Origin of the sequence: Limnobacter litoralis (assembly GCF_030160455.1) — a bacterium.
Classification (GTDB): Bacteria; Pseudomonadota; Gammaproteobacteria; order Burkholderiales; family Burkholderiaceae_B; genus Limnobacter; species Limnobacter litoralis.
In genome coordinates, this window is sequence record NZ_BSOJ01000030.1 from 1 (window position 1) to 57,671 (window position 57,671).

The 57,671-nt window shown below is 54.5% G+C and carries 50 protein-coding genes and 1 tRNA gene; 18 read left to right on the forward strand and 33 right to left on the reverse strand.

What is annotated here, in order from left to right; genetic code table 11:
* Window positions 1–222 precede the first annotated feature (222 nt).
* A complete protein-coding gene (locus tag QQJ87_RS12045) occupies window positions 223–999 on the reverse strand; it encodes an enoyl-CoA hydratase (RefSeq protein WP_284282017.1) in 777 nt (258 codons plus the stop codon).
* 146 nt (window positions 1,000–1,145) lie between these two features.
* Here QQJ87_RS12045 and QQJ87_RS12050 point away from each other — a divergent pair, with 146 nt between their 5' ends.
* Genes QQJ87_RS12050 through QQJ87_RS12070 form a run of 5 tightly spaced genes read left to right on the forward strand, consistent with a single transcriptional unit; the run spans window position 1,146 to window position 6,516 of the window.
* Complete coding sequence (locus tag QQJ87_RS12050; RefSeq protein ID WP_284282018.1) at window positions 1,146–1,892, forward strand: SDR family NAD(P)-dependent oxidoreductase; 747 nt, start codon at window positions 1,146–1,148, stop codon at window positions 1,890–1,892.
* Window positions 1,893–3,140, forward strand: coding sequence for an FAD-binding domain-containing protein (locus QQJ87_RS12055; RefSeq protein ID WP_284282019.1), 1,248 nt, complete (start codon window positions 1,893–1,895; stop codon window positions 3,138–3,140). It abuts the gene before it with no gap.
* The gene (locus QQJ87_RS12060) at window positions 3,137–3,622 is read left to right on the forward strand and encodes a DUF3429 domain-containing protein (RefSeq protein ID WP_284282020.1); all 486 of its coding nucleotides are present in this window, start codon (window positions 3,137–3,139) and stop codon (window positions 3,620–3,622) included. The genes QQJ87_RS12055 and QQJ87_RS12060 overlap by 4 nt, the downstream gene beginning before the upstream one ends.
* Window positions 3,623–3,667: 45 nt before the next feature.
* The gene (gene acuI / locus QQJ87_RS12065) at window positions 3,668–4,657 is read left to right on the forward strand and encodes an acrylyl-CoA reductase (NADPH) (RefSeq protein WP_284282022.1); all 990 of its coding nucleotides are present in this window, start codon (window positions 3,668–3,670) and stop codon (window positions 4,655–4,657) included.
* On the forward strand, window positions 4,654–6,516 hold the full coding sequence (locus QQJ87_RS12070; RefSeq protein WP_284282023.1) for a M61 family metallopeptidase: 1,863 nt from the start codon (window positions 4,654–4,656) through the stop codon (window positions 6,514–6,516). Before acuI ends, QQJ87_RS12070 begins: the two co-directional genes overlap by 4 nt.
* Window positions 6,517–6,539: 23 nt before the next feature.
* Here QQJ87_RS12070 and trpC read toward each other — a convergent pair whose 3' ends face one another.
* The 7 genes from trpC to rpe all read right to left on the reverse strand — a co-directional run bounded on the left by trpC (window position 6,540) and on the right by rpe (window position 13,892).
* On the reverse strand, window positions 6,540–7,328 hold the full coding sequence (trpC, locus tag QQJ87_RS12075) for an indole-3-glycerol phosphate synthase TrpC (protein WP_284282024.1): 789 nt from the start codon (window positions 7,326–7,328) through the stop codon (window positions 6,540–6,542).
* A gap of 4 nt (window positions 7,329–7,332) precedes the next feature.
* Window positions 7,333–8,373, reverse strand: coding sequence for an anthranilate phosphoribosyltransferase (trpD, locus tag QQJ87_RS12080; RefSeq protein ID WP_284282025.1), 1,041 nt, complete (start codon window positions 8,371–8,373; stop codon window positions 7,333–7,335).
* A gap of 1 nt (window position 8,374) precedes the next feature.
* Window positions 8,375–8,959, reverse strand: a complete 585-nt coding sequence (locus tag QQJ87_RS12085) for an aminodeoxychorismate/anthranilate synthase component II (RefSeq protein WP_284282026.1) — start codon at window positions 8,957–8,959, stop codon at window positions 8,375–8,377.
* A gap of 220 nt (window positions 8,960–9,179) precedes the next feature.
* Entirely contained in the window at window positions 9,180–10,985 is a 1,806-nt protein-coding gene (locus tag QQJ87_RS12090) for an AAA family ATPase (protein ID WP_284282028.1), read from the reverse strand.
* Window positions 10,986–11,004: 19 nt separating this feature from the next.
* The gene (trpE, locus tag QQJ87_RS12095; RefSeq protein WP_284282220.1) at window positions 11,005–12,510 is read right to left on the reverse strand and encodes an anthranilate synthase component I; all 1,506 of its coding nucleotides are present in this window, start codon (window positions 12,508–12,510) and stop codon (window positions 11,005–11,007) included.
* Window positions 12,510–13,193 carry a phosphoglycolate phosphatase gene (locus tag QQJ87_RS12100; RefSeq protein WP_284282029.1) on the reverse strand — a complete coding sequence of 228 codons (684 nt, stop codon included), beginning with the start codon at window positions 13,191–13,193 and terminating at the stop codon, window positions 12,510–12,512. Before QQJ87_RS12100 ends, trpE begins: the two co-directional genes overlap by 1 nt.
* A 12-nt stretch (window positions 13,194–13,205) precedes the next feature.
* A complete protein-coding gene (gene rpe, locus QQJ87_RS12105; RefSeq protein ID WP_284282030.1) occupies window positions 13,206–13,892 on the reverse strand; it encodes a ribulose-phosphate 3-epimerase in 687 nt (228 codons plus the stop codon).
* Window positions 13,893–14,044: 152 nt separating this feature from the next.
* Between rpe and apaG the strand changes: the two genes are divergently transcribed.
* Window positions 14,045–14,428: a Co2+/Mg2+ efflux protein ApaG gene (apaG, locus tag QQJ87_RS12110; protein ID WP_284282031.1), complete on the forward strand. Its 384-nt coding sequence runs from the start codon at window positions 14,045–14,047 to the stop codon at window positions 14,426–14,428.
* 1 nt (window position 14,429) lies between these two features.
* Here the strand turns inward: apaG and QQJ87_RS12115 are convergent, their stop codons facing one another.
* A complete protein-coding gene (locus QQJ87_RS12115; protein ID WP_284282033.1) occupies window positions 14,430–14,588 on the reverse strand; it encodes a hypothetical protein in 159 nt (52 codons plus the stop codon).
* Between QQJ87_RS12115 and mltA the strand changes: the two genes are divergently transcribed.
* Window positions 14,587–15,801, forward strand: a complete 1,215-nt coding sequence (mltA, locus tag QQJ87_RS12120; RefSeq protein ID WP_284282035.1) for a murein transglycosylase A — start codon at window positions 14,587–14,589, stop codon at window positions 15,799–15,801. The two genes, QQJ87_RS12115 and mltA, sit on opposite strands and share 2 nt — an antisense overlap.
* A 2-nt stretch (window positions 15,802–15,803) precedes the next feature.
* Here mltA and QQJ87_RS12125 read toward each other — a convergent pair whose 3' ends face one another.
* Both QQJ87_RS12125 and QQJ87_RS12130 read right to left on the reverse strand, forming a co-directional pair.
* On the reverse strand, window positions 15,804–16,583 hold the full coding sequence (locus QQJ87_RS12125; RefSeq protein ID WP_284282036.1) for a DsbC family protein: 780 nt from the start codon (window positions 16,581–16,583) through the stop codon (window positions 15,804–15,806).
* 37 nt (window positions 16,584–16,620) lie between these two features.
* Entirely contained in the window at window positions 16,621–17,856 is a 1,236-nt protein-coding gene (locus QQJ87_RS12130; RefSeq protein WP_284282037.1) for an FAD-dependent monooxygenase, read from the reverse strand.
* Window positions 17,857–17,956: 100 nt separating this feature from the next.
* Between QQJ87_RS12130 and QQJ87_RS12135 the strand changes: the two genes are divergently transcribed.
* A tRNA-Phe gene (locus QQJ87_RS12135) sits at window positions 17,957–18,032 on the forward strand.
* A 37-nt stretch (window positions 18,033–18,069) separates the two neighbouring features.
* Here QQJ87_RS12135 and QQJ87_RS12140 read toward each other — a convergent pair.
* A complete protein-coding gene (locus tag QQJ87_RS12140; RefSeq protein ID WP_284282038.1) occupies window positions 18,070–19,233 on the reverse strand; it encodes an IS481 family transposase in 1,164 nt (387 codons plus the stop codon).
* A 216-nt stretch (window positions 19,234–19,449) separates the two neighbouring features.
* Between QQJ87_RS12140 and QQJ87_RS12145 the strand changes: the two genes are divergently transcribed.
* Window positions 19,450–19,623, forward strand: a complete 174-nt coding sequence (locus QQJ87_RS12145; RefSeq protein ID WP_284282039.1) for a hypothetical protein — start codon at window positions 19,450–19,452, stop codon at window positions 19,621–19,623.
* On the opposite strand, the gene QQJ87_RS12150 is transcribed toward QQJ87_RS12145, so the two are convergent.
* From QQJ87_RS12150 to QQJ87_RS12170, 5 genes are all read right to left on the reverse strand, one after another.
* On the reverse strand, window positions 19,624–19,890 hold the full coding sequence (locus QQJ87_RS12150) for a hypothetical protein (protein ID WP_284282040.1): 267 nt from the start codon (window positions 19,888–19,890) through the stop codon (window positions 19,624–19,626).
* A 32-nt stretch (window positions 19,891–19,922) separates the two neighbouring features.
* Window positions 19,923–21,371 (reverse strand): hypothetical protein, encoded by a 1,449-nt coding sequence (locus tag QQJ87_RS12155; protein WP_284282041.1) that lies wholly within the window; start codon window positions 21,369–21,371, stop codon window positions 19,923–19,925.
* A gap of 102 nt (window positions 21,372–21,473) precedes the next feature.
* The gene (locus tag QQJ87_RS12160) at window positions 21,474–21,890 is read right to left on the reverse strand and encodes a hypothetical protein (RefSeq protein WP_284282042.1); all 417 of its coding nucleotides are present in this window, start codon (window positions 21,888–21,890) and stop codon (window positions 21,474–21,476) included.
* 72 nt (window positions 21,891–21,962) lie between these two features.
* A complete protein-coding gene (locus QQJ87_RS12165; RefSeq protein WP_284282043.1) occupies window positions 21,963–24,245 on the reverse strand; it encodes a penicillin acylase family protein in 2,283 nt (760 codons plus the stop codon).
* Window positions 24,246–24,470: 225 nt separating this feature from the next.
* A complete protein-coding gene (locus QQJ87_RS12170) occupies window positions 24,471–25,268 on the reverse strand; it encodes a ParA family protein (RefSeq protein WP_284282045.1) in 798 nt (265 codons plus the stop codon).
* A gap of 125 nt (window positions 25,269–25,393) precedes the next feature.
* Here QQJ87_RS12170 and QQJ87_RS12175 point away from each other — a divergent pair, with 125 nt between their 5' ends.
* From QQJ87_RS12175 to QQJ87_RS12200, 6 genes are read left to right on the forward strand one after another with little or no spacing between them, the layout of a single operon-like run.
* A complete protein-coding gene (locus QQJ87_RS12175) occupies window positions 25,394–25,939 on the forward strand; it encodes a GspH/FimT family pseudopilin (RefSeq protein ID WP_284282046.1) in 546 nt (181 codons plus the stop codon).
* Window positions 25,923–26,387 (forward strand): type IV pilus modification protein PilV, encoded by a 465-nt coding sequence (gene pilV / locus QQJ87_RS12180; protein ID WP_284282047.1) that lies wholly within the window; start codon window positions 25,923–25,925, stop codon window positions 26,385–26,387. The genes QQJ87_RS12175 and pilV overlap by 17 nt, the downstream gene beginning before the upstream one ends.
* 36 nt (window positions 26,388–26,423) lie before the next feature.
* Window positions 26,424–27,428, forward strand: a complete 1,005-nt coding sequence (locus QQJ87_RS12185; RefSeq protein WP_284282048.1) for a PilW family protein — start codon at window positions 26,424–26,426, stop codon at window positions 27,426–27,428.
* 1 nt (window position 27,429) lies between these two features.
* Window positions 27,430–28,020, forward strand: coding sequence for a pilus assembly PilX family protein (locus tag QQJ87_RS12190; RefSeq protein WP_284282049.1), 591 nt, complete (start codon window positions 27,430–27,432; stop codon window positions 28,018–28,020).
* Between the two features lie 21 nt (window positions 28,021–28,041).
* A complete protein-coding gene (locus tag QQJ87_RS12195; RefSeq protein WP_284282050.1) occupies window positions 28,042–31,845 on the forward strand; it encodes a pilus assembly protein in 3,804 nt (1,267 codons plus the stop codon).
* Between the two features lies 1 nt (window position 31,846).
* Window positions 31,847–32,299 carry a type IV pilin protein gene (locus QQJ87_RS12200; RefSeq protein ID WP_284282051.1) on the forward strand — a complete coding sequence of 151 codons (453 nt, stop codon included), beginning with the start codon at window positions 31,847–31,849 and terminating at the stop codon, window positions 32,297–32,299.
* 4 nt (window positions 32,300–32,303) lie between these two features.
* On the opposite strand, the gene QQJ87_RS12205 is transcribed toward QQJ87_RS12200, so the two are convergent.
* From QQJ87_RS12205 to QQJ87_RS12260, 12 genes are all read right to left on the reverse strand, one after another.
* On the reverse strand, window positions 32,304–32,972 hold the full coding sequence (locus QQJ87_RS12205; protein WP_284282052.1) for a TetR/AcrR family transcriptional regulator: 669 nt from the start codon (window positions 32,970–32,972) through the stop codon (window positions 32,304–32,306).
* Window positions 32,973–33,008: 36 nt separating this feature from the next.
* Window positions 33,009–35,168, reverse strand: a complete 2,160-nt coding sequence (locus QQJ87_RS12210; RefSeq protein WP_284282053.1) for a CocE/NonD family hydrolase — start codon at window positions 35,166–35,168, stop codon at window positions 33,009–33,011.
* Window positions 35,169–35,255: 87 nt separating this feature from the next.
* A complete protein-coding gene (locus QQJ87_RS12215; RefSeq protein ID WP_284282054.1) occupies window positions 35,256–36,416 on the reverse strand; it encodes an NAD-dependent epimerase/dehydratase family protein in 1,161 nt (386 codons plus the stop codon).
* Between the two features lie 97 nt (window positions 36,417–36,513).
* Window positions 36,514–37,155, reverse strand: a complete 642-nt coding sequence (gene cysC / locus QQJ87_RS12220; protein ID WP_284282055.1) for an adenylyl-sulfate kinase — start codon at window positions 37,153–37,155, stop codon at window positions 36,514–36,516.
* Window positions 37,148–38,230: a TIGR03032 family protein gene (locus tag QQJ87_RS12225; protein WP_284282056.1), complete on the reverse strand. Its 1,083-nt coding sequence runs from the start codon at window positions 38,228–38,230 to the stop codon at window positions 37,148–37,150. The genes cysC and QQJ87_RS12225 overlap by 8 nt, the downstream gene beginning before the upstream one ends.
* An 85-nt stretch (window positions 38,231–38,315) precedes the next feature.
* A complete protein-coding gene (locus QQJ87_RS12230; RefSeq protein WP_284282057.1) occupies window positions 38,316–45,455 on the reverse strand; it encodes a tail fiber domain-containing protein in 7,140 nt (2,379 codons plus the stop codon).
* Between the two features lie 11 nt (window positions 45,456–45,466).
* On the reverse strand, window positions 45,467–45,991 hold the full coding sequence (locus QQJ87_RS12235; RefSeq protein WP_284282058.1) for a hypothetical protein: 525 nt from the start codon (window positions 45,989–45,991) through the stop codon (window positions 45,467–45,469).
* 38 nt (window positions 45,992–46,029) lie between these two features.
* On the reverse strand, window positions 46,030–46,719 hold the full coding sequence (locus QQJ87_RS12240; protein WP_284282059.1) for a hypothetical protein: 690 nt from the start codon (window positions 46,717–46,719) through the stop codon (window positions 46,030–46,032).
* A 39-nt stretch (window positions 46,720–46,758) separates the two neighbouring features.
* Complete coding sequence (locus QQJ87_RS12245; protein WP_284282060.1) at window positions 46,759–47,643, reverse strand: foldase protein PrsA; 885 nt, start codon at window positions 47,641–47,643, stop codon at window positions 46,759–46,761.
* A complete protein-coding gene (locus QQJ87_RS12250; protein ID WP_284282062.1) occupies window positions 47,640–48,122 on the reverse strand; it encodes a hypothetical protein in 483 nt (160 codons plus the stop codon). The genes QQJ87_RS12245 and QQJ87_RS12250 overlap by 4 nt, the downstream gene beginning before the upstream one ends.
* Window positions 48,119–48,613, reverse strand: a complete 495-nt coding sequence (locus QQJ87_RS12255) for a hypothetical protein (protein WP_284282063.1) — start codon at window positions 48,611–48,613, stop codon at window positions 48,119–48,121. Before QQJ87_RS12255 ends, QQJ87_RS12250 begins: the two co-directional genes overlap by 4 nt.
* Before the next feature lies 1 nt (window position 48,614).
* Entirely contained in the window at window positions 48,615–50,117 is a 1,503-nt protein-coding gene (locus QQJ87_RS12260) for a type II secretion system protein GspD (protein WP_284282064.1), read from the reverse strand.
* A 177-nt stretch (window positions 50,118–50,294) separates the two neighbouring features.
* Between QQJ87_RS12260 and QQJ87_RS12265 the strand changes: the two genes are divergently transcribed.
* Entirely contained in the window at window positions 50,295–51,542 is a 1,248-nt protein-coding gene (locus QQJ87_RS12265) for an MFS transporter (protein ID WP_284282065.1), read from the forward strand.
* Window positions 51,543–51,658: 116 nt separating this feature from the next.
* On the opposite strand, the gene QQJ87_RS12270 is transcribed toward QQJ87_RS12265, so the two are convergent.
* Both QQJ87_RS12270 and QQJ87_RS12275 read right to left on the reverse strand, forming a co-directional pair.
* A complete protein-coding gene (locus QQJ87_RS12270) occupies window positions 51,659–52,414 on the reverse strand; it encodes an LrgB family protein (RefSeq protein ID WP_284282066.1) in 756 nt (251 codons plus the stop codon).
* The gene (locus QQJ87_RS12275; protein WP_284282067.1) at window positions 52,411–52,755 is read right to left on the reverse strand and encodes a CidA/LrgA family protein; all 345 of its coding nucleotides are present in this window, start codon (window positions 52,753–52,755) and stop codon (window positions 52,411–52,413) included. Before QQJ87_RS12275 ends, QQJ87_RS12270 begins: the two co-directional genes overlap by 4 nt.
* A gap of 165 nt (window positions 52,756–52,920) precedes the next feature.
* Here QQJ87_RS12275 and QQJ87_RS12280 point away from each other — a divergent pair, with 165 nt between their 5' ends.
* Window positions 52,921–53,700, forward strand: a complete 780-nt coding sequence (locus QQJ87_RS12280; RefSeq protein ID WP_284282068.1) for an SDR family NAD(P)-dependent oxidoreductase — start codon at window positions 52,921–52,923, stop codon at window positions 53,698–53,700.
* A 65-nt stretch (window positions 53,701–53,765) separates the two neighbouring features.
* Window positions 53,766–54,422, forward strand: a complete 657-nt coding sequence (locus QQJ87_RS12285) for an OmpA family protein (RefSeq protein WP_284282069.1) — start codon at window positions 53,766–53,768, stop codon at window positions 54,420–54,422.
* 76 nt (window positions 54,423–54,498) lie between these two features.
* Here the strand turns inward: QQJ87_RS12285 and QQJ87_RS12290 are convergent, their stop codons facing one another.
* Window positions 54,499–56,274: an AMP-binding protein gene (locus QQJ87_RS12290; RefSeq protein ID WP_284282070.1), complete on the reverse strand. Its 1,776-nt coding sequence runs from the start codon at window positions 56,272–56,274 to the stop codon at window positions 54,499–54,501.
* 205 nt (window positions 56,275–56,479) lie between these two features.
* Complete coding sequence (locus tag QQJ87_RS12295; protein WP_284282071.1) at window positions 56,480–57,478, reverse strand: CaiB/BaiF CoA transferase family protein; 999 nt, start codon at window positions 57,476–57,478, stop codon at window positions 56,480–56,482.
* Between the last annotated feature and the right edge of the window lie 193 nt (window positions 57,479–57,671).

Consider the following 57,671-nt stretch of genomic DNA (forward strand, 5'->3'; position numbering starts at 1 on the left):
GCAGCAGAGAAACGAGATTATGCACATCCTTTTTAAACCTGTCAAACACTTTTGCGAAGAAAGTTGCAAGAATTTTGCTGAAAGCCAAATTACGAACCCCTTTCACAACACACCCACCAAAAACAAGCCCCTGATCTGACAGGAAAAATTGCCTGCCTTACAGGGGTTCGAATGCACCGCAAAAAATTTCAAATTTTTTTCAGATTTTTGATTTTTTCGTGATCATTTGTTTTTGAAATCGGGTTTTCGCTTCTCCAAAAAGGCCTTCATGCCCTCTTTTTGATCTTCGGTGCCAAATAAACTGTGGAACATGCGCCGTTCAAACAGCATGCCCTCGGACAAAGGCCCTTCGTAAGCGCGGGAAACGCTCTCTTTGGCCATCATGACGGAGGGAATCGAATACGAGGCAATCACCGTGGCTGCATCAATGGCTTCTTGCAGACATTGTTCAGGCGCGACCACGCGTGACACCAAACCTGCCCGTTCTGCCTCTGACGCATCCATCATTCGGCCGGTCAAGCAAAGATCCATCGCCTTTGCTTTGCTGATCGCCCTGGGCAGACGCTGCGTTCCGCCAGCGCCGGGAATGATGCCAAGCTTGATTTCGGGTTGACCGAATTTGGCAGTGTCGGAACAAATGATGAAATCGCACATCATGGCCAATTCACAGCCACCGCCCAAGGCAAAGCCCCTGACAGCTGCAATCACGGGTTTGCGCACCTGACGAATCGTTTCCCAGTTGCGGGTGATGTACTCCCCTTTATAAACATCCATATAGGAGTAATTGGCCATGGCTGCGATGTCGGCACCCGCGGCGAAGGCCTTGTCGCTGCCGGTCACGACCATTGCACCGATGTTTTCATCCGCATCAAAAGCGGTCAGAGCGGTTCCCAGCTCGGTCATGAGCTGGTCGTTCAAGGCGTTCAGAACCTGGGGGCGATTGAGCGTCACAAGCCCGACACGACCTATGGTTTCTACGAGGATGGTTTCGTAAGTCATTTTAAATGCTGTCTCCTGTTTGCAGAATTGCGCTCTAAATACTACCTGCATTCACCACAGTAGACGCGCTAGAAGCAGAGGCAGTGCGTGACATTCTGTTTTGTCTAGGACAAAATGGCGCTTTGTTGTACAAACGGAGTTCGAACATGTCCAGTACTGTATTTGTTATGGGTGCGACCAGTGCCATCGCCCAATCTCTGATTCATCTTGAGTTGCAAGCGGGCAACAAGGTTGTTGCTGCAGGCCGAAACATGGAAAAGCTTCAGGAACTGTATGGCTCGAAGGGCAATGTGTGCTTGATCCAGGTGGAGGCGACCGATCCGGAATCGGTCAAAGCCGGCTTCGCGGAGGCGGACAACGCGGGGTTTCATGCCGACGCTTACGCACACTGCGTGGGCTCTATATTGGTTGCCCCCTTGCATCGCACCAGTGACGCCCAGTTTCAGGATGTTTTGAATTTGAACTTGATGTCGGCCGTGTATGGCTTGAGAGCATTCGTCAATGGATGCAGGGAACGGAAATCAGCAGGCAGCGCAGTGCTGGTGTCTACATGCGCAACAGGAATCGGCGTGGCCAATCACGAAGCGATTGCGGCGGCCAAGGCGGGCATTGAAGGCTTGGCCAAATCGGCAGCCAACACCTACGCCCCGGACGGCATTCGAGTTAACGTGGTTGCACCGGGTTTGACAGACAGCCCCATTGCGTCGGCCTTTTTGAAGAGCGAGGTCATGCGCGCGGCAAGCGCCAAACAATACCCGCTGCAAGGCGTCAACACCCCCGGAGAGGTTGCGCAGGCCATGCATTGGCTGCTGTCCGACCAGGCATCCCGCACCACAGGCACAATCCTGAACGTAGATGGTGGCTTTAGAAACACCCGTCCGCTGGTGAAATAAATGATTGATCTGGGACAGTTTGAACCCAGCCGTGACGCTGCCCTGAGCAAGCTGCGTGGTGTTAAGCCCTCAACCTACGGCAAGACGCGCAACTTTCTGAATGGCAAGGTAACCAAGTTGTCGCCCTGGATTACCCATGGCATGCTGAGCCTGAAAGAGGTGGCCGAACACGGTTGGAAAACCGAGGGAATTGGCCTTGAGGACAAACTGATTTTCGAGCTGGGTTGGCGCGAGTTTTTTCAGCACGTCCATCGGCAGGTGGGCGACAATATTTTACGTGACATGCGCCCAGGCGTGTGGCCAGGCAAGTACGCCAGGGAGCTACCTGCGGATTTTCTTCACGGCCAGACGGGTGTCAAGCCCATCGACTGGGCGGTGAGATCGCTTTATGAAACGGGTTACCTGCACAACCACGCCCGCATGTGGGTGGCTTCGTATCTGGTGCACTTGCGCAAGGTGAGCTGGCGAAGCGGTGCCGACTGGATGTACGGGTACCTGCTGGATGGAGACCTGGCTTCGAATCATTTGAGTTGGCAGTGGGTGGCGGGCACCTTCAGCCACAAGCCCTATCTTTTTAACGCAGAAAACGTTCAAAAGTACGCCCCGGAGTTGGCCTGCAAAGGCAGCGTCATTGACACCAGCTACGACGACCTGGAGGACATTGCACGGTCAAGCAAAACACTGCAGCCAGTGGGAAGATCGGTCAGTAACGAGGTGCAAGAGGTCGGCGAAGGGCCGGGCTTGCAATCGTGGCCAATGGACAAAGATTTGCTGAATTTAATGGGTACCCGCAAAGTCGATGCGGAGTGGTGCAAAAAATGGGCAGGAAAAGCTTTGAAGCTGGTGCACCCCTGGGCACTGAGAGAAAAGAGGGTTGGCACTTATCACCTGGGCGTGATTGCACCGCAGTTTCACAGCAAATTCCCGTGGAGCGAAAAGCGCTGGGCCTTTGTACTACAAGCCATGGCCCGCTGTTGCGATACGATTGTGATTCTGGACTCAGACAATCTGCAAAACTTGCGGATGGCATTGCAAAACGAAGCACTGGTGCCAAGTTCGGTTGAGATTGACTGGACGGCGCACCCGGTCTACTGCGATTTGCACACGCGCCTGAGAATCAGACAAAACCCGCCCGATTTGCTGTTGCCGGAACCTAAAATGCTGCAAACCAGCTTTTCGAAGTTTTACCGCAAGGCTTGCGACATGGCTGGATCACTGGACGACTTGATTGACACTGCGACGACATGATGACTGGAAGACTGAAAACACGCTGGATGGAGCTGCTGGGCTATGCGGGCCTGATTCCCTTTTTGGGCCTGGCCGGCATTGCTGCCTGGTTTTATCACACCCCCATGGCTGATTTGTACGGTGGTTACAACTTGATTTATGGCGCCTGCATTCTGTCGTTTTTAGGCGCAGTGCACTGGGGTATCGCAATTGCTCAGGCGGCCCAACCGGAAGCCAGTTACCGGGCTGGACTCAGCGATGAGAAATTTGAGATGTTGGCGTTTGGTTGGGGTGTGGTGCCCTCTTTGTTGGCATGGGTAATTGTGGCATTTGCGCCTGATGGCTATGCATTGTGGTTGTTGGCAGCCACCGTGGCACTGGTTGGTGTGATCGACCATCGTATTTTGGGGCCGATGAAGGGCTTTGAGGACTATCTGAAGCTGCGCACCCGCTTATCGGCACTGGCTACGCTGGGGCTTTTGGTGACCGCCTGGGCCATTTAAATGGTGTAGTCTTTCAGGATTACAGACCTTACAGAAAATGGAGAGATGATGTTTAAGGGCTTGTTGCTACAAAAAAATGAAGCGGGTGAATTTTCTGCTGCCGTGACGGACATAGAAGAAAGCCGACTGCCTGAATCGGGCGATGTACTGGTGGAAGTGGATTATTCCACGCTGAACTACAAGGACGGCTTGGCCATTTGCAACAAATCCCCCGTGGTGCGCCAATGGCCCATGGTTGCAGGAATTGATGGCGCCGGGCGTGTCATAGAAAGCCAGAATTCGGCGTTTCAGCCCGGTGACGAAGTCATTTTGAACGGCTTTGGCGTGGGCGAAACCCATTGGGGCTGCCTGGCTGAAAAGGCAAAGCTCAAAAGCGAATGGCTGATTCACAAGCCTGCCGGGCTGACTGCTGCACAGGCCATGGCCATTGGAACTGCGGGCTACACCGCCATGCTCAGCGTGTTGGGCCTCGAAAAGTCGGGGGTCAAGCCTTCCGATGGTGAGATTTTGGTAACCGGTGCAACGGGGGGGGTCGGCAGCATTGCGGTCTGCCTGTTGAGCAAACTGGGGTACACGGTGGTTGCAACCAGTGGAAAACCAGATCAGGTTGAATTTCTGAAGTCGCTGGGCGCAAACGAAGTGTTGGACAGAAAGGTGCTTTCTGAGCCGGGCAAGCCGCTGCAGCGGGAACGCTGGGCAGGCGTGGTTGATTCAGTGGGATCGCACACGCTGGCCAACGCCTGCGCACAAACCAAGTACGCGGGCACCGTGACGGCTTGTGGCTTGGCGCAGGGCATGGACTTCCCCTCTTCCGTGGCGCCGTTCATTTTGCGAGGTGTCACCTTGAAAGGCATTGATTCGGTGATGGCGCCGTTGGCCATTCGCAAAGAAGCCTGGGCGAGACTGGCCACCGACCTGGACATGAACAAACTGGGTTCGCTTTCACGCACCGTGAGCCTGACTGAGGCCGCGCACGAGGCCGCCAAATTGATGAACGGCACCAACACAGGCCGCGTGGTGGTGAAGATTCGATGAAAGACGCCGCCCATTTTGCACCTGGCCAACTGAATTACTGTGTTGAAATCAATGACCCACAGGGCCATTACTTTGACGTGTCACTTCGCTTTGTTGCTCAAAATGCGGCGGTTTTGCGCCTGCCAACCTGGATCCCGGGCAGCTACTTGATCCGTGAGTTTTCGAAAAACGTGCTGGAGGTGACTGCCCGTGCCAACGGCATGGCCTGCCAGGTCGTGAAGCGTCGGAAAGACGAATGGGCGCTGAATCTGACAGGCAGGACGTCATCTGCTGGCGAGCCGATTCAAGTGGAATGTCATTGGCGAGTCTACGCCTGGGATTTGTCGGTGCGAGGCGCGCATCTGGATGAAAGTCACGCCTTTTTCAATGGCACCAGCCTTTTCCTGGTGCCAGAGGGCATGGAAGAACTGCCAGTCCACTTGCAAGTGAAACGCAGACACGGGCGCGCCACAGACCACCAATCCTTTGGCTCGGCGGACTGGCAGGTCGCCTGTGGCCTTGATCGTGCCGATGGCGAACCAGCGAGCATCGGGCTGTTGAAAGCCGGTGGAGACATTTCATTCAAAGCTGATCATTACGATGCCTTGATTGACCACCCCTTTGAAGCAGGGCAATTACAGACCGGCTTTTTCGAGGCACGGGGTGTACCGCACTATTTTGCAGTGTACGGGGCAGACGAGGACCTGGACATTGCCAGGATCTGCCGGGACCTGAAACCCGTGTGCGAGGCTCAAATTGATCTGTTTGAACCAGAGACGGGCAAAGCCCCGTTTGAGCACTACTGGTTTATGCTGCATGCCACCGACAATGGGTATGGCGGGCTGGAGCACCGCAACAGCACGGCCCTGGTGTGCTCACGTGCAGACCTGCCGCAGGTGGGTGTACCAAAAGCACCGGAGGGTTATGACACTTTTATGGGTTTGTGCAGTCACGAATACTTTCACAACTGGAACGTGAAGCGCATGAAGCCAGCCGCATTTGTGCCCTATCGGCTGGAGGCGGAAAGCTACACCCGTTTACTGTGGGTGTTTGAAGGTTTTACCTCGTATTACGACGATCTTATTTTGGCGCGCGTTGGCCAACTGGATGAAAAGGCCTATTTGAAAGCCTTGGGAAAAACGATCGCCCAAGTGTACAAAGGACCGGGCCGCTTGGTGCAAACGGTGGCCGAGAGTTCTTTCGAGGCGTGGACCAAGTATTACCGCCAGGACGAGAACGCGCCGAACGCGATTGTGAGTTATTACACCAAGGGCGCGCTGGTGGCGTTTTGCCTGGATGCCTTGATTCGAGAAAGAACCCAGCACGATTCACCCAAATCATTGGACGATGTAATGCGCCTGATGTGGCGAAAGCACGGACTGACTGGTGAAGGGGTGCCTGAAGCGGGCATGGCCAACTTGATTGAAGCCGCCACTGGGCTGGATTTGTCTGATGAATTACGGCGCTTTACCCAAACCACGGAAGAACTGCCGCTGCATGACTGCCTGAGCGTTTTTGGCTACACCCTGAAACCCGAGTATGAACAGGATGCGGTGAGCATGGGCTTGGTGGGTCAGTTTACTGAGCAAGGCTGCAAGGTCAAGCAGGTGTACAACGGCGGCGCAGCGCACAGCGCAGGTGTTTCGGCAGGAGACGTGTTGGTGGCCGCAGGCGATCGCAAATTGACCGAGACCACTTACAAACGGTTGCTGGCGCGTGCCAAACCGGGTGAGCAGGTGGAGCTGTTGGGATTTCGGGCCGAACGGTTGCTGAAATTCAAACTGACGTTTGCAGAACCCCAAGCCAAAAGCTGGACGATCAGTGAAGCGGACCACAGAGACCAGCAATCGCTGCTGGCCCCCTGGAAAGATCACGCCTGATTGGGTTTGAATGAATCGCTGATTCAGCCGAACAGATCTTGAAGCGCCTGACCCGGGGAAGGCGCTCGCATGAAGGCTTCACCCACCAAAAAGGCATGCACGCCATGGCTGCGCATCAATTGCACGTCCTCACGCGTGGCAATGCCACTTTCAGTCACCAGCAGACGCTCACCATCTACCCTGTTTTTCAGGTCCAGGGTGGTCTGCAATGACGTTTCAAAGGTGCGCAAGTTGCGATTGTTCACGCCAATGAGGTCCGTCTTTAATTCCAGGGCGATGTCCATTTCGGCGGCGTCGTGCACTTCCACCAAAACATCCATGCCCAATTCATTGGCGCACTGCTCCAACTCTTTGATCTGAGTCAAATCCAGTGCAGACACGATAAGCAGAATGGCATCAGCACCCAAAGCGCGAGCCTGAACCACCTGATAGGTGTCGATGATGAAGTCTTTGCGAATGGCCGGTAAACCGCTGGCCTTGCGTGCCAGATCAAGGTAATGCGGTGCGCCTTTGAAATACTGAATGTCGGTCAACACAGACAGGCAAGTCGCGCCATGTTCGGCGTAACTTTTGGCAATGGCTTCCGGGTCAAAGGGATCACGCAGAATGCCTTTGCTGGGGCTGGCGCGCTTGACCTCTGCAATGACTGCTGGCTTGCCTGCTGCCACAGCCGATTTCATGGCGCGGGCAAAACCCCGGGCAGGCTCAAGCCGGGCAGCCTTGGTTAACCACTGCACTTCCGAGAACAGCTGTTTGCCTTGGGCAATTTCTTCGCGCTTGGTTTGAATGATCTTTTGAAGAATGTCGCTCATGAATTTAAACCTTTGCGGCGATGGATTGGGTGAACTCCTGGTACTCCTGGAGTTTGCGCAGGGCACTGCCTGTGGCCACACTCTCGCGGGCCTTTTCAACCCCTTGCTTGAGGCTGTCGGCTTGATCTGCTGCATACATGCCAGCGGCCGCATTCAGCAATACGATGTCGGCAATCACGCCACCCTCGCCTTTCAGGGCCATCATGATTTTGTCTTTGGATTCTTGCACAGAGCGGGCGCCCAACGGAGCGTGCGAGGCCTGCCTGAGACCCACCGATTCCGGCAGGATGCTGTAACGGCTGATTTCACCCTCACGAAGTTCGGCGATGTGTGACTCACATTCCATGCAGAGTTCATCCATGCCGTTGGAGCCGTGCACGATGAGTGCATGGTGAGAGCCCAGCTTTTTAAGCACCTCAGCCTGCAATTCCAGCAGTTCCATGCTGTACACGCCCATGACTTGATGGCGCGCCCCAGCCGGGTTGGTCAGCGGCCCCAGGTTGTTAAACAGGGTGCGTACGCCCAGTTCTTTGCGGACTGGGGCTGCGAATCGCATGGCGCTGTGGTGATTGGGTGCAAACATGAAGCCCATGCCCACGGTGTGTATGGCTTGGGCGACCTGCGTGGCATTCAGGTTGATGTTGATGCCCAGCAATTCAAGTACGTCGGCACTGCCGGAATTGGACGACACGCTTCGGCCACCGTGTTTGGCCACTTTGACACCCGCACCAGCCAGCACGAACATGCTGGCCGTGGAAATGTTGAAGGTGTGCGCGCCATCCCCCCCGGTGCCGCACAGGTCGACCAAGGGCATGTCATCGGGCAACTCAACCGGGGTAACAAGTTCACGCATGACTTCAGCGGCTGAAGCCACTTCAGTGGGTGTTTCGCCCTTCATGCGCAAAGCCACCACCAACCCCGCGATTTGTGTCGGTGTGAGGTTGCCGGACAGCAACGCCTGAAACACGGACTTGGCGGTTGAATGATCAAGATCAAGCCCAGCCAGCAAGTGGCTGAGTACTTTGGTGTAATCGGGATATGACATGCTAAGCCACCGCCCCCGAGCGCACGCGGCGCAGAAAATTGCGCAGCAGGTCGTGGCCCCGATCAGACAAAATGGATTCTGGATGGAATTGCACGCCCTCGACGTCCAGGGTTTTGTGGCGCACGCCCATGATTTCGCCGTCTGCCGTTTCGGCGGTGACCTCCAGGCAATCGGGCAGGCTTTCGCGCTCAATGGCCAGCGAGTGATAACGAATGCAGGTCAGCGGATTGGGCAGCCCCTCAAACACGCCGACGTTGGTGTGACGCACCGGCGATGTTTTGCCGTGCATGATGGTTTTGGCGCGAACCACTTTGCCACCGAAAGCCTCACCAATGGCCTGATGGCCGAGGCACACACCCAAAAGCGGCACTTTGCCTGCAGCAGCCTTGATGAGATCAATGGATATTCCGGCCTGGCTGGGTGAACAGGGCCCAGGCGACACACAAATGGCAGACGGATTCAAAGCCAGAGCCTGCTCAACAATGAGTGCGTCGTTGCGGACCACATGCACGTCTTGACCCAGTTCGCCGAAGTACTGCACGAGGTTGTAGGTAAAACTGTCGTAGTTGTCGATCATTAAAAGCATGTCACACCTACTGTACCTTATATAATTTCATCGAACAAAAAACTTTAAAGAAGGTATTCAATTGTAAAAACCCTGTTCTAACTTAGATCGAGGTTAAATATAAAATTGCAGGTTGAGACGTATACCGTCGAAAATAACGAATTTAATTGTTTATTAATCATATACTGCCAACCAATATGACAACCTGTATTATTTATAACACCACTTCCAGCAGAAAAAATCACCAATTAAACTCGTTATGCACACGTGCTTTTTCAAATAAATACTGCAGACAATCGAGCTTCTCGTTTATTTCTTCAACCGCATGTGGCTGCAAAGTTGCTCGCGAAATCAAGCGATGTAGCTCCCCTTTGGTAAGCAGCAAGCTACCCCCAATTTTTCTTGCCAATCTTCGGAAAAAAGACTCTGCAAAGGTACTAAGCTTTTTGCGCTCAGTAGTTGCCTCCCAGATCAAAGCTGCTGCTTCCGGCGACGACGAAATCCATGTATTGAAATTCGATTGGCTGCCACCAAATATCTCGTCACGCAAAGCCTCTGCCATCGCTTCATCAATCGCGAACCTCGCTTCATGAGCAAATAAATCGTCGAGCGGATACTTCTCATATGCATAGGAACGCAGCAGTTCGGGAGTAATGAAATAATTCTCCGCTTCATATCTACGCCAATATCGAATTCGAAGCGAACCTAAGTCTCGGTCAACTCGATTTTGACCATCATTATCTAGAATTGCCAAGCCTTCTAAATTGGGAAGAAGATTTCGCAATCCGGTGAAATGGTCGGCGGGAGTCAGACCAAACCCCCCCTCTACACGCTCTAGTTCAGCTTCAAAATCCTGTCTTGGATAATTGTTTTGAACATAGAAACTGTTGATTCGCTCATCCCATATGTTGGCTACTGGATGTTGCAGCAATTCGGCCAAGCCACGCAGCATGTCAACATCTGTTCCCCCTTCCACGTACAAAACGTAGCCTCGTTCCCTAGCCTTTATATAATGATCGGCGCCAAAGTGTTTTAGACTATTTCTAATTGCTTGTTTCTTCGCCAGATCATCTGATCGCCCCTCAAGCAACAAAGTAAGATTGGTATCGAGGGCTTCGTCTAGTATCACTTCGGAATGAGTGACCATGACCACCTGAGAGCCATTCTCACTGGCTATGTCACGAAGTAAGACATAGACTTGTTTCTGTCTCAAAATCTCCAGATGCGCATCGGGTTCATCAACGAGCAATACGCTTCCCTTGTGAGAATACAGATATGCAAAAACTAACAACATTTGCAGCATTCCACGCCCAGCAGAAGAAATATCAAGCGCCTCTTTCACACCGGGCTGTTTAAAACTCAATGTGATGCTGCCGCGGCTCGTCTCTTCAGGTGAGCCCAAACTTACACTAAATAGTCTTTGCATCAACTTAACTACACGTTTCCAATCGTCTAAGGACGATTTGAGCACGTTCAAACACAAATTACGTAATACGTCTGCCGTACGACCCTGACCAAGAAGCACATCTACGCGTCCTGGCTGTAGAATTGGTTCCTCCGTATCCAATCCAGACATGGGATACAGCAACTCTACTTTTATACCGGCTGCAAATTCTATTAGTTCCAAATCTCCCATAAGGGACTCATCGGGAGTACAGTACACAAGTTCATCACCTTGGCTTCGGAAACGCATCGACACCGGGCGAATGCGACCTTTATGCTCTACAGCGACCGTAAGAATCATGGGGATGTCTTTATTACCCTTCCTTACGTTGGTGTTGTGCCAATAGAAACGCGTTCGAGTAACCGGTACAGCGACTATATTAAGACGGTTCATTGAAGTGGCGGTTCGATCTTTAGCTGAAGAATCCTTTCGCACATCGAACCAAGTTCGAACTGCTTGTGACCATAGGGCTAACGCTTGAATCGCGCTAGTCTTACCGCAATTATTGGGGCCAATTAGCACAGCAGGATGATCTAACTCAATACGCTGCATATCTCCGAAGCGTTTGAAATTCTCAATTTCTATGTAATGCAATAAACGCATAAATAAACTGAGCCTCCAACTAAATCAGTTCACCATCAAGGCCAGACTGGACCAGCTCTGCAGCGCGCATGACTGCGCGGGCCTTGTTTTCGGTTTCAAGCCATTCACTTTCAGGCACTGAATCGGCCACAACCCCTGCCCCAGCCTGCACATACAGCATGCCGTCTTTCACCACGCCGGAGCGGATGGCAATGGCCACGTCCATGGTGCCGGTGAAGCTGAGGTAGCCGCAGGCCCCACCGTAAACACCGCGTTTGGTGGGCTCCAGCTCGTCGATGATTTCCATGGCCCGCACCTTGGGTGCCCCAGACAACGTGCCTGCCGGGAAGGTGGCGCGAAGTACATCCATGGCGCCCAGGCCCGGCTTCAAATCGCCTTGCACGTTGCTCACGATGTGCATGACGTGCGAATACCGCTCGATGATCATTTTTTCAGTGACCTTGACTGATCCGGTTTGTGCAATGCGGCCGATGTCGTTGCGAGCAAGGTCGATCAACATGACATGTTCGGCAATTTCTTTGGGGTCAGCCAGCAGCTCATCGGCCAAAGCAGAGTCTTCTTGCGGGGTTTTGCCGCGAGGGCGCGTACCGGCGATGGGACGCAAGGTGACCAGCGGCGCGTCGCTGTCGGCCTGCACATCCTGGCGAACCAGGATTTCAGGTGAAGAGCCCACCACCTGGAAATTGCCGAAATTGTAGAAAAACAGGTAGGGAGATGGGTTCAGCGAACGCAGTGCGCGGTACAGGGTCAGCGCGTCTTCGGGGAAGGGTTTGCTGAGACGTTGCCCGAGCACCACTTGCATGACGTCGCCAGCGGCAATGTACTCTTTGGCCTGATTGACCACATCGACGAAAGCGTCTTTGGTGATGGAACGCTCTATGCCAGTGACCCGGGTAGGCACCGACAAGGGAATATTGACCGACTCGCGCAGTTTGTACATCAGGCTTTTGAGGACTTGACGCCCTTTGGAGTACGCACCTGCTTCGGCAGGGTCCACAAACACGATCAGCTGAATGGTGCCCTTGATGTTGTCCACCACCGCCAGGCGCTCGGTCAGCATCAGCAAAATGTCGGGAATGCCGAGATCGTCGGCCTTTCGAGTGGCCTCCAGTCGGTTTTCGATGTAGCGAACCGTGTCGTACCCAAAGTAACCGGCCAGACCGCCGAAAAACCGCGGAACGCCCGGAAGATCTGGCACCTTGAACCGGGCGTGGTACTGCTCAATGAAGTTCAGCGGATTGCCTTCAAACTGTTCGAGCACTTGCGGTTGACCCTGCTCATCGGTTTTCAGCACGCGTAAGGTGTTTTCAAACACCTCAACAGTGGTGTCCGAAGGCAGGCCGATGAATGAGTAACGGCCTGAACGCTCGCCACCAATAACGGATTCGAGCAGGAAGGTGTTGCGGGTGTTGGCGAGCTTGAAATACACCGACAGGGGCGTGTCAAGATCTGCATAGCAGTTGGCGATCAGCGGGATGCGGTTGTAACCCTGACTGACATAGCTGTTGAATTCGTTTTCGGTCATCATGCCGTGGTTCCTTGTTCGGTGAGCAGCAGGTTGGCTGCTTCTTCGATGGTTTGCACATACGCGTCACAGGGGGTGCTGTGAATGTCATTCCCCTCGTTGTAGCCGTATGGCAAAAGCCAACAGGAAACCCCTGCCGCTTGAGCGGACAGGGCATCGTTGACCGAATCGCCGATCATCAAGGCCTCATCAGGATTGACACCCAATTGTTGGCAGGCGAATTCGATGGGCATGGGGTCGGGCTTTTTGCGCGCGCAGGTGTCGCCACCCACCACCACTTCAAAATAGGGCAAAAGCTCGGTGCGCTTGAGCAAGGGCAAGGTGTACCGCTCGGGCTTGTTGGTCACGACTGCCAGCTTGAAGCCCGCATTTTGCAGCATGTCCAGCCCCTCTCGAACTCCGTCAAAACAGTGGGCCTTGTAGCCGTTCAGCAGCTCGTAGTGCTGGTTCCACAAAGCCATGGCCTGGCGAAAAAGGTCGGCGTCCACCTGCCCGTCCATCGCGCCGGAAAGGGCACGACGCACCAGACTTTCTGCGCCTTTGCCCACATAGACGCCCACTTGTTTTTGACTGATTTCGGGTCGACCCATTTCGCGCAGCATCGCGTTGACGGCGGCCGCGAGGTCGGGAACGGTCTCCAGCAGAGTGCCGTCCAGATCGAATAAAACCGCTTGAATGGCCATGTTGCGCCCGCCCTATTCAGGCCGAACGCGGGCCAGCTCGGCTCGCATTTGTTCAACAATCGCCTTGTAATCGGGTTTGCCAAAAATGGCGGAACCGGCCACGAAGGTGTCTGCACCGGCGCGGGCGATTTCAGCGATGTTGTCGGGTTTGACTCCCCCGTCGATTTCAAGACGAATGGGGCTACCACCTGCCGCAACGTGCGCGTCAATGCGTGCACGCACTTCCCGACACTTGACCAGCGTTTGCGGGATAAAGCTTTGGCCACCAAAACCGGGGTTAACCGACATGAGCAGAATCAAATCGAGTTTGTCCATGACGTGATCAAGCCAGGCTGTGGAGGTGGCCGGGTTCAGCACCAGACCGGCTTGACAGCCCTGATCGCGAATGAGACCCAAGGTGCGGTCCAGATGGTCAGTGCCTTCGGGATGCACGCTGATGAGGTTGGCGCCTGCCTTGGCAAAATCAGGAATGATGCGATCGGCGGGACGAACCATGAGGTGCACGTCAATGGGTGCGTCGGTGTGGGGGCGCAAGGCCTCGCACACCAAGGGACCGATGGTCAGGTTCGGCACATAGTGATTGTCCATGACGTCGAAATGAACCCAGTCAGCACCCGCCGCGATGACGTTTTTGACTTCGTCGCCCAGACGGGCAAAGTCGGCGGACAAAATGCTGGGGGCAATGACAAAGGGATTCATGAACAGCCTTGGTAATCAGTGTGTTGGATCGGAATGGAAAGTTTAAACGATTCTGCCCTCGACTCGTCGAGCCAGTGGAAGATCGGATTTGCCAAGTGCGTGTTTTCCACCGAGAATGTAGACAATAACCAACCAGAAGGCTTTTCGGGACAATGAGTACAACGCAGAAATATCGCTTTGAAGTGGAAGTCAGCACCCATTTTCTGGAGGAACAGAGCGACCCGGAGGGTGGCCCTTTCGTGTTTGCATACACCATCGACATACGCAACATTGGTGAGGGAACGGCCCAGTTACTCAGGCGGCACTGGGTCATCACCGATGCAATGAACAACGTTCAGGAAGTTCGCGGAGATGGCGTGATAGGCGAACAACCTGTTTTGCGACCCGGGGAGACGTTTCAGTACACCAGTGGCTGCCCTCTACCGACCTCAGTGGGCACCATGAAAGGCGAATACACCTTTGTGACCGAGGATGGCGACACCTTCGAAGTGGCCATTCCGGAGTTTCTGCTGTCTGTGCCACATGCTTTGCATTGATTCACTGGGACGGGGCATCGTCAGTCGACTTGCTTGCCTCGTCATTCTGCTTTGATTCGGGCTCAATGACCGGATGATCGATCCGCGCTCGGAGTGTCCAGACCATAATGAACACAATAACGCCCAGCGCCAGCACCATTTCCAGATACAAAACCCACATGAATTTTTCTCCAAAACACGTTGTTCAGGCGATTGGCCTGACTGCCCTGTTGAGTTTAATCGCTTGCTCCAGCACCACGCCACCCCAAACGTCAAAGCCTGCGGAGCCGCCTGCAAAAAAAGCGGCACCTGTGTGGATGAAGTCCAGTTTTGACCAGTTGCCAGGCTGGGCCACCGGCAACCAGGACTTGGTGTTGAAGGCCTTTGCGGCGCAGTGCGACAACAACGGCGGTGCGCTTGCCAAAAAAAGTGGCACCCCAAGCGGACTGTTGAAAGCCTGTGGGGCCGTACAGGAACGTTTGGCAAAAGGAGACTTGCCGCCGGCGCAATTCTGGCTGGAAGCCAACTTTGACGTGTGGCAATTTCAAAAGGAAGACGGCGGAAAAACCGGCCTGATGACCGGATATTTCGAACCGGAGTTGAACGGCTCACGGACAAAGGACGTGCGCCACAATGTGCCACTGTATGGTGTACCCAGTGATTTGATCACCGTGAAACTGGACAGCCTTTACCCCGAGCTGAAACACATGCGCCTGCGGGGCCGGCTGCAGGGCAATACGCTGGTGCCGTTTTTTGATCGGGCAAGCTGGGACAAGGTCGGCCCCCAACGTGAAAAGCCGATTGTGTGGGTCAACGACAAGCTGGATGCATTCCTGCTGCAAGTACAGGGCTCGGGTCGCGTGGAACTGCCGGATGGCAAGGTAGTCAGACTGAGTTACGCAGATCAAAACGGCCAACCCTACAAATCGATCGGCAAAGTGCTGGTGGACCGCGGGGAACTGACCGTCGACAACGCGACAGTGCCTGGCATTCGAGATTGGGCAAACCGGCACCCCGACCAGCTGGACAGCTTGCTGGCAGAGAACCCCAGTGTGGTTTTCTTCAAGGAAAGCGAAGTTAAAAACCCGGCACTTGGGCCCACAGGGGCACTCGGGGTGCCTTTGACGGGCGGGCTGAGCCTGGCCATTGATCGCTCAATTGTGCCTTATGGCAGCATGCTTTGGATCGAATCCAGCAACCCGCAGAGCGGCAAACCCATTACACAGGGTGCACTCGCGCAGGACACGGGCGGCGCGATTCGTGGGCGGGTCAGAGCAGATTATTTTTGGGGCACCGGCAAAAAAGCGGGTGAGTTGGCGGGCATCACCCGCCAACCCCTGAAGATGTGGCTGATCTGGCCCAAGGACACGCCCTTGCCTGAATCAGCCAACTAATGTCAGTTGCGGGCAGCAAGCGACATACGCTTGGTCAGCTCGCCGGCGGTGATGGCACCGCTGGCGCGCGTACCGTCTTCAAAAATGATGGTCGGCGTACCGGCCACACCCAAACCGCGCCCCAACTGCACAAGCTGGGAAATCGGTGGATTGCAATCGCCGGCACCACTGGGGGTTTTGCCTTTCAGCATCCAGTCGTCCCACACCTTGGTTTGGTCGGCTGCGCAAAGCACCTTCTGGGCTTTGTCGATGGAGTCTTGCCCCAGGACTGGATACAGGAAGGTGTAAACAGTGGCGTCATCCAGCTTTGAAAGCGCTTCGCGACGAAACCGCTTGCAATAACCACAGTTCGGGTCTTCAAACACTGCAATTTTGCGGGTGCCTTTGCCATACACGCTTTTGAGCGCCAACTTCAAGGGAAGGTCTTTGTTGAAGGCAATGGCGTTCAGCTTGTCCATCTTCGCCTCGGTGAGGTTGTCCATGGTTTTGCTGTCGATCAGATCGCCCAGAATAAGATGGCTGCCACTGCCATTGCTGTAGATGATTTTCTTGCCACCTGCGTGAGACACCACCACCTCAAAAAGCCCATCGAAATATTTCACGTCGGTGATGGACAGCACCTTGACGCCAGAGGTGCCGAGTGCATCTTCAATGGATTGTGTAATTTGCTGGGTTTGCGCTTTGGTGACGGCAATGGCCGACGGCGCCATCACGAGGGATGTGAACGACAACAAGGCAAGACCGAGGCCGCGTTTGATGAATGTGGTGGATGGTTTGATCATGAATATACCGCTGAGAAAAACTGTGAAAAACAAGCCACTATCGCATAGCTTGTTGAGAAAGCCAACGCTTGAGCATGGGAATGCGGTTGAGCACCTGCATGCCTTGATTGCGGGCCCAGTGCACGCCGGGAAGATCGATGCGAAACAGATTGTGCAGCCCGTCGGTCATGAAGTGCACCGGCGTGCAAGCGGCCTTGCGACGGCGTTCCCAGGCTTGCCAAAGCTGTTCGTCCGCCAAGCCAAGGCGCTGAACAGCGAGAAGACGCTTGCGAGAGGCCAGCAAACCCGCCAGTTCGGCGGCGTCCTCAAGCCCCAGGTTTAGGCCCTGCCCCGCAAGGGGGTGGACCACATGCGCAGCATCGCCCATCAGAACGACACCGTTGTTGAACCACACTGGGGCAACACCGTGACGCAGGGGAAAGGCAAACGATTTGCCACAAGGCGACAACTTGCCGTAGTGGTCGTTTAGATCGGCCCCCGGAACTCGAAGCACGGCCTCGGCCAGTGACTCGGCTGACAACTGCATGGTGCGCTGTGAAGCAGACAGCGGCATTGACCAGACCATGGACACAAAGGGGCCAGGCAGGGGCAACATCGCCAAAACAGTCTGATCAACAAACCACTGCCGAGCTACGCCGTGATGGGGCTTTTCAATTTTAAAAGTGCAAACAACGCCCTCGGCGCTGTAGTCTTGCACCTCGTAATCAAGACCAGCCTGCCTGCGCGTCGCACTCTGAGCACCATCCGCCGCAATCAGCAAAGGCGTGTTGAGGGTTTTTTGACGCGTGACGACAGACCACACGTTGTGGGAACGGGACAACCCATCGACCGGCTCGTTGATCCATTCGATGCCTGGTTGGAATCGAATGGCTGCCAGCAGCACTTCGAAAAGACTGCTTTGTTCAACGATCCAGGTGAGGGAGTCCACCCCAGTATCGTTGGAGTTGAATCTGAGAAAACCCTGGTTTTCACCACGACCGTCGCCCCAAACCTGCATTTCATGAACAGGTTGGACTTTTTCACTGGGCAGGTTGTCCCACACGCGCAATTTGTCCAACACACGCTGACTGCGATGGGACAAAGCGAAAACACGGGGGTCAAACCGCTGCCCCGGGCTGGCGGTAAACTGAGGCGGCCTGGCACCGACCACGGCAACACGAAATCCATTGGAGGCCAACACCAAGGCAGCAACAAGGCCCACGACACCGCAACCGATAACGGCCGCATCGAGGTCGGGTGAAGAATTGGCGTCTGAAAGTGTCGTTGTGGTCATTCAAATGATCATAAATCAAAGGGTCTGTGAAATCGTACATGCATTTTGCACAGATGATTTGCTTTCGGCCTCAGATTCGGATAAACTTGCGCGCTTCAGTGGCCAAGTAGCTCAGTCGGTAGAGCAGAGGATTGAAAATCCTTGTGTCGGTGGTTCGATTCCGCCCTTGGCCACCATCCCTTCCCGGTATGTTCTCGAGACATCGTTTACATATCATTCCGGAGACATCGTTAACACTTTTGGACCAAAAGGGTTAACGATGGGTTCCACTCTACACGAATCCAAATCAAAAAATCCCAAGTCGTAATTCATAAAGCTGACCAGCCAGATGTGCTCGTCAACTTGCTTCAGGCCCACGTCATGGCCGGCCAGGACAGTGCTGAGGTGAATCTTCTTGCGACCGATGCAAATTCGACCACAGGCAGTGATCGTGACAGTTTTGTCGTGAAACGGATAATAAACGGGCTCAATGCCTCTGTATTGCCGCGTTGACGGCACATACAGATCGGCTGGTCTTTTCATGTCCAGCGCTTGATGAGGTCGCTCGTGGTTGTACTCCTGAACGAAGTGTTCAAACTTCTCCTGTTGCTGCAACATATTCATGCCAGCTGGTCTGGTGCAGTACTGCTTCAAAGTGCGGTGCATGCGCTCATGTCGACCATTTTGCTGTGGGTTACCTGGCTTGATCCGCTCAATGGCGATGCCCAGGCGCAACCAATACACCGAGAGCTTGGATAAGCCGTGTATGGCATGCACAGAAGAAAATGGCACGCCGTTGTCCGAGCGGATGGCCTGAGGCAAACCATAATCCCGAAACAGGCGTTCAAAGGCCGTGATGGCCATTTGCTCGCGGGTACTTTCCATGGCCTCGCAACAGAGTAAATACCTGGAGCTGAAGTCGGTGACCGTCAGTGGATAACAATAGCGTTTGTCGCCCAGCATGAATTCCCCTTTGTAATCCACACAACACAGTTCATTGGGCGATCTGGCCGTGCTCAAGGCTGTGCCTTGAGCACGGTGTCGGCGGTTTTTACGAGACTTGACTAAACCATGGCGATCAAGCACTGCGTGCACGGTGCTGGTTGCCGGTGTGGGAATGTCTGGGAAATGGCTAATGAGTCGCTCACGGATCTTTGGTGCTCCCCACAAAGGCCATTGCTGCTTGATTTTGACAATTTGTTGCTCGACCTGGAAGGGCAGTTGGTTGGCAAAGCGAACGGGTCTGCGGCTGCGATCGGTGAGCGCCTCCAGGCCACTTTCCCGATACCGAGAAATCACCTTATGGCCAGTTACCCGAGAGATGCCAAACTCGCGACAGAGCTCTGTAATACTCTCGCCGTCGAGGTAGCGAGCGACAAATTTCAGTTTCTCATCCATCTTCGTACTTTCGCTCCAAGGCATAGTCGGTCCCTCCTATGCCTGAAAACTGTAAAGTATGTGTCCGGAATAATCTGTAAACTATGTCTCGGTAAGTACACCCTTCTTGCTTTTCAAGGCTTATTACAAGCCGAATATTTCTGAAAGAAAACCGCAACAAACTAGCACTACACTGCTTGAGTTAGATCGCGCAAACAGTTGCGTTCAGGAAAATTCATGCACAAGTTCATCGAAAAAATTCAGGATGTGCAAAAAGCCATTCACAAGTTGCTGGACAGCGACTTGAAAGCCTTGGATTTGAAAAAAGAGAAAAAAGAGCTGGAAGAGATTTTGAGGACCCTGTCTTCAATTGAGCGCAGGGCCACTGCAAAATTGAGCAAGAACAACTGATCAGGCGGGAATATCACCCTTGCTGACCGGCAACCACCAGGTGAAACCAAAGATCACGGTGTTAAGGCATACCTTGCTGACAGGCACCTGTTTGTCGCGCAGGCGGTTAAACGCCACAGGCAATTCAAGAATGTGAGCGGCCAAAATAATTGCGCCCAGCATGTTTAACCACATGATGTGGTGACCCAAAAGCCCAATCAAAGGAATGGCCAGCCAGAACACCACCAGTCCACCCTGTAAAACGTACCAAATTTTTCCCGAACCCATTGAAGCGTGTCTCCGTCTTGTTGATTTTGACTTTATCGAGTCAACACCGCCGTGTTGAAACAATTTTGCGTGTTTTCCTCAAGCACGACCTGATTGACGTCCAGCCCAAGATCAGCAAGAAGTTCACTGAGAATGGGGCCGACCCCAGACAGCGCTGCGGTGAGAGGCGCATTCAGTATACCCAAATTCAATCCCAGAACCTGTGCGGTCAGGTTGCTCGTCAAGGTGCTGGTGCCCTTGATGGCATCGAAGCTGTATGTCGTCTTCAGCGTGGGGTTGGGATAACCCACCAACTGAACATTGCTTGCACTGACACTGCCCAACTGAGTGGACAAATTGACCAGTGGATTGGCCACCACGCTGGCGGTCAAGGGGACCGAATAGAGCGTGGAGCTGATCGACGAATTCGATTGGGGCAACCGACATTGAATGTCATTGATATCGGCCTTGCCTCCGCCTGAGGTCAAGGTAACGTCAAGCAATCCACTCAACTTCACATGAATTTGGATTTGTTCGGTGGTGGCTGTGGCCAGCACCGAACCGCTTGTGGGCCGCTTTACCGCGATGAACATCTTCGGTGGATTCAAAACCGTGACATCCGCGATCGAACCAAGCTTCAATTTGATGGTACCGGCAGACACACCTTTTGCAGCTGCCAGCGTACTGACGAACCCCAAATCACCCAGACGAATCGTGCCATTGCTGACCGTGCCTACGTTTGTGGCAGCAAGAATGTCGCTCAGCGGAAAGGATTTGTTATTCAACGCACCACCGCTGGGCAGCGTCAGGCCGAGGTCAGAGGCGGTGACATTCGACACGGTGAATGCCGCGTCCAGCAATTGACGGGCAGTGACTTGAGTGCTCAACAGCGAATTTAAATTCAAGGGTTGCCCGGCCTGAATAACACCCAGCTGAACGGCAAGCCCTACCAGACTGACACTGGTGTTGGCGGCAAGCAGCCCTTGATAGCCGATGGCATTGAGCTGCAACTTGGCCCCGATCAGGGTCAGGACCGGATTCTGAAGAGCTGAACCATCGGTACTCAAAGCCAGCAAATTGGTGCCGACCGCACCAGTGACCATTGGCACGATGGTGGCCTCTGCCTGCGCAGTGATGGTGTGCGTGCCCAAGAACGAAGTGGCCAGGGTGCGGGTTATTTTCACCAGCACGGATTGGCCGCAATTGTTGGCGCTGAGCAAGGTGTCAGTGCCCTTCACATTGCAGGAAATTGACAAGGTGTCACCAGAGGCCGCGTCGTAACCATTTTTGGCGGCGTAACTGTACGCAACGGGGAAATTGATGGGGGCGTCTGCGATGTCACTGGCTGCGACTTGCGCGGTCAGATCCACAATGCGTTGCAATTCATTTTTCTTCCAGATGGCCTGCCCGACACCCAGCACACCCAAGGCCCCAATGGCCATGAGCAAAATGAAAACATTCAGCACCATGAAAGAGCCGGATTGCCTGTGCTTACCTGACATTGCGTGCACCGTTACTTGCTGACCAAACCAGGTCGATTACCTCATTTTGCACCAAAAAGGCCCAGCCTAGTAACCCGAAAAGGTGATCAATCGCGCAGTAGATCAATCTTTCATGAATCGCCCAAACAAGGTTTTGCGCATGCGTTTGGGGGGTTTGAGTCTGCACACCATGGCCTTTGCCACAGTCACCATCAGTTCAAGAGGAGAGGCTGTGGTGCTGGTTTGCGCATGGATGCCCAGTGCTGAAAGCAACGCCTCGTCAATGTGCTGCTTTTCATCGGTCAACAGCACCAAACCCACACCTAGATATGCTTGTGTTATGCAATCAAGCGCAGCCTGGTCACTGGCCAGTTGTTGCACCAACACAATGACACTGACTTTGTAAACAGGCACAAACCGATCGACCTCGCTTAAAGAGCCGCAGGAAAAAACGCCGCTGAACTGATTGGACTCTGACAAGCCTGACTCCAGCCGAAGTCGGCTAACGGGGTCTGGATCGACAATCAGAACGGAATTCATGGATGACAACCTCAAGTGGCAGATTGAACTGTGTGATGCAAATTCGATGCCAAGACCACAGGCCCGAATGGGTTAAAACGCCTTGAGGTGAGGAAATTGGGCGACGATGGCCTCGGTGCTTAGCGGCATTTGAATGCTCTGACGTGTTTGCCACAAGGTGATCTGGTCAGTCACCAGCATGCTGCCCACCCAGCCGTCCTGCCCTCCGAGGAGGGTGAAATAATTGGCGTCCGGATTCGACAGATCGGACAGGTGCCGGGCCTGTGAACCATAGGCTGTCTCATCAAAGCCCCGAATGAAGCCATGGGCATTTTTCATCAAGGTTTCACGAGAACCGGCTGCGGGGAACGAGCGTGAGGAAAACAATTTGCCCAGCAGAGGCACAAAACCCAACACATGCCTGAGCCTGATTTTGTGCGCGTTGCCCCACATTTGCCAATGCTGGGCGTTGCGCGAAGCCGCTTCAAGACAGGCTGGAATGACCTGAATTCGCTCCGACTCTGCCATGGATTCAAGTTCATCTGGCAGATGAGCACACAGAAATGCCCATTGCTCGAAGAGCCCTGGAATGCGTCCACGGTACTTGATTTTGCCGATTCGCCCCACCAAGGCAGTAATGAGAAACTCAAATTGAAGCGCCTGAAGGCTGTCAGAACTGTAAGCCCCCGACCAGGCCGAAATGGATTGGCACACCAATCCCTGCGTGTGATTGACCGCATAAGGCATGCACAGGCTTGAGAGGCGGCTCGCCAGCCGACTTGCCAACACCGACGTGACATCGAACTGGGCGCGCCGCAAAGCCTCAATGTCAAGAATGCGATCATCGAGCAACAACTGGTGGGCGCGCATGATTCGATCATCGCCATTGAACAGAAAGCCCAGACCACTGACATCAGAAGGACGATTGTTGGCTGACACCAAAAACCCCTGGGGCGGATTGAGGACACTGGGGAAATCGGCCGCACAGCGCCGGTTGGCCCAGTCTCGGTTGGCGATGTGCTCGGGCAGTACCCAATCGTCTTCGGGAAAAGCATTTCTGGCAGGCAATGTGGCCGCCAGCACATGTCCGATGTTGCCCGCTGTGTCTGCGCCAAGCACATTCAACGGCGTGACGCCCACGCCGTGCATGGCCTGCTGCAATTCGCGCACGCTGTGACTGCGCATGGCTTTCAAAAAGCTGCTGATTTCGTCGGTGGGCCAATGGCCGGCCCAACGCAAGGCCAGACTTTCATGACCACACATGCTTGCCAGAGAAGGACACTCTGTGAGAACGGGGCCTTGAGTCGACCAGCGGAGAAACCGCTTTCGGGTCCAGCCAAATCGCACCTTGATTCGTGTGTGTTGGCTGACACTGTTGGCCAGTGACGAGGGATCCAGCCGCACCAAGTCCGAAGATGCTGCGCGAAGGTTGGTTCCACCCCACGCGAGATTCGGATTTCGCCCCAAACCGAGCACCGGAACACCAGGAAACATCAAACCCACACATTGATACGAGGGGCATTGAAGGCCGACCAGCATCCACACATTGGGCAGGTGTAGGCCAAGGTGCGGATCATTGGCCATGAGCGGCGCCCCGTTTTCGGTGCGGCTACCCGACAACACCAATGAATTGCTTCCAGAACGAGACAGACTGTTCAGAATGTTGCCGAGCTTCTCGGCCGTTGAAGCGGTAGCAGGATTGTCAAAACTGGTGAAAATGCCTGCTCCGGTTATTCGCAGACGTTCCCACCATTGGGCAAAGTCGCCGCTGAGTCGATGTTCGATCAGGGAAAAATAAATGGGCCAGTTGACATCGGCACCCGCCAGTCGGCCCAACAGCAAAATGTCCAGCGGCGTGTAGGGTTCGGGTTTGATGCCCATCAGCTTTTCATCAACACCTCGGGGCCTTTGCGAGCGAACGGCATTCAAGCCGTCTACGAAGGCTTGCACCCATTGCCGGCTGTCCTCTGGCATTTGTTGCCAGATCTCAGGGCCCGCCCGACCAAAATCAAGCAAACGAATGAGGTGATCCATGTCGACAAACCCACGCCCACCCATTTCAGACAGACGCCCTTGTGCAAGACGACGCAAGAACTGAAGCTGCGGGCCGCGCTGATGCTCGGTCACAGCGCCCAGGGCATAGGCTGCGGCGATGTCGCTATCGGCTTGAATGTAGGGTACGAAAAAGTCGTTGAAGCGAATAACGGTGCCTGCTTCAAGATTCAACTCGTACTGCCGAAAGGCGTTCAGTCGGTCTTGCAGGGAGAGTGTTGGATAGCGAATCGACAGCCAACCCATGGAGGCGGAGAGTCGAGCAAGCCCGCGCGCGAAATATTTGACGAGGCGGTTGTTGGCTGGGCCAAGCGCTTTAAACATGGGCTTGGAGCAGGGTCGATGCTGAAAACTTCAGGACATTCCGTAGGACACAAGACGCCCAAGTCGCTTGTGGAGTTTTTGTTGCAAACGGCGCTGCTTGACGCGTTGAAGCCGGTTGTATGCACCAGGAAGGAGATTCAGAATCTTGGACATGGCTGTGGTCGTCAACAATCAAACCCACAGCCTAGCTGGCGCATGTTTCAGCGCCATGACAACGCAGGAGGATTAAGCCGCCTTTTTGCCCGCCTTCTTCAAATTCGCCTGAATTTCATCATTCAATGCACTGAACTGCTGGGCCAACTTGTGGCTGGGCATGAAATGCACCATGGGGACAGAGGCTTGGTGACTTTCACGAATTTTGACAGAACTGGACAGGCAAGTATTCAGCACCGGCAGGCCTTCATCGAGCAGTTCCCGAACAAGTTGCCTGGGCAGACTGGCCTGCGGCTGGAACTGATTGACGACGATTCCCTCCAGTGCGAGCGTGGGGTTGTGGTCTGCCCGAATTTCATTCAACGCGTCCAGCAGGTTGTAGAGCGCCTTGCGGGAAAAGTCATCGCAATCGAAGGGAATCAACACGCCATTGGCCGCGATCAGGGCTGAGCGCGAGAAGAAGTTCAGTGCGGGCGGGGTGTCAATGTAAACCATGTCGTATTGGCCCTGAAGCTCATCCAGCGCCTCACGCAACTTGAAAATTTTATAGCGTGACTCAAGCTTGCCTTGCAACTCTTCCAGCGCAGGGTGACTGGCTAGCAGGTCAAGGTTTTCATAGGGCGACTCAACGATGAATTCTGCACTTTTCTTGGGTCGAATCTTGAAGTTCAAGGCTTGATCAAAAAAATCGGCCAGGGTGTACTCCAGTTCTTCGGAAGGGGTTCCCATGATGTAGTGGGTGCTGTTGCCCTGTGGGTCCAGGTCGATCAACAGGGTTTTCAAGCCATTGTTGGCCGAAATGGCTGCCAGGTTACTGGTGATGGTGGACTTGCCGACGCCACCTTTCTGGTTGAAAACCACTCGACGCATGTTGGACTCTCCTGTTGACTGATCGGCTTTTTATATCACAAAAGCTAACCCGCTTGGGCAATTTAAGGACGCGACACAACGTGATGAAATCATGATTCGTTTCAAGTTTTTACGGCCCAATGGTCATGACTGTGATTGAGGCATGCTCGCCCGAGAAGGCAGCCCGGGGTTTTTCCCTGATTGAGTTGATGGTGACCCTTGCGGTGGCCGGGGTCATGCTGATGGTTGCAGTACCCAGCTTTGGCAATTTGATGCTTTCCAGTCAGTTAACCAGCTTGTCCAACGAACTGGTTTCGGCATTGAACAGCGCCCGGGTGGAAGCGGTGAAGCGCAACGCGCCGGTGGAAGTGTGTTCTGACAACACCTGCGCCGTCACAACCACGGACATGTCCAATGGTCATCCACTGCGGATCAAGGCGGGGTTGGATGACATGGTGGACCCAATCAGTGTGCGGGCAGTCCGTCACCTCACCTACAGCGGGCAGGGGCTTGCCTACGCCAACGGACAAAATGCGCCTTTCAGTGGTCTGGTTGCCGATCTGTTTTCAGACCGTCTAAACACTCAGGGACATCGGTGCATATACGTCGAAGTGGGTGCCGTGGTGTCGACCTGTACAGACAACCAGAACTGTGGCTATTTCAATGGGAGGCCCAATGCAAGCTGCCATTAGAGAACTGCGGCCCACCAAACAAGACGGTTTGGGAATGATCGAGGTTTTGATTGCGGGCTTTGTGCTGTCGGTCGGATTTCTTGGGGTGGCTGCGTTGCAAACGCGATCGGTGGCGACCAACAACAACACACTTGCAAGAAATGCCGCAATGCTGGCCGGTTATTCCATTCTGGAAGTCATGCGGGTGGACAAAGCGCAGGCTTTGCAGGGTGCCTACAACAAGACCTTGACTGCTGACGCTTGCCCCGCTGGCGGCACCCTGGCCAAGAACCAGCTGCAACAACTGTGCAAGGATCTGGGCGACAACTTGGGGGCTGTTAAAACAACCTTTGCACAGGTGAAGTGCAACAACCAGGGTGACTGCTCTGTCAGCGTTCAGTTCAAAGACCCTCACCCGCTTCTGGGTGGTCCGCCCATTCAGAGCGTGGTGGCGAAGACCATGTTGTAGGAGCGAATGTTGAAAAGGCATTGCTATACAAATTGCTTGCGAAGTCAACAGGGGTTCAGCCTTGTTGAGTTGCTGATCGCGCTGGCGCTCAATCTGATCTTGATGGGGGGTGTCATCAGTGTGTTGATGTCGAACCAGCAGTCATTTCGCACCAACCAAGCCATGACCGAAGTGCAGGACGGTTCTCGCATTGCCTTTGAGTTTCTTGGACGTGACATCCGGGATGCAGGATTGACCGGGTGCGGAAATGCGGGGCGAGTGAGCAATGTGCTGTCGAATGGATCAAACAATGGGGGGTCAGACTGGTGGGCAAACTGGTCCAACGTGATTCAGGGCTATGACGACGCCAACAAAGACCCGGCGCTTTCTGCACTGGCTGGATCCGGCCCAGTTGCGGGATCCAGTTCGATTCAGATTCACAGTGTATCCGGCAACGCCATGTCGGTTTTGGCCCATGTCGGTGCACAAAACCAGTTTGAATTGCAAACCGGCTCGACCGCTTTCCAGACTGGCGACATTGTGATGGTGTGCGACCCGGATCACGCGACGCTCTTTCAAATCAGCAGCTATTCGCCGGCAACGGGTCACCTGATTTACAACACGGGCAAAGGCACCTGGCCGGGCAACTGTTCAAAGGGACTGGGATTTCCCACGTTGTGCACTGTAAAGGGTAACAGCTATGAATTCGGGACAAACGCCCAGATCGGCAAACTGAATGCAATGGACTGGTACATCGGTCAAAACCCGCTGGGTGGAAATTCACTTTACCGTGCAAGTCTTGTCCGGGTTCCGGGAAACCAAGTGACTTTGAGCACTCAGGAAATGGTGAGAAGCGTGACAGACATGCAAGTGAGGTACTTGGTGGAGGGTGCGGACCATTTTGCCAAAGCAGCAGATTTAAAAATAAGCGACTGGGCGCTTGTCAATGCGGTCCAGATTACTTTGACCCTGTCGGGTACAACACAAAGGGCGGGCGTGAACGGTCAGAACCTGAAACGCAACTACACGACCACAATTGCTTTGCGCAACCGGACGAACTGAGATGCGAATTCAAACAGAGCGAAAGCCACGATTCGAACAAAAAGGAGTTGTGCTGGTGGTGGCATTGGTGCTGCTTATTTTTGTCACCCTGTTGGGCTTGGCATCGATCCGTGGCTCAAGTGCACAACAGAAAATGACCTCCAATTTCTATGATCGCCAGATCGCTTTCCAGACGACGGAAGCCGCTTTGAGAGTGGCTGCCGAGTTTCTTCAGAATCATCCGTCCGACCCCAGTATTCGTGACTGTTCTTCAACGGGCGGCAATGTGTGCCAGGCCAATCCGTTTGACGACCTCAATCTTTCTGCTGACAGCCTGAAAACGGTGCCCAGACAGCAGTTTACCGCCAGCGACATGGCCAGCGGCCAGCCTCAATATGTGATTGAAAATATGGGGACTTTTGCAGATCCCGAGAGAAACCCAAGATCAATACTGACTGCAAACTCGCTTCAGCAAGACAGCAGTCTGGGTGGAGGGGGATTCGATCAAAACACGCAGAGCAACAATTTTTACAGAATCACCGCCAGAAGCGGAGATCCAAGCGCACTGAACGGCAGATCCATGGTGGTTTTGCAGGTGGTGATCCGACAATGAGTGAGGAGCGAGGTGTTCATCATGCCCACTAAAATCCGGCCCAAACGCTGGCGTCAATTCACTGCTCTGGCCGTTGCTGGCTTGGTGGCCAATTCAGCGCATGCGACGATTCCTGTCAATCAAAACCCGTTAACGCTCAGTAACAATGTGCCCGGGAATGTGGTGATCACGCCCTCGGTTGAGTTTCCGACGGTCATGAGCATGGCCAACATTGGCGCTTTCAACCCAGATCAAACCTACGGTGGATACTTTGATGCGGACAAATGTTACGACTATGATCCACATGGGCAATTTCCAACTGACACCCCTGCCGCACAGACTGCAGAACCCAGAGGAATGGTTGGCTATTTTGTACCGCGTTCCTGGGCAAAAAGCTCACCTGCAAGTTGTAACAAGCTGTGGAGCGGCAATTTTCTGAACTGGGCAGGCACCCAAACGATCGACACCTTTCGCTCGGTCATGACAGGCGGATTCCGAATCGTCGACGAACCTGATCGAACGGTGCTTGAAAAAGCCAGACACACCGGACAGACCAACACAGGCTACGGACTGATCGGCGGGGACAAACATCTGGTTCAAAACGAAACCCCCGCCAATCAACAGTTTTTTGCCACGCGACTTCTGGGCCTGGGCAACAAAATGTATTTTGTCGCCGCCGACAGCAATGCCTATTCCCCAAAACCCGGTGTGAACCTGAGTCTGCAGACTTTGCTGGACAACCCCGCGTTGTCCGCCAGTTGGGGCGCGCACGACAGCATCAATGGTGTAGAGGCGTACACAGGCCAGAAAATCGAACCTTACCATGTGTATGCCATCAATCTGGATGTACTGGTCTGCCAACCAGGCCTGCTTGAACAGAACTGTACCCGATACCAGAGCCAATACAAGCCAGAAGGTTTAATCCAGAAATACGCCAACATTTTTACCTACAGTGTGTTTGGTTACTTGAACATTCCAAACCAGCTGCAAGACGGAGCAGCGCTGAGGGCAGCTCAAAAGTTTGTGGGCCCCAATACCGTAGACCCGGTGACTGGACTGCATTCAAACCCCCGCCGCGAGTGGGATCCAGCGACCGGCGTGTTCATTCGAAACCCCAACCCAGAAGACGCCAATTCCACCAGTGCAAGCATCGGGGCGTCAATCAAAGACAGTGGTGTGATCAACTACATCAACAAGTTCGGCCAGATGACCACGGCTGGCGACAAAACCTACGACAGCGTGGGCGAAATGTACTATGCCGCAGTTCGGTACCTCAAAAACCAGGGGCCAGTGGCCAGTTACTCCGACATGACAACCTACAGCAATGATTTGCCTTACATCAAGGCGGATGGCTTTCCAGTGATTACACGCTGGCAAGACCCGATGAAGTACACCTGTCAGAAAAACTTTATTTTGGGCATAGGTGACACCAACACGTGGAATGACAAAAACCTGCCTGGTAACCTCGGCAACCACAGCAATGAACCCCCCACGCCCCCGGAGGTGCTGGCTGACCACAGCGTGGATGTCAGCAAAGCAACCAACCAGATCGCCAAAATTGAGGGTATTCAGATTTCAACGCCCTTCACGGGGCTTGGCAACTCGGCATTCATGGCGGGCCTGGCCTTTGATTCACACACGCGAGACATTCGCCCAGACCTGGCGGGCGATCAATTTGTGTCCACATTCTGGGTGGATGTGGCCGAATACCAGCGCCTGCAAGGCATGGCCACCAACCAGTATCAGCTGACAGCCAAATATGGCGGATTCCGGGTACCCAGCAGGTTTGATCCCTACTCATTTACCGGACCCATGCCACAGTCCTGGTGGTCCTCGACTGGCGACACCATTCAAACCACAGCAGGTCAACAGGCCAGACCCGACAATTTTTTTGAAGGGGGTAACGCGATCGCAATGCGCAAGGGTTTCAGCCAGGCGTTTGCATTGATTGAGAGCCAGAATGTGGACAGTCAGTCCTCTTTGTCATTGAACTCATCCTTGCTGACCCGAAACTCCACCGTGTACCAAGCCAGCTATCAGGAGGGACGATGGAGTGGTTCCCTGAAAGCCTATGCGATCAACCCGACTACGAAATCCATTAACAACACGCCGTTGTGGGATGCAGCCAATGCCATGCCTCCTTTTGGCCAACGCAGGATCTACACGGTGGTCAAGGGCAAATATGTGCCATTCGACAACGCCCATGTGACCGGCAACGGCTGGACACCGCAAATCGTGGATTACCTCTTGGGGGACACCAGTCATGAAACCCGCAACGGCGGCGCATTGAGAGATCGAGGCACCACACTGGGCGACGTGGTCAATTCTCAGCCTATCTACGTGGGAAAACCTGACGCCACAAAATTTGCCGGACAAACCTTCAGCGGCAGTAACAAGTACGCGCAGTTTGCCAGTGACAGCAGCGCAAGCGACCGAAGGGCTGTGGTGTACCTTGCAGCCAACGACGGTATGCTGCACAGCTTTGATGCGGCCACAGGAGTCGAGCGCTACGCATTCATGCCTGGAAGCTTGATCGAGGCGCAATACACACCCGCATTGCTGGCACAACCCAATTACGGATCAAGCCTGAACCCACACCGTTATTTCAATGACGGGCAAATTACTGTGGCCGATGCCTACTTCAGAGGGCAATGGCACACGGTTCTGGTGGGTACGACTGGTCGTGGTGAAACAATGGCGGTGTATGCGCTGGACGTGACCGATCCGGACAATGTGCAATTGCTGTGGGAAATAAACGCCGATGACAGTCCTTATCTGGGTCAAATCACCGGACGCCCGATCGTGACCCAGACCGCATCCGGATGGGAGGTCATCTTTGGAAACGGGTACAACAGCCGGACTGGCTCGTCGGCCTTGCTGAGCGTGGCGCTGGATGGCCGAAAAAACCCGAAGGTGGAAGTCATTGTTGCTGGGTCGGGACCGGACAACGGGCTTTCAACACCCACCATACTGATTGACCCTCCTTCTGCCGGATTGGCCACTACAGCCTACGCCGGAGATATTCAGGGCAAAATCTGGAAATTTGACCTCGACGGAAAACACAGCGGGGCCCAACTGGTCTTTAAAACCCAGGCTGATGCAAGTGGTGTACACCAGCCTGTGACCTCGGCCTTGTTGCTGGGTAAAGACCTTAACAGTGGCCATTTGTGGGCATTTTTCGGTACTGGCCGATACCTTGGCACGCTGGATCTTTCAAATCATCAAACCCAAAGCTGGTACGGCCTTATTCTGGATCAGGATCTGCCAGTGTTGCAATCGAATCTGGTTCACAGATCCACCCTCTCAGAGACAGCTGGCGTACAAGGCGACCCGAACGCAAAACCACCTGTGGTGCCAGTGAACCCAGCCCGCACTTTGTCTTTGGGCACTTTGGGCGACATGGAAGGCAAATCTGGATGGTTCATGAACCTCACCTCACCCGTCAATGGAACCGAAGGCGAACGAATGACGCTGGGCAATCAATTCAACAACCAGTTGTTGATTGGCGCAACTCAAATACCGGATACACATGACCCCTGCGCACCAGGCGGGCGTGGCTGGATCATGGCGGTCAACCCCTTTACGGGCACCAACCCCACTGGTGCATTTTTCGACCTGAACAACGATGGCGCGGTAGACAGCCAAGATCTGATTCATTTTCAGGGCAAAGCAACACCAGCAGGCGGCATTGGCTTTGCTTCGCAGACAGGTTCGCCCGCCTTCAGCGGCTCAGTGATGATGGTGAACCAGAATGGCACCTTGCAAAGCCGGCAAGTGTCGCCGCCAGTCGCCGCAAACCAAGTGCGTATTTCCTGGCGGGAAATTGTCAATCAAAGAGGGGAGTGAGATGAGAGACACAAACGGGAGGAGCGCGGGATTCAGCCTGCTGGAACTCATGATTGCCACCGCGATTGTGGCGATTCTGGCCGGATTTGCCTACCCCTCTTACACGCAGAGCATGACCAAAAACCGGAGAATCGCAGCAGCCAGTTGCCTCATGGAGTATTCAAGCTACATGGAGCAGTTTTACGCAACCTACTTGCGGTACGACAAAACTTCGGCAACCGGGGCTGTGCAGACACTGCCCGTCCTGAACTGCGCTTCAAACCAGCAGACTGGTGGTACCTACACCTACACTTTCAAAAAAGGGTTTCCCACTCAGACGACTTTCAATATTGTGGCCACACCCATCGGCGAACAGGCGAAGGAAGATCAAACTTGCGGTGCGCTCAGCATTGACCAGACTGGCCAGCGAGGCGATACCACGGGTCTTGCCGGCGGGAGCAAGCAATGCTGGTAATGCCTCAAGACTGTCGATGGATGCCAAGATATTGTTTGAACATCAGGCACAGTAGATGCTTGAATTCATCGCTGTAAAAAGGAATGGGGCCGCTGTCACGCAGGCGGGCGTTGTGCAGGCTGCCGTATATAATTTGCAGGCCGAAAGCAAGCCCCCGCAGCGGATCAGGATGAAGCGTCGTATTGATGTGGGAGACCAGCAAACGCCCCACTGTATTGATGAATGCATAGCCAACATCGCGCATCGGCGTGGATTGCAGGCCGCCCTTGGATTCACGCAAAAATGATTCGGTCAGGATAGAGCTGTATTCGCCTTGAAATATATCGACCAGAAACAGAACCACCTGATCTGCGATTTGCGCAGCCGACACTTTCTCCCAGCTTTTTTCGTCAAACTCTTCCTCGGCCCTGTTGAGCATTTCCTGGCAGCTTTCGGCAATCAACGCGTCAAAATAACTGGCCTTGTCGTCAAAACGGCTGTAGAAAGAGCCGACCGTACAGTCGGCTTCCGCACAAATTTCCTTGATGGAAATGTCTTCAAAAACCCGGTTGTGCAAAAGCTTCCGACCTGCCTTCAGCAGGTCGTAGCGCTTGCGCAGGCTACGGGCCTGCATGGCAGGACGAACCCCTTGGGTGGTGTCGATGGCTTTGGCTTTGGCGATTGCTCGTTTCATGCAAAAATTATTGCATTATTTTGAGCGAATCGCCTGCTACTGCCCGCCAAATGGCGCAATCGGCAAGTTCAATGTACCTTGTACCACCACAACAGGGCTCAGCGGATCGCGAGAACCCGACACCGGATATTGCGGACTGTAGCCATAGACCAGAATGGCCAATTTTTCACCCGCTTTCAAATGTTCAGCCACGCCATTCAATTCCACATGGCGCGTACCAAAACCGCGCACCGCTGTGGGCTGATCATCAATTAAACGCCAGGCATTGTTGCGGTAAACGCCAAGCCCCAGGAACACGATCGGGTCACAGGCGGGATCGACTCCCAACAGGCCAACAGGCGACTGACTGGCCCCCGCCAGAATCTGCGTGCAAGCCGGGTTTGACAATTGGGCCACGGTGGGGGTAATTGACACTGTGCCAGTGGCAATGCCCGCCAGTGCGACGTCCGAGGCAGGGGTGTATACCGGAACAGCAGCAGGCGCAGGCACATCGCGCAACAGGCCAAGCACACCACTGGTGGCTGCGCTGGTGGGGTCGCTTTGCGGGTCGAACTTGAATGTGACCGGATCAAGCAGTGAGTCTGTATTGCCGCCCTTCACAGCAGGCGCATTGTGGGCTGCAAACTGACCCACGGGTATCCAGGTGGCTGCGCCAGCGCTGGCCTTGGTTTGACCCACATCGTCATTCATGCTGACGCAGATCTTGTTCTGATTGGCGGCCAGCGTCTGGAATGCGCCAGTGGTGTCTTGCTTGGCAATGGCCGCCGATTCATCTGCGGTCAACAGTTTGCTGACCAAAAAGGCAAAGTCGGCGTCGTCCACAGACAGATCACCACAGGCCCTGGGGCCAGCGGGACGCTGGAATTCAATGGTGTTCAATCCGTTCTGGGCACCCTGCTCGGCCAGGTCTCCAACCACTGGCTGTCCATAAGCCGACACAGGAAGAATGTGACCATTTTGATGCGTGATCAAACGCACATCGCCTTTTCCACCATTGGCCGCCACCAAGTTGCGGTAGCACTGGAAGTTACGCCAGGCTTCATTGAAGTTGAACAGTGAATCGCGAAAGCCTTGCGAGAACAGTATGTCGACTGGATCGGGCTTCGTTTGCGGGTATTTTGGCGTCAGTGTGCCTTGCAGGAAAGACTGGGTGCCTGCCACTTCATCGTCGCAGAAATAACTGGCACTGTGATAGCGGAAAAACTCCAGTGCACCCGCGGGAAAGCGGTTTGCAGCAACGCCACGAACCAGCGTTTCACGGATCAGGTTGTCCAGGCCTGAAGAAGGCACAGCCTGAAAGTTGCCCGCCTGCACCTTGGGCGCAATGGAGCCCTCTTCACCACCAAAAGCCAGCAACGCATCCCATCCGGTCTTGACGACACCTTGTGGCGTCACCTCACCATCAGCCGGCTTGAAGTCCTTGATGCCATAGGCACCACCCGGGTTCAAGCTGTAACGCAGATCGTTCCAGGTAATGTCAGGGGTAAGCGCGTCCAGGCGCTTCCAAGGATCGATGTTGTGTATCAGCAGTTGGTAGCCGCCACCGTAACTGCCACCCGTGGAACCCATCACCGCGTTGTATTGGCGGTTGCCCACAGGTTTGTCGTTGCGATAGCGCAGCCAGTCGAGGTGGGCTTCGGCCCAATCCAGAATCTGCAACAAGTCCTGACCTTCATAGTCGGGATCAAGCACGCGAACGGAGCCCGTGCTTTCGCCAAAACCGCGCTGATCGATACTGATTACACCAATGCCGTTGTCGACCAGCCTTTTCAACAATCCAGAGGGTGTGGTTTCTCTGGAGCCACCAAAACCATGGCCATGAAACACCAGCGGGTTGCCCTTGCTGCAATCGAAACTCTTGGGCTCGAAGACCGAGAATGCAATGGTGTAGCCGCTGGCCGAGGTGAGGTGAATGCTGTAAACCCCGCCCCCTGCCCGCGGCGTGTCAGCGTTCTGACTGCAGGCCGGCGCCTGAAAGGTTCTGCTGACGCCCGCGTAATCGGGATTTTGTGAATTGACCACCACGCGGTAGGCCGATGGGGTTGCTGGTGAATTCGACCCCACCTCACTGGGATTGATGGCGCTGCCTGTACCAGCAGATCCGGCCACTGAATCACCATTGCCACCGCAACCACCCAGCCCCATGCACAATGCAGCGGCCGTCATGGCTTTGAGCCATGCATTTTGAATTTTCATTGGAATGTCTCCTGCTACCCACTTTGTTTCAGAGTGGTACTGCAGAAAACAGGCGACCGGTTTTAAGCAAATGTCGGCTACCCGACATTACAGTTGATAATAATGCCTGAACCAGGCAACAAACTCATCAATGCCCACTTTCAGGGGTGTAGCCGGCTTGAACGCTGTGATGCGCTGAAGGGCGGTCACGTCGGCACAGCTTTGGCTTTTTTCCAGAATTTGCCCAGTGATAAATTCCTTGATCGCCTTTTTTCCCAAAGACTCTTCGAGCGTTGCAATCAGGTCATCAATGGCCACAGGCAGGCTGTTGCCAATGTTGAGCACGCGCCAGGGTGCACTGCTCGAACCTTGGTGGGGTGCCTCCACCAGCCAGACCGGATTAGGTTCCGCCGGGCTGTCGCTGGCGCGAAGCGTCGCCTCCACCAGGTCAGTGATGTAGGTGTAATCACGAGAGTTTCTGCCGTCGTTGTAGATCTGAATGGGTTTGCCTTCCAGAATTTTTCGGGCAAACGAGAACAACACGGAGTCGGGTCGTCCCCAGGGGCCATACACCGAGAAGAAGCGCAGGCCGGTGGTCGGCAAATTGAACAGATGGCTGTATGAATGCGCCATCAGCTCACAGGCGCGTTGGGTGGCAGCATCCAGCCGTTGCGGGTGGTTGGCGCTGTCGTCTTCGCTCATCGCTTTCTGGAAACCCGCCCCATAAACCGCGTGGCTACTGGCGTAAGTCAGATGCTGAATGTCGTACTTGCGGCAAGCCTCCAGCAAAGACACAAAGCTGTTGATGTTGTTTTGCACGCAACCCGTAGGGTCGTCGCCGGAGAGGAACTTGTCCGTTTGACCGGCAAGATGAATAACCCGCTGTATTTTGTGGGTCTCAAAACACGCGTTGACGGCCTGTGGCTCACAAAGGTCTGCACGAATGGAGTGATATCTGGAGCCGGTGGCCTTGGCAATTTCATCCAGCATGGCCAGGCGTTCACGCTTCAGGCGCGTGTCGTAGTGGGTGTTCATGGAATCAAAACCGACCACCTTCTCACCCCGTTCGAGCAGGGCTTTGGCCACGTGGTACCCAATGAACCCGGCGTGACCAGTGACCAGCGTGGTCTGCTTTTGATCGGCCTGTTTGATCAGTTGAGGATTTTCAGCCTGCAAAACGGCTTGCTCAACCATGGATTGCGGCTCTGTGACGGCAGTGGCGGGGGTCAGTTCATTCGGGCCGGGTATGGCCTCCATGGTTGTTCTCATTGTGTGCCCGTGAAAGTCTGAGGGGTCGCAGTTGAACCACCCTGCTTCGGCACATTCTAGGTCAAGATTAAGCTGCGCGGAAGAAAGTTGCTGAAAATCAGGCGGTGAAAGCCGACACTGGCACATGCAAACCCGTTGCAGCAGCCTTCGGCAACGCACCTCGCGTGGCGAGCAACATCAGCAAGGCATTGACGCAATCCGCAACAGACATTTGCCCGGTATCCAGTCGCAAATCCGGATCAAAAGGCGGCTCGTAAGGCGCATCCACTCCAGTGAAACCAGCCAACCCTCCCTTTCGGGCTTGCTTGTACAGACCCTTGACGTCACGCTGCTCGCAAACCGCCAAGGTCGTGCTGACATAAACCTCCAGGAAAAGCCCTGCTGGCACAGCCTGCCGAGCTGCGAGTCGCGCTGCCTCAAGCGGAGAAACAAGTGCCACCAATGAAATGAGTCCAGCCTCGGCCATCAAGCTTGCAACCTGCCCGACCCGCTGGGCGTTTCGAATTCGGTCTACATCGCTGAAACCCAGATCCGCGGTCAAATCGCGTCGCAGAATATCACCGTCAAGGACCGTGCTCTTCGCTCCCATTTTAAAAAGTGCCTGATCCAGCGCATTGGCCAGGGTGGTCTTGCCCGCCCCGCTCAGTCCTGTGAACCAGACCACACAAGGCAAGTGGCCGTTTGCCGCCCATTTGAGAGAAGACTCCACCGCATGAGTGCGTTCCAGGCTGTCAAGCATCACTGGTCTCCCGATTCCGGACTGGGTCTATCACGACCAGGCCGGGGTTTTGAGCTTGATCCATGTCCATCATGCTGACACTGCGGCAATCTTCGATCACGTGGGTGTCGAACAACTCTCGGACAGCGCCATGAAATTGGATGCCCTCGATGACGTCACCTGTTGCCAAGTGAACTGCGATCAGCGCGCAGCGATCCTGTGCCTGCATTGCACGCAATCGGTCATGAAGTTTCAACCCGGGAATGTAGGCGTCGGTTTTGGGGCGGCTGACACCGAAAATGGCGTAATCGCCCACAAAACTTAGACCACGACCATAACCTGCAACATAAGCGATGCATTCAAATCGACCGGTCTTCTGGTCGACAAGGCCAAACTCGCCTGCGCCGGAATTCAATACATACAGTTGCCCTCGATACAGACGCGGACTGTGGGGTTGAACAAGCCCCTCGCACACGGCATCCCCAGTTGAGACATCCAGAATCTCCCCCTGCTCAAATGACAACTTCCGCCACCCGGAAGGTGCATCGCTTCTTGCAAACAGTGTGACGTATTTTAGTTCACCGTCCTGCAGGCACAAACCATTGAGGTGACAGCGGTCTTCGGGTTTTAACGCTGAAATGAATGCCGGTTGCCAGATGACGCCAGCGCTGTGAGTGTTACTCAGACGGACCACGGCGGAATATTGCGAACTGACGATCAGAAGTTGTCCATGGCGATCTACGGCAATTTCATGCGCGTCCAGAGGCCCGGTGAAGTGGAGCGACCGGGGCACATAACATCGCTCGAATTCGATGCTGTTGACCCCCGGATGTTGAAGAATATCGGTGTACTGGCGAACGTCATTCGCGCAGGCCACCCACAATTGATTCCGCCAAGTTGCAATGCCCATGCACAATGGAAATTTCTGAATGTGCAGATGTATACCACTGTCTTTTTTTACGCTGACAAGGTGAAGATCACCCGTGGCACGAGTGCCCATGACCAGACTGAATCCGAGATCACGCTGAAGGTTTTCCCAAGCGCGGGTACACACCACCTGCGTGTGTGCAAGCTGATTCGACTGTGTCTGGCTCATGGGCACCCCTGGATTCAATTGAATGCATTCAGGTTACGCAAATGGCGGGTTGAAAGCGCCACCCGCAAGAGGCACCCCCTGCGAATTAACCCATCTTCAACCAGCTGGCTTTAATGGCTTTGCCTGCCGCATTGGCTTTGATTTGATTGCCCACAGCGAACAACTCAATACCCTGCTGCGCCACGGGCACCACTTTTGCGACGCCGCCATACACAATCACTGTGGCTGTGGCGTAACTGCCATCCGGGGAACTGGTGTTGACGGTGTAATGGCCATCCGCCTTCGCAGCAAACAAGAAGGCGGGATTGCCCACCCCGGCATAGGTGTCGGTACTGCCGGTGTTCAGTTCCTCTGCATGCACTGTGAGTGCACTGGCATTGCGAGCGTACAAGTCATCCACTTGAAGTGCTTTTATTTTGCCAACCTCGGCATCAAGACGCTGGGTGTACAAGGCATTGGCTTTGACCTGTTGCGCACTGAAATTGCTCACTTTCAAGTTGGGCAGTTTGAGCGCCAAGGTCTGCCCATCATCCTGCTTTTCAAAGGTGTCATTCCAGACCCCCTTGACCTCAGCAAGACCCTGGGCATTCTGCACAACCTGCTTGTCCAACGCAGTGGTTACTTGCTCAAGTCGCGTGATTCGCCCAGTGTTGTCGGCAATTTTCAGTGCATGGGCTGCAATGTCAGCCACATTGGTCTCGATTGCAGTTTGCATGTCGTCCAAACGTCGAACCGTTCCCGTTTTCCACTGCTCCAGATCGCCGATGCGGGTGTCTTGCGCATCTACCTGGATCTGCAGGGTGTTGATCCTGCCGTCCTGCTTTTGAAGTTCCGTATTTAACTGATTGTATTTGACATTCAATCTGCCAACCCCGACCGCTGCCATTGCCCCCAAGGCGTTGTAGTCCACCGAATAAAAGCCGTTGCGAGAGGTCACGACAGCCTCTGGAAAGTAAGGTTTCACCTCTTGGGCGATCACGCCGATCTTCCGGCCCAAGCCCGGGTGATTGATGTAATCGTAGGTGTAGGTGGAAAGGTGAGCCAGACGTTCAAGAACGAAGTCTGTGTCCTGGCTTTGGATATTGGTTTTCAGTCGTCGGTCTGAAGTTTGCGTCACTGACGTGGCGTACAACGCACCATTGATTTTAGTGGTGCCATTCACATAAAGCTTGGTGGATGCATAACTGTCGTCACGAACGACGTCACCGATGACAACCTGATCGTCTGCAGCGCCATCGGTTTTATTGGTGCTCAATGCACCAATCACCACAGTGTTGCTGCTCGACACTCTGGCAAACGCACCAAACGCAGCAGCGTGAGAAAGCGATGCAGAGCCAACGTCCGAGTAATCACCAACAAGCACATTGAAATTGCCGCCTACGTTTGTCGCGCCTGCGTTGACACCCAAAGCGTTGTTGCCGATGCCGGAAGTGGTGCCGTACAAGGAGCGAACACCAACGCCGTTGTTGTCGTAGCCAGCGGTCAAATTGCCGAGCGCACCCTCGCCAAGGCCGGTGTTCCACCATCCGTTTTGGGCGGAATACAGGGCGTATCGCCCGACTGCCGTGTTGTAGTAACCACCGGTGTTGGTGTACAGGGCAAGATCCCCCACGGCGGTGTTGTGATAACCGGTGGTGTTGGAATACAAAGCCTGCGTACCAACGGCTACATTATTCTCGCCGGTGGTGTTGCTAAACATGGCGTAGGCACCCAAGGCAGAATTAAACCCACCTGTCGTTTGCTGCAAAGCAGACACGCCAATCGCGGTGTCGTAAACCGCCGCGACATTGTCATGCAAGGCATTGTTTCCGATTGCCACATTCTGATTGCCAGTCTGATTGTTTTGCATGGCATTTTTGCCGATTGCAGTGTTGTAATATCCTGAGGAATTGGCCTGCAAACTATTGATTCCAAGGGCTGAGTTTGCATAGCCGCTGCTGTTCAGCTGAATTGCGTTCAAGCCGATGGCAACGTTTTCGTAGCCGCCTTGATTGGCCTGAAGCGCGTTGACACCGATGGCAACCGTGGAGTAGCCCGTTGCATTATTTTGCATTGCATTTTTGCCAATTGCCACGTTGTAAAAACCAGATGTGTTGCTCTGGAGTGTATTGGTACCCGTTGCGGTGTTTCCATAACCACTGACGTTGGTCAAAAGTGCATTCAGGCCGAGTGCTGTGTTTGACTCGCCTGTCTGATTGTGAAGCAAGGAATTCAGACCAATTGCAACGTTGTTCGATCCGGATGTGTTTTCATTCAGAGCGTTGAAGCCAACTGCAACGTTGCTGTAACCCGTACTGTTGTTAATCAGGGCATTCTGTCCAACACCGACGTTGTAGTAACCCGACGTGTTGTTCAGCAAGGCGTAATGTCCCACAGCCACGTTCGCATAGCCAGTCGTGTTTTTAGTTAACGTTTTGGTGCCCAAGGCCGTATTGCTGTAGCCGGTGGTGTTCGCGTTCAGCGCATAAGCGCCCACAGCCGTGTTGTTGGATCCTGTTGAATTGCTGTAAAGGGCGTTGTAACCAACGCCGGTGTTCAAGGTGCCGTCGGTCTCGGTCCCACTGGCAGTCAGATTGTTCATCACGCCTGCGCCCAAGGCAATATTGCCGGCGCGTTTCGCACCCGCCAAGGCAGACTGGCCAAGCGCAAGATTGCTTTCCGGGGTTGAGGCCCCCCCCGTGTCACTGGCAAATGTCAGCGCATTGTCAATGTTGGCCTTGTTCACAGGAACAACCTGTTCACCCGCCACATAGAGTGACTGTGCATTCACCCGACCTTCAAATGTGGCGGACTGATCTGGAAAGAGAGTCAGCACCTTGTTGTAGGTTTGGTCACCCACAGAACCTGAATTACCCTGACCCACGCTGAACACCAAGCCGTCCTCGGCACCGCCCACATTGACGTTGGTGGTGCGTGCATGAACAATGACCTGCATGTGATCCCACAAGGCGTTGTCAGTGGAAGTGAACACCCGCAGGTCTCGAAGTTGAGTGTACTCCCCCGGATTAAGGTTCAGCGCCACATTGCCTCTGACTCCCAAGCCACCCGTCACCTGCAGGGCTTTGCCAGCCAGATCACCCGTGGACGCAGTGCCGGTTGCACCGATGACGGTGTTGTCGCCCACTCGGCCCAAAACCACCGTGTTGGAGGTGGTCACGGATGCGTCATTGCCAATGACAGTGGCGTGACTGAGGCCATTGGCCACCAAGGATGAATTGCCGATGGCCAGATTGCTGTCACCACTGGCCGCACCAGTACCCGACAATTCACCAATGAAAATATTGCGTGAACCCGAGGTCAGATCATTGCCAGAACGATGTCCGATGCCGATGTTGGTGCCACCGCTGGACAAGGCATTCAAGGCGTAGTGGCCAAGCGCGGTGTTGGCCGAGCCGGTTGAGAGTGCGCCCAGCGAAAGATTACCCAATGCCACGTTGTAGGATCCAGAACTGGCACTCAGGGCATCAATACCGATGCCAATACTCTCGGACGAGGAGGAGCCCGACATCGCACCCGAACCAATTGCGATGAGCATTTGCCCACTTGCATTGCCAGCCAGCGCATTGTCGCCCACGGCCACATTGCTGCTACCCGTGTTAACCGCCAGTGAGCCATTGCCCACGGCCACGTTGGAATTGAAAAAGCCCACACGATCTGTGGTCAAACCGCCGTGAACCTGCAAGCGATAGGCAGACGGAATGGCTGCAGTGTCGCCGATGACCGTGGTGTCTGTGCTTCGGCCAAGCACCACGGTGTTGGAGGTGCTGACAACCGATTCGGATCCGATCGCAGTGGCGTAAAACAAGTCCCCGCTGGCGACATTGGCGTCGTACCCCACCCCACTGTTGTTGTGGCCAGTGGTGTTGCTGAACAACACAAAGCCACCCACACCCGCGTTGTAATAACCCGTGGTAGTCCGATCCATGGATCCGGAACCGACCGCTGCATTGTAGTAACCCGTGGTGTTGGAACCCAAGGAATACCAGCCCAGACCCACGTTGTCGTGACCTGTGCTGTTGTAGTAAAGGGCTGCCGATCCTGACGCAACGTTCCAGCTGCCCGATGTGTTGTAATACAGTGAATCTGGGCCCTGCGCCACGTTGTTATAACCCGTGGTGTTGTAGTACAGGCTGTATTGGCCCAGGGCCACGTTGTAACCACCGGTGGTGGTGTTGCTCAGCGAGTGAGAGCCAACGGATGTGTTGGCGTAGGCGCTTGTGGCAACGGTCAGTGAATCGTTTCCGATGGCAGTGTTGTCGCTGCCATCCAGGTTGCTGCTCAAGCTTCGCCAACCGATGGCCGTGTTGTTCTGACCCGTTGTATTGGCGGCCATCGCATAAAAGCCAATGGCCGCGTTGTCCATTCCAGTGCTGTTGGCGGTCAACGCCTGATAACCCATCGCGATGTTGTGTTCGCCCGATGTGTTGCTGGCCAGCGCTGCAGTGCCAATGGCCACATTGGCACCCTCTCCGCTGGCGGGCTGTGTCATTGCGCCTGCACCAATCACAATATTCGGAAAGGTCACGGGGCCATCGCTGTCACCCAAAACCAGCCGTTTGGCAGACAATACACCTGAAAAATTAGCGTCGATACCGTTCAAAGTGCCGTTTAGGCCTAATCCGGCAAAGGTCGGTGTGCTGACGGGGGCTATGTCTTGAGGCAGACTTAGTGTGATGCTGCCCGCACCGTTTGTAACATTTATCTGATTAGTCGTGCCAGCAATATTGGCCAAGGTGTAACCACTACCGTTACCTATCAGCAATTGCCCATTGCCAGCTGCACTGCCGTCTACGCCTGTGCCACCATAAGCCACACCCACCGTGCCGCTTGATACATTGCTGCCATTCAAATGGGTTAAGCCGCTACCATCCCCGCTAAAACCCGTTGCGTTCAATGTCCCGCCAATGATAAGGCTACCGCTGATTCCGGCATCACCTGTAACCTGGAGAATTTTGTTTTGCAAAATGCCGCTGCTGGCAATTCCGGTTGCCCCTATCACTGTGGTGTCCGTAGTTCGACCCAAAACAACAGTGTTTGAAGTCGAGACCGCCGAATAGGCCCCCACGGCCGTGGCATAACTCAATGCGTCAACAGCAACGTCAGCTCTCGCGCCTATGAAGGTGTTGTAGGCTCCGGTCGTCAAAGATTTACCCGAATACAAGCCCAAGGCGCTGTTATCGTCGCCATCAATCAAAAACTGCAAGGACCTGACCCCAATTGCAGTATTTTTAAATGCTGATGTACCGTTAGTTAGAGAACCTTCACCCAAGCTGGAATTCCAATAACCCGTGGTCAGATCATGCATCGCAGAGCGACCCACTGCTGTATTCCAATAGCCTGTTGAATTGGAGAACATTGAAGAATCGCCAACTGCGGTGTTGTGCTCCCCGGTTGTGTTTGCTTGTAATGCGCTTGATCCAATCGCTACGTTGTAATAAGCGGTGGTATTCGAATTCAACGCATAGTAGCCGACTGCAGTATTTTGCTGACCGGTGGTGTTTGCAAACAAAGACCGTCTTCCAATGGCAACGCTCTTGGTACCACTGATGTTTGCATACAGTGCTTTGGTGCCTATCGCAATGTTGTTATTGCCCGAGGTGTTGTAGTAGAGGGCAGACGGACCAATTGCGAGGTTATAGTCGCCAGTCGTGTTAGACAGCAAAGCAGAATTACCTACAGCCACGTTTTTTGAACCGGTGGTGTTACTGTAAAGCGCCCTGTAGCCTATTCCAAAATTCACACTGCCATTTGAAGGGGTCGCATCTTGTGCCAGCTGGCCAAGCACTTCCCTGCCAATTGCGAAGTTACCACCACGCTTTGCGCCAGCAAGGGCACCTGTACCGATTGCAAAATTGATTTGGTTGTCGAAAGCGAGACTACCGGTGTCACCCGCGTATTCAAATCCCAACAAGGCAGGTACCCCACCCTGACTCACGCTTCCAAGATTTACATTGCCACTGAAAGAGGCTGAACTGGCATTTAGAGTGCCGTTCAAAACCATCCCGGCAAATGTTGGTGTACTTGTCGTAGCGATGCTTTGTGGCAGGCTGAGTGTGATATCGCCTGTTGTTCCACTGACAATCACTTGATCAGCTGTTCCCGCCAGGCTGAGTACCCCGGTGTTGGAAATCGTAATGCCCCCTGCCGAATTGAGCACGGCCACACCGCTGCCAGCAGTCAAAGTACCCAGGCTAAAACCTGAACCGTTGCCAATCAACAGCGTGCCTGGTGCGGCCGAGGAGCCATCGACTCCAGTGCCCCCAAAGGCGGATGCCAACACACCGGAATTGATATGACTGGCATTGAGGTCAGTCAAGCCACTGGCATTGCCGGTGAACGTGTTCGCAGAAACATCGCCCGTGAAACTCGCCGTGGTGCCCGCCAAAGCACCACTCAACGTAGCCGAGGCGGCCGCAAAATCTGCAACACTCACCTTGCCGTCTAGATATTTCACTGCATTTGGACCGTTGGCGGTTGAATCATCAGAAAAAAGACTCACCGGTTGCCACGCATAACTGCTTGCGCCTGTTTGGTGATAGGCATAAAGACGGTTGGTGTCTCGCACCAGGCGCACCTCGCCAACATCTGGATTGGTGACAGCGGTCAGTGCTGCATAATTGGGCACAGAGGCCTTGAATTCTGCAGAGGCCACGTTGTAAGGAGTTCGAAACTCCACGTAATCGTCGCCCGACGCAACCGGTCCCCCAGAACCCGCCTGTGACAAAATGTAGGCACATGAGGTTTCCATCGTGCCATTCAGACCTGCGGACACCACGGCATACAACACGGGAGTGCCCGCTCCCAATCCAGCGAGGTAGCTACTGCTGGAGGTGCCACTGCTGTTGTCCCAGGCGCAATAACCCAGAGGTCTGCCGGCACCATCGCGCTGAGGCAGACTGATTGACGAGGGCACAGTGCCCATGTCCCCGGGCAAATAGCCGGAAATGGTGGCACCCATCGGCGGTGCTATCGGCGTGCCTGTGGTGTTGTTCACCCTGGATTGCAAACCTAGGTTAACCTGCGAAACCGTGTTTTTCAGCGTGAACTGCCTAACCAACTGGTTGGCCACAAAAGCCGCATTGATTTCGGCATTGCTGGCCTGCGCAGTGCCCAACGCTGCCAGGGAGATGCCACCGCCAACCAGCCATGGGATGGCCTGACGCACGGCCATAGCCAGTGCATTGCGCTTAAAAGTGACGTTGGGGGGATTGGTGCGATGTTTCATGCAGGTGTGGCTCACTTCAAAACCTGAATGGCGATGTCATCGCCACTTTGCGACGCAGACGCACCCAACTGACGCAGCAAACGGGTGCGCGCCTGTGCTGCGCCCCCGGCCACCCGGGGGAGCAGGTGCAGCACAACCCCATCCGCCTCGGTGTGCTGATACTCCCAGGGTTTAAAATCGGCGGGGGGAATCGGAATGGGTTGACCGTCACTCATGTTGGCCAGACCGTTCGCCCCGGCGGGTGCCCCCGGACAGACCACCGAGGTTGCAAGGTCGCGGTTTCCGGTGGTGGCAGGTGCGGGGTAAGCTCGTCTCGCAGGAAATTGACCGTGGTCGCCATCGGGATAAATGGCACCACACAGGAAAATCTTCGTCTTGAGCACCTCCAATTGAGCCATCACGGTATTGACTGTTTCCTCAATGCTTTGGCTCTGCTCATCGGTGTTGCGCATTTGCGCATAAGCGGCGCTTACCAGGGCAATCAGCGCGATGCCATACAGCACATAAGCCAGAATGAAACCGTGCTGATCGGACATGGATGAAAAGCGCCGCATTTTCGCAAGGGCCTTCGGATTCAGTTTTCCTGAACCACTTTGAAGTAGACGTACTTCGCGTCTGAAGTTTGAACACACCCCTCGGCCCAGCCAGCAACGGCAGCCACCGCTGAAATGCCGCCGTCGGCAGGGGTGGTGGCATTGGCCCAGTCGCTTAACGCACCCGTGGAAACCGGAATGGCAGAGGCGCCATAAAGCATGTTGTCTATTCGGGCACACACATCTGAACGCAGGTCAGGCAACACTGCCATGGGATCGACCGCTGCAGTTCCAATGGCATTGGCAGCGGTGGCCTTGTTCAAATACCAGTGACCCGCTTCATAAGTGGAGGGCGCCGCAATTGCAGGGTCTGATGGACTGGCAAAGGCCGAAGCTGGCATCACCTGCGGTGAGGCGTAGCGCGCGGCAGGGTCGAACAGACCTTGATTGGTCGTGCTGCTGAAATCCATGGTGTTGGTGATGGCGGACGAGCCAAAGTCGTTGCCAAAGCGCAGCACCCCGGTTTGCAGGTCGCTGCCCTGTTTCAGCGCGACCGATGCATTGACCTTGGCCTGCTCAGTGTCGGTTTGGGAAGTGGGCGAACGATTGGCCAATGCAAAACCACCCAGAATGGCGGCCATCAGCGCAATTCCAAACAGCAAAATGGCTTGTATAAAGCCCTGCTGCTTGCCAGCCCGGCGCTGGGGCAATGTGTCTAATTTGAATGTCATCGTGAGAACTCCTTACGAACTTGTTGGGCAATGCCCTGATCAACCCAATTCCACTTTTGCATGGCGACGAGCCTGCTCCAGTTCTTGATTAAACTTTTGTGTGGCCAAACGTTCAATAATGTCTTGCTTTACATCCTCCAGGGTGGGCTTTTTGTCCTGCCTTATTTCATCTACGCGCAATACGAGAAATCCATTTCGAAGCGGCAACGGCTCACTGAATTCATCCTTTTTCAGGTGGGACACAATGCGGCCGAGGTTGTATGGCAATTGCGCTGCATTCGCATACCCGTCCCCATTGCCCACCAAGGGCTTCAGTTGGCTTAGCGCTTTTTTGTCGCCCTGTTTGAGATCCTCCAATGTCTTGCGCACATCGTTTGCATCGGTGGAGAGGTAATACGAGACCTTCCATCGCTTGTAGTTGTCATCCAGAACATTGTGGTCATAAAACGATTTGATCTCGGCATCCGTCACCTGTGCGCGCAAGGCCTGCATGCGTTTGGTGGTGTACAAAGTGGCAAGCACCTCGCGCTGAGCGGCGCGAACGGCGGCTTTTGCCTGATCCGCATAAAGCGTTTGAGCCTGCTCGGCTGCGAGTACTTTGTTGATGTACCGATCCACCACAATTGCTTTGTCCACACCGGTTCGTAACAGACCTGCTATTTCAGACTCGGTCACAGTGTCTCCGTTGACCGTGGCCACCACCGAGTCTTTCTTGTCCACGATGCCATCACTGGCGTGCGCACTTGAAATCAGTTCTGCCTGTGCGCTGGTTGAAGGTTGAATCACAGACCAAACGGTCCAAGCCATTGCACCAGCCACCACAGCGCCAACACCCAAGCCCATCAGGCGTCTGGATGGCCAAATGGCCTTGCCCCCTTCCGCCAAGGGTGCCGCTGATTTCGCGGAATGTTCATCAATACTCATGACACCTGCCCCTTCAATTTGACACTCACTGTTTCACGCACACCTTTGATGATCGCGACCGAAGCACCTTCTGTGCATTTGGCCAGACAGATCTCGTCTGCCTTCCACACCACGTCCTTGGAAATGCCCTGCACGCTGTTGAGTACGTACATGAACTCGGGATAATCCGTTGCCTTCGCGATGCGAATCACCAATCCCCTGGCCGACCCAGTCACCTCAACTTGACTACTCAGGCGGGAAAGAACCCTTGCATAGCTTTCGTACAGACTCTGATCAACCGGGTTGACATTGATTTGAAACTTCGGCAACTCGGCCAGCTGGGACACCTTGCTTCTCTGGCTGAGAAAATCGCCGACCTTTACCACAGTCGCCACCAGACTGATGGTGGCAACCATCATCAAGAGAACCGGGGCCAGACCAAGCAATCGCCCCATCTCATTGAAAATCATCGTTGAATCGTTTTTAAAATCGAGCTTCATGATTTTTTCTTCCCCTTCTCTGTTTTACGGACGGTTAACAAACCCTCCGTATCCCTGAGATCGGTGACCACATCTCGCCCCAAAGAGTCCAGGTAATCCTGGCTGACCCAGCTGGGAAGAACCAATTCAAACGATTCCTGGTTTTCACCTTTCAAGGAATACCTTTCAATCCAGCCTCCAGACCGGATCACGGTAGCGGACACCCTTTGTACCCGCGAGATTTGACGGGCAAGAGGTTGCTGCACATTCAACTTACCGATGGTTGCATTCAGATCGGACTCAATGGCGCGGGCATTGGTCTGCCCCTCGTCCCGAGCCACTGTGTAAACCTGAAGAACCTGCACCGCAATGAACACCGTCAATGAAAGAGCAAGCGTACTCAGTGCCCCCCAAAACACAGCCCTGCCTACTCGTTCCGACACACCCAATATGGCTTGAGGAATGCTTCGAAGGGGCTGACCCACCAACTGTTCCACTCGGTGTTGTGGCAAATCAAAACCGAGCAGATACGGGCGTCTGCTTCAAGGAAGAGAAGCTTTGACTCATTTTCAAATGCACGGGTGCTGAGAACGTATCCCCTTTTGTCACTGGCCTGTCTGCAGGTTTGGCCGACTGTGTCGCCGTTACCTCGGGACGACCGAAAGTCAGCAAGCGTGGTCGGATGGTGATCACCAATTCGGTTTGCTTGGTGACTTTCGATTTGCTGTTGATGGCTGCACCTGATGAATAATCATCTTGTGTGCGAGCCACCGTGATTCCCCCCAGCAAAATGGTGTCACCTGGACGACAGCGCACCTGGGTATTCAACTCACGGTCTGCAACTTCTGGCAAATTCAAATTCACGCCCAAGGCAGTAAATGGCCTCAAAGCCAGCAGCTCGGTGATTGAAATACCAATGCGGGTGTAGATGGTCGCCTCGTTCACCTCACCGGTCAGCGACACCTCCAGACCCGTTCTCAATGCCTGTGTGTCTGCTGTGGATTGTGAAACCCCATTGATGATCTGCGAACCCACGCGGGACACAAATGTCGTGGACTGCCCCACACGGATCATGCCATTGGTGCCATTCATCAAACCCAGTTTGGGTTGGCTGAGGGTGCGAACATCACCCTGAGTCTTCAAAAAATCGATCAGCACATCGGTTGAAAAATTCCGTCCGAAGATCAGGGACTCCAGTCCGGTGGATGTTCTGGCCACCTGCCCCAGCGTAGTGGCCGTGCTACTTGCGCCGCGAATCGGTGCGTCCAGCCCCGCATTCAAACCCTGGCCCGACTGAAACAGCTCCCAACGAATACCCATGTTGGATGAATCATTCAAATCCACCTGCAACACATCGACGTCATACACAATCAAGGAACGGGTGGCGCGCATGCGGGCCATGTAGGACTCAATGTTTTTCAAGGCTTTTCGATTGGCGCGAAACACCAATGAGCGATTGATCCGGTCCAGATACACATCCTGCGCGCCCAGATACTGCAGCGTGTTGGTCACCCCCGCCATACTGTCTTCCGCCAGCGAGGGGGGCATGGTCACCACAAACTGCTGCTCTGGCATGATCCGCAACACGCCGGATTCCGACACGCTCCAGAAAAACCCCATGATTTCACCCAGCTTATTCATAACCTGGTCAAATGGCCCGCTCAGGTTATTCAAAGTCACAACGCCATATCGCGACGCTGTTTCGGGGCCCCCTTCGAAACTCAGAGGCATGTTGGTGTTGGCCAGGATCAGCTGCAACACGTCAAACAAGCCGCTTTCCGTGACCGAGAGGCCATGGACCTGAACCTCCGGAAGTTGCCCGTGACTGACTGTCGGTCTCACCCAAAATGAATCATCGGGCACACTGTCGATAGGCAGCATCTGCTCCGCTTTCTGAATCGGAGGAACAGTCACGTCAGGCTTATGAATAGTGGCTCGAGCCTCGTCCTGCTGCGTAAATGGCCGCAAGGGTGAACACGCTGACAACAGGCACAAAAGCACCGCGTAAATCCCCATTGGGGCACTGCCTGTGCTGGTGCTATAGTTCGAGAAAGTGTTCATACATTGCCTTTGCCATGGGTGGTTTTCATCACCAAGTATTGGTAAGAACATCACCCGACGCATCCCTCGAACGAGTAACCACGGGCAACCCCACCCATCTGGTGGGCAGCCATTTGACCAATCTGCCACGCCATGAACACGACTTTGAAGCAGCCAAAAATCAATTCGCCCATGACCATACTGTGGTGCGGCGCACTGGTCATGACCCTGTCCCTTGGCATCCGCCATGCATTTGGTTTGTTTTTGCAGCCCATGAGCCTCGACAACCACTGGGGGCGAGAGGTGTTTGCACTGGCAATCGCCCTGCAAAACCTGATTTGGGGCCTGTCACAACCGTTCATCGGCAGGCTGGCTGACAAACTCGGATCGGGGCCAGTCATTCTGGTTGGCGGCCTGCTTTATGCGCTCGGTCTGGCTTTGATGTCGACGGCGCATTCGCAGGGCATTCTGATCGCCAGCGCGGGGGTACTGATCGGGCTGGGCCTGAGTTGCACCACCTACCCGGTGGTGTTTGGGGCCATCAGCCGGGTGATGCCCGCGCAGCGTCAAAGCATGGCGATGGGGATTTGCATGGCCTTGGGTTCGATGGGGCAGTTCACGTTTTTACCCACAGGCCTGTTCATGATCAATCACACAGGCTGGAGCTCGGCCCTGTTGATACTGGCAACCTTTGCGGTTGTGATGATCCCCCTTTCCCGACCGCTGTTTATCAAGCGCAACAACGCGGCGGCCATACACCCTGTTAAAGAACTGGTGAACACCGAGCGCAACATGATGCAAACCCTGAAAGCCGCGCTGAAGCACAAGGAATTCGGCTTGCTGGCATTGGGCTACTTTGTTTGTGGGTTTCAGGTGGTGTTCATCAGCACGCACCTGCCCAGCTATCTGCAAGACAAAGGCGTCTCAGCCAATGCAGGCAGCACTGCACTTGCGCTGATCGGCCTGTTCAACATTTTCGGCAGCTACACCGCAGGCTGGCTGGGTGGCAAATTGCGCAAACCCATGCTGCTGACTGTCATTTACAGTTTGCGCGCCCTGGCCATTCTGGTGTTCATCAGTGTGCCGCCCAGCGCAACGGCGGTTTATGTATTCGGTGCAGTCATGGGTTTTATCTGGCTGTCCACGGTTTCGTTAACGACCGGCACCGTGGCTTCCATGTTTGGCGTGAAAGACCTGGCGATGCTGGGTGGCCTGGTGTTTACGTTTCATCAAATTGGCGCATTTCTGGGTGGTTGGCTGGGCGGTCTTCTGTTTGATTTGACCGGCAGTTACACCGTCGTGTGGTGGATCTGCATCGGCCTTAGTATTGTAGCCGCATCAGTCAGCTGGCCAGTGCAGGAAAAACCGGCCTATCCCGAATTGGCGGGTGCAAAAGCATGATGCCAACTTGGTTGCAGGTGATCTTGCTGCTGGTGATCGCACTGACCATGGCAAGCTACTTCAGCCCCGACATGCGGGCTGTATTTGCCACCGCCTGGTCGGCCTGCTTTTGAAGATTAGCTGCCCACCAGCCAATGAAAGGCCAGCGGAATGAACACCGCGCCAAAAATGCCGTGTAAACCCATGCCGAGGCTTGCGTATTGCCCTGCTTCCGGATGAACGGCAAAGGCGCGCGCCGTGCCGATGCCATGTGCACTCAGGCCCATGGCAAAGCCACGCACCCACCAGCGCTTTAAGCCCATGGCATTGAACAGGTAAGTGCCAGTTGCCGCACCAAAAATACCGGTGACCACGGCAAAAATGGCGGTCAGCGTGGGGGAAGCGCCGATGTTCTCACTGATGCCCATACCAATGGGTGCAGTCACCGATTTGGCCCACAGGCTGTGGGTAATGTCGAGATTGGCGTGCATCAACTTCGCAACAGTCAAAGCGCTGGAAATGGCCACAGTGGACCCTACGCACAATGCCGCAACCAGCATGCTCAGTGACCTCGCCAGATTGCCCTTCAAAGCCGCCAAACCCTGATAAATGGGCACTGCAAGAGCCACCGTGGCTGTACCCAGCATGAAGTGAACAAACTGGGCACCTGCGAAATACTGCTGATAACTCAAACCGCTGATCTTCAAAAAGCCAGCCAGCAACAACACCGCAATCAACACCGGGTTGGCAAACGGATGCATGCCTGACTTTTTGTAACACCACACGCCGATTTGATAGGCCAGCAGGGTCAAAAACAGCGCAGTGAGCGGATTGCCCGTCAGATAAACCCAAATTTCGGGCAGATTCATTTTGCCGTGTGCGATCGGTGTCATTTCGTGATCCTGTCAGCCAGTTTGTTCAAAACCCAGGCGGTCGCCGCCATGGTGCACACCACGCTGATCAGCAGCGTCACAAAGATGGTGAATCCGTACTCTGAAATAACCGGCCAGAATACAACGACGCCCACTGCGGCAGGCACAAACAACAAACCCAGATTGGCGGCCAGAACATTGGCCGTGGTGGCCACATCGTCGGGCACCCCTTTGCGGATCACAAAATAGGCGAGCAGACACACCAGCCCAAACACAGGGCCGGGAATCGAAGGCAACAAGCCTTTGCTGAGCAATTCGCCCAAGGCTTGAAAAGCAAGCAGAACGGTGAGTGATCGGATCATGCACAGCAGTGTAGCGCGTGCCGAATGAACAGCAACATACTGGTTATTCCGTAGTTTTTTAAAAAAGTAGAATGAAGCCCCCACTTGAAACAAGGGCTTTGGCATAGCCACTCTGGCCATTTCTGCCTACACTAGGGCGCAAAACACCCACAGGCAAACACCGAAATGAGCACAAAACAGCATTACGCACTGGTCACCGGCGCATCCAGCGGCATCGGTCTTGAATTCGCATGGCAACTGGCCCGGGGCGGGTACAACCTGATCCTGGTGGCGCGCAACGAAGCCGCGCTGAACGAACTGGCCGCTCAAATTCACTCGGAGACCGGGGTGAACGTCGAGGTGTATGCCCGCGACCTGGCCAAACCCAACGCGGCGCAAGCACTGGCAACCGATCTGGGCGCAGGCTTGAGACGTGTTGAACTGCTCGTAAACAACGCGGGTTTTGGCCTGCACGGCCGGTTTCACGAGCTGCCGATGGAAGGCATTGCACAGATGATGCAACTGAACATGAACACGCTGACCGAGCTGACTTACCTCTGCCTGCCTCACATGATGCAAGCCATGCGAGGTGAAATCATCAACATCGCCTCAGTGGCAAGCTTCCAGCCCTGCCCCAATTTCGCAGTGTATGCGGCCAGCAAAGCCTATGTGCTCAGCTTCAGTGAGGCCCTGAACATTGAACTTGCTGACGCTGGCATCAAGGTGACAGCGGTGTGCCCAGGTTCCACCGACACCAATTTCCACAACATCGCAGGCACCAGCCATTTGCGCGCTGTTCAGCTGATGGACAGTCCCAAAAAAGTGGTTCAACTCAGCCTGAAAGCAGTGCGGGCCGGTCGGGCCAGCATCGTCACCGGCCTGAGCAACAAAGCCATTCCACTTGCTTCACGCCTGCTTCCAAGGTATTTAATGGGTAAAACGGCGCAATTGCTTTTCAAAAAGTAGGGTCAACCCTGTCCGTTTAATCGCGTTACAATGATTCACGATTCAAAGACGCAAAAGGACTGAACATGAAAAAGCTCACAGCGACCACGCTGGCCGCCGCACTGCTGGCGGCTGGCTGCTCATCAATTCAAACCCAACCCGCGCCCCAACCTGTGCCTGCACCCGGTTCGCCTGTGGCTGAAGCGGGCTGCCCGCTTGCGCCCGAGCGCCCTGTTGACAACAGCAAGAAAGCGATTGGTGCTGGCGTGGGTGCCGTTGCCGGCGCACTGATCGGCAACGCCACAGGCGGTAAAAACACCGTGATCGGCGCTGGTCTTGGCGGCTTGTTCGGTTACCTGGTTGGTAGCGAAATCGCTGTGCGTGAGCAACGTGACGGCTCTGTCATGCTGGACATTCCAGGTGCTGCACTTTTTGACACCGACAAAACCGCGATCAAACCCAAATTTGCCAGCACACTGGACCAGATCAGTGCCACACTGCGCGACAACCCGGGCACCATCGTGTGCATCATTGGCTACACCGACAGCACCGGCAGCAGCAGCTACAACGCCAACCTGTCTGTTCGTCGCGCCGAATCTGTGCGTGAATTTCTTGAACGCAAAGGCATCGAGGGCAATCGCCTGACTGCGGCAGGTCTGGGCGAACGCTTCCCAGTGGCTTCCAACAGCACCGAAAGTGGTCGCACACAAAACCGCAGGGTTGAAATGTACGTTCGCCGATAAATGATTTGAACCATCAGCCACAAAAAAAACCCGTCCGAGGACGGGTTTTTTTGTAGGCCTTCAATACACCGATAGTTTACTCTTTCGGCTTGTCACGCAGCTCACGGCGAAGAATCTTGCCGACCGGTGTTTTGGGCAGGTCGCTACGGAATTCCACAAAGGACGGAATCTTGTAGCCAGTCAGGTTCTTGCGGCAATGCGCGATCAGATCGTCTTTGGTCAGCGCTGGATCTTTTTTGACCACGACCAGCTTGACCTTTTCGCCAGACACCGGATCGGGAACACCGACCACACCACATTCAAGTACGCCGGGGTGCTGTGCAACCACGTCCTCAATTTCATTGGGGAACACGTTAAAGCCAGACACGATGATCATGTCTTTCTTGCGGTCCACAATTTTCAGGAAGCCGTTTTCGTCCATCACGCCAATGTCGCCCGTGGCCAGCCAACCATCCTTGTCGATGGTTTTGGCGGTTTCTTCTGGGCGATTCAAATAACCCAGCATCACTTGCGGGCCTTTCACGCAGATTTCACCAGGCTCGTTGATGCCACCCCACAAACCATCGTCGCGGCGCAAACGGACGTCTGTTCCCACGATGGGCAGACCCACATTGCCCGCAAAGGGTGGGCGTTCGCTACCGTGCAAAGGCGGCACACTAACCACGGGTGAGGTCTCGGTCATGCCGAAGCCTTCGGAAATGGCGCACCCTGTGACCTGGTACCAACGCTCAGCAATCGGTTGCTGGAGGGCCATACCGCCACTCAGTGCGAATTTCATGTCAGAAAAGTCACGCTTGACGAACTCTTCGTTGTTCAGGAACGCATTGAACAAGGTATTGACCGCTGTGATGACATGGAACTTCTCTTTGCGCAGTACCTTCATCACCATGCCAACGTCGCGCGGGTTGGCCACCAGAATATTGCGCGCACCAAAAGTCATGAACAGCATACAGTTCACAGCCAGCGCATAGATGTGATACAGCGGGAGCATGGTGACCACAGTAATGGGCTCGGTGCCGATCGCTTCGCTCATCCAGGCCAGGCCCTGCTCAAGGTTACTCAGCAGATTGCGTTGGGTCAGCATGGCGCCCTTGCTGACACCTGTGGTGCCGCCGGTGTACTGCAACAGGGCCACGTCGTCGAGCTTGGGGGCAGGCTTCGGAAAATTCACGCCCTTGCCCTTGGCCAAAGCCGCCTTGATGTTGATCGCACCTGGCAGGCTGTATTCGGGCACCATTTTCTTGACTTTGCGCATCACAAAGTTCACCAGCGGGCCTTTCAAACCGCCAAACAGGTCACCAAGCTGCGTAATCACGATTTGCTTGACCTGTGTGCCTTCCAGCGCATCTTGCAGGGTCTTGGCAAAGTTCTCGAACACCACGATGGTTTGCGCGCCACTGTCTTTCAACTGGTGGTTCAATTCGCGCACGGTGTACAGCGGGTTCACGTTGGTCAGGGTGCAACCAAGCTTCATGGCACCCACAAAGCACACCGGAAACTGCACGGCGTTGGGCATCATGATGGCGACCACGTCGCCCGCCTTGATGCCGATGGAATGCAGGTAACCCGCAAACTGGTCAGACAGTTCGTCCACTTGCCGATAGGTGAATTCCGTGCCAGCCGACACAAATGCCACGTTGTTGGCGTATTTTTTCAGCGAGGCCTGCACCATTTCCAGCAGACTGGCATAGCGCAGCGGGGGCGTGTCAATGGGTACACGAGGCGGGTAGGATTTGGTCCAGTAACGCGACTCGAAGAGTTCCTGGGCTTCTTTGCTGACAAAACCACCGAACTGGTCGGGGCTTACCTTGGGGGCTTGCTCAAGCCCCGCGTCTTCTGGACGGGCAGACATGTATTGATCTCCATTGAATCAAATGAATTGGCCGATGGAGAGCATTGCTGCACTGGTGCCGACTGTCTCCCCGGCCGAGCTTTTTCACTCGATTGTTTTTATAGTGTTGTATAAGACTTGTTGTATGCCAACGATACCACTGTTACCGGAAATTGGGGGATTTTCTGGCGAAATTAGAGTGCCAATACCAGCCGATCGCCGCACTTCAAGCCAGAATGCCGCGTTCCCGAATTTCCTGTCGGCTAAGCACCGGGGTGACACAGGCGTCGACCCTGCCGAATACCATTTCCCAATGGGAAAGCGGCTGAGAAGCGATTAACGCTTTCACGTCGTCGCGAATTTTGACCGCCGCAGGTGTGCCCGGAAACACGCCTTTGCTCCAGTGAATGTCTGCCCACTCCGGCTTGCCCATGGCCTCGCAGGCCACCTTCCAGAAACGGTGCTCCAGCGAGCCCACCGCCAGAAAGCGGTCGTCTTGGGTGCGGTACACGTTGTAACAGGCAAGCCCCCCAGAAAGCAAATCGTCCTGATGCGCCTTCGGCGCACCCGTCATGGCAATCCACATCTGTTCCATGCTGTCAGGCATGATGTTTTGCTTGTGCAGATTGTGGGTCATCGAGATGTCGACAAAACTGCCCTGCCCGGTGCGCTGGGCTTTCAACAGCGCAGCCAGAATGCCCTGCACGGCGTATGCAGTGCCGCCAAACAAATCGCCAAACTGCACAGCAGGCACAGGCAAGTCACCGCTGGCCGTTTGCAAACCATGCAGTACACCGCTTAGCGCCATGTAATTGATGTCGTGCCCAGCCTTTTCAGCAAGGTTGCCCTGCTGACCATAGCCTGTGATGCAGCACATCACCAAGCGAGGGTTCAGGGCTTTCAGGGTGTCGTATCCGCAGCCCATGTCAGCCATCACACCCGGTCTGAATCCGTCGATCAACACATCGGCTTTGGCCGCGTGGTCTTTCAGGATCTGGATTCCCTCTGGCGTGCGAAAGTCTGCCGTTACGATGGCCTTTTCGCTGTTCAGGGCCTCGTACAGCATCGGCATGCTTTTGGCATCGTCCCCATGCGGTGGCTCCAGCTTGATGACGGTCGCACCCATTTGCTGCAGTACCAGTGAAGTGGCTGGCCCTGGCAAGTTGCGCGACAGGTCAAGCACTGTGATGCCAGCAAGCAGGGTTGGGTCTTGGATGGGCGCCATGCGGGATTACCTCGTGATGAATTGTTGTCGTAATAAATCGCTGACCTGAATCGGCGAATCGCTGACCTGAATCGGCGAATCTCAGGATCACCGGGCCGCCTGAAAGCCTGACTGCCCCCTCATTGAATGTCAATTCTTGCTCGCCTCGCCCGGCAAAAGTAATCGCCGGGCCTCCGCGACGACCCCAGGTCGT

What these genes read in the sequence shown, in the direction of transcription:
- QQJ87_RS12045 (WP_284282017.1), bottom strand. Translation starts at nt 999, where the DNA reads ATGACTTACGAAACCATCCTCGTAGAAACCATAGGTCGTGTCGGGCTT.
- QQJ87_RS12050 (WP_284282018.1), top strand. Translation starts at nt 1,146, where the DNA reads ATGTCCAGTACTGTATTTGTTATGGGTGCGACCAGTGCCATCGCCCAA.
- QQJ87_RS12055 (WP_284282019.1), top strand. Translation starts at nt 1,893, where the DNA reads ATGATTGATCTGGGACAGTTTGAACCCAGCCGTGACGCTGCCCTGAGC.
- QQJ87_RS12060 (WP_284282020.1), top strand. Translation starts at nt 3,137, where the DNA reads ATGATGACTGGAAGACTGAAAACACGCTGGATGGAGCTGCTGGGCTAT.
- acuI (WP_284282022.1), top strand. Translation starts at nt 3,668, where the DNA reads ATGATGTTTAAGGGCTTGTTGCTACAAAAAAATGAAGCGGGTGAATTT.
- QQJ87_RS12070 (WP_284282023.1), top strand. Translation starts at nt 4,654, where the DNA reads ATGAAAGACGCCGCCCATTTTGCACCTGGCCAACTGAATTACTGTGTT.
- trpC (WP_284282024.1), bottom strand. Translation starts at nt 7,328, where the DNA reads ATGAGCGACATTCTTCAAAAGATCATTCAAACCAAGCGCGAAGAAATT.
- trpD (WP_284282025.1), bottom strand. Translation starts at nt 8,373, where the DNA reads ATGTCATATCCCGATTACACCAAAGTACTCAGCCACTTGCTGGCTGGG.
- QQJ87_RS12085 (WP_284282026.1), bottom strand. Translation starts at nt 8,959, where the DNA reads ATGCTTTTAATGATCGACAACTACGACAGTTTTACCTACAACCTCGTG.
- QQJ87_RS12090 (WP_284282028.1), bottom strand. Translation starts at nt 10,985, where the DNA reads ATGCGTTTATTGCATTACATAGAAATTGAGAATTTCAAACGCTTCGGA.
- trpE (WP_284282220.1), bottom strand. Translation starts at nt 12,510, where the DNA reads ATGACCGAAAACGAATTCAACAGCTATGTCAGTCAGGGTTACAACCGC.
- QQJ87_RS12100 (WP_284282029.1), bottom strand. Translation starts at nt 13,193, where the DNA reads ATGGCCATTCAAGCGGTTTTATTCGATCTGGACGGCACTCTGCTGGAG.
- rpe (WP_284282030.1), bottom strand. Translation starts at nt 13,892, where the DNA reads ATGAATCCCTTTGTCATTGCCCCCAGCATTTTGTCCGCCGACTTTGCC.
- apaG (WP_284282031.1), top strand. Translation starts at nt 14,045, where the DNA reads ATGAGTACAACGCAGAAATATCGCTTTGAAGTGGAAGTCAGCACCCAT.
- mltA (WP_284282035.1), top strand. Translation starts at nt 14,587, where the DNA reads ATGAATTTTTCTCCAAAACACGTTGTTCAGGCGATTGGCCTGACTGCC.
- QQJ87_RS12115 (WP_284282033.1), bottom strand. Translation starts at nt 14,588, where the DNA reads ATGTGGGTTTTGTATCTGGAAATGGTGCTGGCGCTGGGCGTTATTGTG.
- QQJ87_RS12125 (WP_284282036.1), bottom strand. Translation starts at nt 16,583, where the DNA reads ATGATCAAACCATCCACCACATTCATCAAACGCGGCCTCGGTCTTGCC.
- QQJ87_RS12130 (WP_284282037.1), bottom strand. Translation starts at nt 17,856, where the DNA reads ATGACCACAACGACACTTTCAGACGCCAATTCTTCACCCGACCTCGAT.
- QQJ87_RS12140 (WP_284282038.1), bottom strand. Translation starts at nt 19,233, where the DNA reads ATGGATGAGAAACTGAAATTTGTCGCTCGCTACCTCGACGGCGAGAGT.
- QQJ87_RS12145 (WP_284282039.1), top strand. Translation starts at nt 19,450, where the DNA reads ATGCACAAGTTCATCGAAAAAATTCAGGATGTGCAAAAAGCCATTCAC.
- QQJ87_RS12150 (WP_284282040.1), bottom strand. Translation starts at nt 19,890, where the DNA reads ATGGGTTCGGGAAAAATTTGGTACGTTTTACAGGGTGGACTGGTGGTG.
- QQJ87_RS12155 (WP_284282041.1), bottom strand. Translation starts at nt 21,371, where the DNA reads ATGTCAGGTAAGCACAGGCAATCCGGCTCTTTCATGGTGCTGAATGTT.
- QQJ87_RS12160 (WP_284282042.1), bottom strand. Translation starts at nt 21,890, where the DNA reads ATGAATTCCGTTCTGATTGTCGATCCAGACCCCGTTAGCCGACTTCGG.
- QQJ87_RS12165 (WP_284282043.1), bottom strand. Translation starts at nt 24,245, where the DNA reads ATGTTTAAAGCGCTTGGCCCAGCCAACAACCGCCTCGTCAAATATTTC.
- QQJ87_RS12170 (WP_284282045.1), bottom strand. Translation starts at nt 25,268, where the DNA reads ATGCGTCGAGTGGTTTTCAACCAGAAAGGTGGCGTCGGCAAGTCCACC.
- QQJ87_RS12175 (WP_284282046.1), top strand. Translation starts at nt 25,394, where the DNA reads ATGACTGTGATTGAGGCATGCTCGCCCGAGAAGGCAGCCCGGGGTTTT.
- pilV (WP_284282047.1), top strand. Translation starts at nt 25,923, where the DNA reads ATGCAAGCTGCCATTAGAGAACTGCGGCCCACCAAACAAGACGGTTTG.
- QQJ87_RS12190 (WP_284282049.1), top strand. Translation starts at nt 27,430, where the DNA reads ATGCGAATTCAAACAGAGCGAAAGCCACGATTCGAACAAAAAGGAGTT.
- QQJ87_RS12195 (WP_284282050.1), top strand. Translation starts at nt 28,042, where the DNA reads ATGCCCACTAAAATCCGGCCCAAACGCTGGCGTCAATTCACTGCTCTG.
- QQJ87_RS12200 (WP_284282051.1), top strand. Translation starts at nt 31,847, where the DNA reads ATGAGAGACACAAACGGGAGGAGCGCGGGATTCAGCCTGCTGGAACTC.
- QQJ87_RS12205 (WP_284282052.1), bottom strand. Translation starts at nt 32,972, where the DNA reads ATGAAACGAGCAATCGCCAAAGCCAAAGCCATCGACACCACCCAAGGG.
- QQJ87_RS12210 (WP_284282053.1), bottom strand. Translation starts at nt 35,168, where the DNA reads ATGAAAATTCAAAATGCATGGCTCAAAGCCATGACGGCCGCTGCATTG.
- QQJ87_RS12215 (WP_284282054.1), bottom strand. Translation starts at nt 36,416, where the DNA reads ATGAGAACAACCATGGAGGCCATACCCGGCCCGAATGAACTGACCCCC.
- cysC (WP_284282055.1), bottom strand. Translation starts at nt 37,155, where the DNA reads ATGCTTGACAGCCTGGAACGCACTCATGCGGTGGAGTCTTCTCTCAAA.
- QQJ87_RS12225 (WP_284282056.1), bottom strand. Translation starts at nt 38,230, where the DNA reads ATGAGCCAGACACAGTCGAATCAGCTTGCACACACGCAGGTGGTGTGT.
- QQJ87_RS12230 (WP_284282057.1), bottom strand. Translation starts at nt 45,455, where the DNA reads ATGAAACATCGCACCAATCCCCCCAACGTCACTTTTAAGCGCAATGCA.
- QQJ87_RS12235 (WP_284282058.1), bottom strand. Translation starts at nt 45,991, where the DNA reads ATGTCCGATCAGCACGGTTTCATTCTGGCTTATGTGCTGTATGGCATC.
- QQJ87_RS12240 (WP_284282059.1), bottom strand. Translation starts at nt 46,719, where the DNA reads ATGACATTCAAATTAGACACATTGCCCCAGCGCCGGGCTGGCAAGCAG.
- QQJ87_RS12245 (WP_284282060.1), bottom strand. Translation starts at nt 47,643, where the DNA reads ATGAGTATTGATGAACATTCCGCGAAATCAGCGGCACCCTTGGCGGAA.
- QQJ87_RS12250 (WP_284282062.1), bottom strand. Translation starts at nt 48,122, where the DNA reads ATGAAGCTCGATTTTAAAAACGATTCAACGATGATTTTCAATGAGATG.
- QQJ87_RS12260 (WP_284282064.1), bottom strand. Translation starts at nt 50,117, where the DNA reads ATGGGGATTTACGCGGTGCTTTTGTGCCTGTTGTCAGCGTGTTCACCC.
- QQJ87_RS12265 (WP_284282065.1), top strand. Translation starts at nt 50,295, where the DNA reads ATGAACACGACTTTGAAGCAGCCAAAAATCAATTCGCCCATGACCATA.
- QQJ87_RS12270 (WP_284282066.1), bottom strand. Translation starts at nt 52,414, where the DNA reads ATGACACCGATCGCACACGGCAAAATGAATCTGCCCGAAATTTGGGTT.
- QQJ87_RS12275 (WP_284282067.1), bottom strand. Translation starts at nt 52,755, where the DNA reads ATGATCCGATCACTCACCGTTCTGCTTGCTTTTCAAGCCTTGGGCGAA.
- QQJ87_RS12280 (WP_284282068.1), top strand. Translation starts at nt 52,921, where the DNA reads ATGAGCACAAAACAGCATTACGCACTGGTCACCGGCGCATCCAGCGGC.
- QQJ87_RS12285 (WP_284282069.1), top strand. Translation starts at nt 53,766, where the DNA reads ATGAAAAAGCTCACAGCGACCACGCTGGCCGCCGCACTGCTGGCGGCT.
- QQJ87_RS12290 (WP_284282070.1), bottom strand. Translation starts at nt 56,274, where the DNA reads ATGTCTGCCCGTCCAGAAGACGCGGGGCTTGAGCAAGCCCCCAAGGTA.
- QQJ87_RS12295 (WP_284282071.1), bottom strand. Translation starts at nt 57,478, where the DNA reads ATGGCGCCCATCCAAGACCCAACCCTGCTTGCTGGCATCACAGTGCTT.